This is a genomic window from Alistipes putredinis DSM 17216, from assembly GCF_000154465.1.
GTDB classification, from domain to species: Bacteria; Bacteroidota; Bacteroidia; order Bacteroidales; family Rikenellaceae; genus Alistipes; species Alistipes putredinis.
The window spans coordinates 295,027-352,697 of sequence record NZ_DS499577.1 but is presented as its reverse complement, the minus strand read 5'-3'; the positions used below and the strand labels follow the sequence as shown (position 1 = coordinate 352,697).

General features: G+C 55.6%; 50 protein-coding genes, 2 tRNA genes and 1 pseudogene (2 of these 53 only partly in view). 25 read left to right on the top strand and 28 right to left on the bottom strand.

What is annotated here, in order from left to right; all coding sequences use genetic code 11:
• A protein-coding gene (locus tag ALIPUT_RS01810) for a Na(+)-translocating NADH-quinone reductase subunit A (RefSeq protein WP_004327909.1) crosses the window boundary here: on the bottom strand, positions 1–997 show its 5' portion. It extends 353 nt beyond the left edge of the window; 997 of the gene's 1,350 nt are visible here — the first part of the coding sequence; its start codon is at positions 995–997; its stop codon lies off the left edge, out of view.
• 188 nt (positions 998–1,185) lie between these two features.
• On the opposite strand from ALIPUT_RS01810, the gene ALIPUT_RS01805 reads away from it, so the two are divergent.
• From ALIPUT_RS01805 to ALIPUT_RS01795, 3 genes are all read left to right on the top strand, one after another.
• Positions 1,186–1,770, top strand: coding sequence for a TatD family hydrolase (locus ALIPUT_RS01805; RefSeq protein WP_004327908.1), 585 nt, complete (start codon positions 1,186–1,188; stop codon positions 1,768–1,770).
• A complete protein-coding gene (locus ALIPUT_RS01800; RefSeq protein ID WP_004327907.1) occupies positions 1,767–2,489 on the top strand; it encodes a tRNA threonylcarbamoyladenosine dehydratase in 723 nt (240 codons plus the stop codon). Before ALIPUT_RS01805 ends, ALIPUT_RS01800 begins: the two co-directional genes overlap by 4 nt.
• A 662-nt stretch (positions 2,490–3,151) precedes the next feature.
• Positions 3,152–4,090 carry a D-2-hydroxyacid dehydrogenase gene (locus tag ALIPUT_RS01795; protein ID WP_004327904.1) on the top strand — a complete coding sequence of 313 codons (939 nt, stop codon included), beginning with the start codon at positions 3,152–3,154 and terminating at the stop codon, positions 4,088–4,090.
• A gap of 87 nt (positions 4,091–4,177) precedes the next feature.
• Here ALIPUT_RS01795 and ALIPUT_RS12650 read toward each other — a convergent pair whose 3' ends face one another.
• From ALIPUT_RS12650 to alaS, 4 genes are all read right to left on the bottom strand, one after another.
• The gene (locus ALIPUT_RS12650) at positions 4,178–4,366 is read right to left on the bottom strand and encodes a hypothetical protein (RefSeq protein WP_147554500.1); all 189 of its coding nucleotides are present in this window, start codon (positions 4,364–4,366) and stop codon (positions 4,178–4,180) included.
• Positions 4,367–4,821: 455 nt separating this feature from the next.
• Positions 4,822–5,322, bottom strand: a complete 501-nt coding sequence (locus ALIPUT_RS01785) for a lipoprotein (protein WP_004327902.1) — start codon at positions 5,320–5,322, stop codon at positions 4,822–4,824.
• A 175-nt stretch (positions 5,323–5,497) separates the two neighbouring features.
• Positions 5,498–7,030: a 2,3-bisphosphoglycerate-independent phosphoglycerate mutase gene (gene gpmI / locus ALIPUT_RS01780; protein ID WP_040293341.1), complete on the bottom strand. Its 1,533-nt coding sequence runs from the start codon at positions 7,028–7,030 to the stop codon at positions 5,498–5,500.
• 8 nt (positions 7,031–7,038) lie between these two features.
• The gene (gene alaS, locus ALIPUT_RS01775; RefSeq protein ID WP_022460789.1) at positions 7,039–9,660 is read right to left on the bottom strand and encodes an alanine--tRNA ligase; all 2,622 of its coding nucleotides are present in this window, start codon (positions 9,658–9,660) and stop codon (positions 7,039–7,041) included.
• A gap of 171 nt (positions 9,661–9,831) precedes the next feature.
• On the opposite strand from alaS, the gene ALIPUT_RS01770 reads away from it, so the two are divergent.
• The 3 genes from ALIPUT_RS01770 to ALIPUT_RS12000 are packed head-to-tail and all read left to right on the top strand — an operon-like array spanning position 9,832 to position 12,337.
• A complete protein-coding gene (locus ALIPUT_RS01770; protein WP_040293340.1) occupies positions 9,832–10,833 on the top strand; it encodes a M23 family metallopeptidase in 1,002 nt (333 codons plus the stop codon).
• 1 nt (position 10,834) lies between these two features.
• Positions 10,835–11,782, top strand: a complete 948-nt coding sequence (locus tag ALIPUT_RS01765) for a M23 family metallopeptidase (protein WP_004327898.1) — start codon at positions 10,835–10,837, stop codon at positions 11,780–11,782.
• 15 nt (positions 11,783–11,797) lie between these two features.
• Positions 11,798–12,337, top strand: coding sequence for an STM3941 family protein (locus ALIPUT_RS12000; protein WP_004327897.1), 540 nt, complete (start codon positions 11,798–11,800; stop codon positions 12,335–12,337).
• A gap of 334 nt (positions 12,338–12,671) precedes the next feature.
• Here the strand turns inward: ALIPUT_RS12000 and ALIPUT_RS01755 are convergent, their stop codons facing one another.
• A complete protein-coding gene (locus ALIPUT_RS01755; RefSeq protein ID WP_004327895.1) occupies positions 12,672–15,518 on the bottom strand; it encodes a PD-(D/E)XK nuclease family protein in 2,847 nt (948 codons plus the stop codon).
• Positions 15,519–15,528: 10 nt separating this feature from the next.
• Positions 15,529–16,266 carry a GIN domain-containing protein gene (locus ALIPUT_RS01750; RefSeq protein ID WP_004327894.1) on the bottom strand — a complete coding sequence of 246 codons (738 nt, stop codon included), beginning with the start codon at positions 16,264–16,266 and terminating at the stop codon, positions 15,529–15,531.
• Between the two features lie 249 nt (positions 16,267–16,515).
• Here ALIPUT_RS01750 and ALIPUT_RS01740 point away from each other — a divergent pair, with 249 nt between their 5' ends.
• From ALIPUT_RS01740 to ALIPUT_RS01720, 5 genes are all read left to right on the top strand, one after another.
• Entirely contained in the window at positions 16,516–19,677 is a 3,162-nt protein-coding gene (locus ALIPUT_RS01740) for a UvrD-helicase domain-containing protein (RefSeq protein WP_004327892.1), read from the top strand.
• Between the two features lie 193 nt (positions 19,678–19,870).
• Complete coding sequence (locus tag ALIPUT_RS01735) at positions 19,871–21,583, top strand: ABC transporter ATP-binding protein (protein ID WP_004327891.1); 1,713 nt, start codon at positions 19,871–19,873, stop codon at positions 21,581–21,583.
• On the top strand, positions 21,576–22,493 hold the full coding sequence (locus ALIPUT_RS01730) for a phosphoenolpyruvate carboxykinase (ATP) (RefSeq protein ID WP_004327890.1): 918 nt from the start codon (positions 21,576–21,578) through the stop codon (positions 22,491–22,493). The genes ALIPUT_RS01735 and ALIPUT_RS01730 overlap by 8 nt, the downstream gene beginning before the upstream one ends.
• Positions 22,494–22,505: 12 nt before the next feature.
• Positions 22,506–22,916 (top strand): S24/S26 family peptidase, encoded by a 411-nt coding sequence (locus ALIPUT_RS01725; protein ID WP_004327889.1) that lies wholly within the window; start codon positions 22,506–22,508, stop codon positions 22,914–22,916.
• Between the two features lie 216 nt (positions 22,917–23,132).
• Complete coding sequence (locus ALIPUT_RS01720; protein ID WP_004327888.1) at positions 23,133–23,843, top strand: hypothetical protein; 711 nt, start codon at positions 23,133–23,135, stop codon at positions 23,841–23,843.
• Between the two features lie 220 nt (positions 23,844–24,063).
• On the opposite strand, the gene tsf is transcribed toward ALIPUT_RS01720, so the two are convergent.
• The 12 genes from tsf to ALIPUT_RS11990 form a co-directional block, all read right to left on the bottom strand.
• Complete coding sequence (tsf, locus tag ALIPUT_RS01715; RefSeq protein WP_040293335.1) at positions 24,064–24,894, bottom strand: translation elongation factor Ts; 831 nt, start codon at positions 24,892–24,894, stop codon at positions 24,064–24,066.
• 112 nt (positions 24,895–25,006) lie between these two features.
• Complete coding sequence (gene rpsB / locus ALIPUT_RS01710) at positions 25,007–25,858, bottom strand: 30S ribosomal protein S2 (protein ID WP_004327886.1); 852 nt, start codon at positions 25,856–25,858, stop codon at positions 25,007–25,009.
• Between the two features lie 179 nt (positions 25,859–26,037).
• On the bottom strand, positions 26,038–26,424 hold the full coding sequence (rpsI, locus tag ALIPUT_RS01705; protein WP_004327885.1) for a 30S ribosomal protein S9: 387 nt from the start codon (positions 26,422–26,424) through the stop codon (positions 26,038–26,040).
• A 5-nt stretch (positions 26,425–26,429) separates the two neighbouring features.
• A complete protein-coding gene (rplM, locus tag ALIPUT_RS01700; protein ID WP_004327884.1) occupies positions 26,430–26,885 on the bottom strand; it encodes a 50S ribosomal protein L13 in 456 nt (151 codons plus the stop codon).
• Positions 26,886–27,162: 277 nt separating this feature from the next.
• The gene (locus ALIPUT_RS11995) at positions 27,163–27,693 is read right to left on the bottom strand and encodes a TonB family protein (protein WP_004327883.1); all 531 of its coding nucleotides are present in this window, start codon (positions 27,691–27,693) and stop codon (positions 27,163–27,165) included.
• Between the two features lie 679 nt (positions 27,694–28,372).
• On the bottom strand, positions 28,373–29,566 hold the full coding sequence (locus ALIPUT_RS01685) for a sodium ion-translocating decarboxylase subunit beta (RefSeq protein ID WP_004327881.1): 1,194 nt from the start codon (positions 29,564–29,566) through the stop codon (positions 28,373–28,375).
• A 5-nt stretch (positions 29,567–29,571) separates the two neighbouring features.
• On the bottom strand, positions 29,572–30,036 hold the full coding sequence (locus ALIPUT_RS01680) for a biotin/lipoyl-containing protein (protein WP_004327880.1): 465 nt from the start codon (positions 30,034–30,036) through the stop codon (positions 29,572–29,574).
• 3 nt (positions 30,037–30,039) lie between these two features.
• Positions 30,040–30,360, bottom strand: a complete 321-nt coding sequence (locus ALIPUT_RS01675; RefSeq protein ID WP_004327879.1) for a hypothetical protein — start codon at positions 30,358–30,360, stop codon at positions 30,040–30,042.
• Between the two features lie 11 nt (positions 30,361–30,371).
• Positions 30,372–31,934, bottom strand: coding sequence for an acyl-CoA carboxylase subunit beta (locus ALIPUT_RS01670; protein ID WP_004327878.1), 1,563 nt, complete (start codon positions 31,932–31,934; stop codon positions 30,372–30,374).
• 21 nt (positions 31,935–31,955) lie between these two features.
• Positions 31,956–32,366: a methylmalonyl-CoA epimerase gene (gene mce / locus ALIPUT_RS01665; RefSeq protein WP_004327876.1), complete on the bottom strand. Its 411-nt coding sequence runs from the start codon at positions 32,364–32,366 to the stop codon at positions 31,956–31,958.
• Positions 32,367–32,565: 199 nt separating this feature from the next.
• Positions 32,566–33,927 (bottom strand): MATE family efflux transporter, encoded by a 1,362-nt coding sequence (locus ALIPUT_RS01660; RefSeq protein WP_004327872.1) that lies wholly within the window; start codon positions 33,925–33,927, stop codon positions 32,566–32,568.
• A gap of 207 nt (positions 33,928–34,134) precedes the next feature.
• Positions 34,135–34,839, bottom strand: coding sequence for a glycosyltransferase (locus tag ALIPUT_RS11990; protein ID WP_004327871.1), 705 nt, complete (start codon positions 34,837–34,839; stop codon positions 34,135–34,137).
• Between the two features lie 78 nt (positions 34,840–34,917).
• Between ALIPUT_RS11990 and ALIPUT_RS01650 the strand changes: the two genes are divergently transcribed.
• The 4 genes and pseudogenes from ALIPUT_RS01650 to ALIPUT_RS01640 all read left to right on the top strand — a co-directional run bounded on the left by ALIPUT_RS01650 (position 34,918) and on the right by ALIPUT_RS01640 (position 38,077).
• Positions 34,918–35,382 (top strand): peroxiredoxin family protein, encoded by a 465-nt coding sequence (locus tag ALIPUT_RS01650; RefSeq protein ID WP_040293074.1) that lies wholly within the window; start codon positions 34,918–34,920, stop codon positions 35,380–35,382.
• A gap of 26 nt (positions 35,383–35,408) precedes the next feature.
• Positions 35,409–36,524: a methylmalonyl Co-A mutase-associated GTPase MeaB gene (meaB, locus tag ALIPUT_RS01645; RefSeq protein WP_004327869.1), complete on the top strand. Its 1,116-nt coding sequence runs from the start codon at positions 35,409–35,411 to the stop codon at positions 36,522–36,524.
• A gap of 125 nt (positions 36,525–36,649) precedes the next feature.
• Positions 36,650–36,955: pseudogene (locus ALIPUT_RS13350) on the top strand (BACON domain-containing protein); the annotation flags it as partial.
• A gap of 87 nt (positions 36,956–37,042) precedes the next feature.
• Positions 37,043–38,077: a hypothetical protein gene (locus ALIPUT_RS01640; RefSeq protein ID WP_004327867.1), complete on the top strand. Its 1,035-nt coding sequence runs from the start codon at positions 37,043–37,045 to the stop codon at positions 38,075–38,077.
• A 180-nt stretch (positions 38,078–38,257) separates the two neighbouring features.
• On the opposite strand, the gene ALIPUT_RS01635 is transcribed toward ALIPUT_RS01640, so the two are convergent.
• The 7 genes from ALIPUT_RS01635 to gad form a co-directional block, all read right to left on the bottom strand.
• Positions 38,258–38,953 (bottom strand): SIR2 family NAD-dependent protein deacylase, encoded by a 696-nt coding sequence (locus tag ALIPUT_RS01635; RefSeq protein WP_004327866.1) that lies wholly within the window; start codon positions 38,951–38,953, stop codon positions 38,258–38,260.
• Between the two features lie 179 nt (positions 38,954–39,132).
• Positions 39,133–39,684 (bottom strand): hypothetical protein, encoded by a 552-nt coding sequence (locus ALIPUT_RS01630; RefSeq protein ID WP_004327865.1) that lies wholly within the window; start codon positions 39,682–39,684, stop codon positions 39,133–39,135.
• Positions 39,685–39,688: 4 nt separating this feature from the next.
• A complete protein-coding gene (locus tag ALIPUT_RS01625; protein ID WP_004327864.1) occupies positions 39,689–39,886 on the bottom strand; it encodes a type II toxin-antitoxin system antitoxin in 198 nt (65 codons plus the stop codon).
• 9 nt (positions 39,887–39,895) lie between these two features.
• Complete coding sequence (locus ALIPUT_RS01620; protein WP_040293070.1) at positions 39,896–40,858, bottom strand: SPFH domain-containing protein; 963 nt, start codon at positions 40,856–40,858, stop codon at positions 39,896–39,898.
• Between the two features lie 235 nt (positions 40,859–41,093).
• The gene (locus tag ALIPUT_RS01615; protein ID WP_147554499.1) at positions 41,094–43,118 is read right to left on the bottom strand and encodes a hypothetical protein; all 2,025 of its coding nucleotides are present in this window, start codon (positions 43,116–43,118) and stop codon (positions 41,094–41,096) included.
• 120 nt (positions 43,119–43,238) lie between these two features.
• Positions 43,239–44,726, bottom strand: coding sequence for a hypothetical protein (locus ALIPUT_RS01610; protein ID WP_004327860.1), 1,488 nt, complete (start codon positions 44,724–44,726; stop codon positions 43,239–43,241).
• Positions 44,727–45,041: 315 nt separating this feature from the next.
• Positions 45,042–46,454, bottom strand: a complete 1,413-nt coding sequence (gad, locus tag ALIPUT_RS01605) for a glutamate decarboxylase (RefSeq protein WP_004327858.1) — start codon at positions 46,452–46,454, stop codon at positions 45,042–45,044.
• Between the two features lie 345 nt (positions 46,455–46,799).
• Between gad and ALIPUT_RS01600 the strand changes: the two genes are divergently transcribed.
• The 8 genes from ALIPUT_RS01600 (at position 46,800) to ALIPUT_RS01565 (ending at position 54,982) form a co-directional block, all read left to right on the top strand.
• Positions 46,800–47,561, top strand: a complete 762-nt coding sequence (locus ALIPUT_RS01600) for a DUF1295 domain-containing protein (RefSeq protein WP_004327857.1) — start codon at positions 46,800–46,802, stop codon at positions 47,559–47,561.
• A gap of 10 nt (positions 47,562–47,571) precedes the next feature.
• Entirely contained in the window at positions 47,572–48,798 is a 1,227-nt protein-coding gene (locus tag ALIPUT_RS01595; RefSeq protein ID WP_004327856.1) for an NADH:flavin oxidoreductase, read from the top strand.
• A complete protein-coding gene (locus ALIPUT_RS01590) occupies positions 48,798–49,610 on the top strand; it encodes an SDR family NAD(P)-dependent oxidoreductase (RefSeq protein ID WP_004327855.1) in 813 nt (270 codons plus the stop codon). The genes ALIPUT_RS01595 and ALIPUT_RS01590 overlap by 1 nt, the downstream gene beginning before the upstream one ends.
• A gap of 35 nt (positions 49,611–49,645) precedes the next feature.
• Complete coding sequence (locus tag ALIPUT_RS01585) at positions 49,646–52,162, top strand: DUF748 domain-containing protein (RefSeq protein WP_004327854.1); 2,517 nt, start codon at positions 49,646–49,648, stop codon at positions 52,160–52,162.
• 233 nt (positions 52,163–52,395) lie between these two features.
• A complete protein-coding gene (locus ALIPUT_RS01580; RefSeq protein WP_004327853.1) occupies positions 52,396–53,028 on the top strand; it encodes an HAD family hydrolase in 633 nt (210 codons plus the stop codon).
• A 341-nt stretch (positions 53,029–53,369) separates the two neighbouring features.
• Positions 53,370–53,444, top strand: a tRNA-Pro gene (locus ALIPUT_RS01575).
• 78 nt (positions 53,445–53,522) lie between these two features.
• Positions 53,523–53,597, top strand: a tRNA-Pro gene (locus tag ALIPUT_RS01570).
• Between the two features lie 830 nt (positions 53,598–54,427).
• Complete coding sequence (locus tag ALIPUT_RS01565; RefSeq protein ID WP_004327851.1) at positions 54,428–54,982, top strand: nitroreductase family protein; 555 nt, start codon at positions 54,428–54,430, stop codon at positions 54,980–54,982.
• Positions 54,983–55,147: 165 nt separating this feature from the next.
• On the opposite strand, the gene ALIPUT_RS01560 is transcribed toward ALIPUT_RS01565, so the two are convergent.
• Both ALIPUT_RS01560 and ALIPUT_RS01555 read right to left on the bottom strand, forming a co-directional pair.
• Positions 55,148–56,224, bottom strand: a complete 1,077-nt coding sequence (locus ALIPUT_RS01560) for a TIGR04133 family radical SAM/SPASM protein (protein ID WP_004327850.1) — start codon at positions 56,222–56,224, stop codon at positions 55,148–55,150.
• Between the two features lie 6 nt (positions 56,225–56,230).
• Positions 56,231–56,506 (bottom strand): hypothetical protein, encoded by a 276-nt coding sequence (locus tag ALIPUT_RS01555; protein WP_004327849.1) that lies wholly within the window; start codon positions 56,504–56,506, stop codon positions 56,231–56,233.
• Between the two features lie 150 nt (positions 56,507–56,656).
• On the opposite strand from ALIPUT_RS01555, the gene ALIPUT_RS01550 reads away from it, so the two are divergent.
• Both ALIPUT_RS01550 and ALIPUT_RS01545 read left to right on the top strand, forming a co-directional pair.
• Positions 56,657–56,857 carry a cold-shock protein gene (locus tag ALIPUT_RS01550; RefSeq protein WP_004327848.1) on the top strand — a complete coding sequence of 67 codons (201 nt, stop codon included), beginning with the start codon at positions 56,657–56,659 and terminating at the stop codon, positions 56,855–56,857.
• Positions 56,858–56,991: 134 nt separating this feature from the next.
• Positions 56,992–57,671, top strand: partial view of a 6-phosphofructokinase gene (locus ALIPUT_RS01545; RefSeq protein ID WP_040293329.1) — the 5' portion only. 577 nt of this gene lie beyond the right edge of the window; 680 of the gene's 1,257 nt are visible here — the first part of the coding sequence; it begins with the start codon at positions 56,992–56,994; the stop codon falls past the right edge of the window.

Sequence of the window (57,671 nt, the reverse complement as noted above, 5' to 3'; positions counted from 1 at the left end):
TGCCTTCGGGAATTACCGTCACCATGTTTGCATAAAAACCGATGAAACCGTCGGCCGGGGTCTTGCGTCCCGTAAGCACGTTGCCCGAAATGATGCGGGGATTGTGGGTCGAGGGCTTCAAGTTGTCCTTAAGCACCGAAGCCACCGGAGCACCGTCGATAAGCCGGTAGTACTGGGGATTTTTCACCTCGGAGCCTGCGACCGCGATGACTTTGGTTCTATCGACGCGCCCTTCGTTCAGCAGGCGGCCGATGATGGCCAGATCCTGAATATTCACCGTCCACACCCGCTCGTCCTTGTTGATCGGATCGACGTGATGAATCTGAACGCCTACATTACCTACCGGATGCTTGCCTGCAAACGTGTGGATTTCGGCCCCTTTCAGAGATGCCATTTCGCCCTCCGCACCGGCACGCACGCCCAGATGGACCTTACCCGAAGCGAGCTTGCGCATCGCTTCGATACCCGTTTCGAGGTTCCGCTTCTCACCGGCCAGCACGAAATTGTAATCCGGAGCCAGCGGTGCGGAATCGAACGTCGAAACGAAAACGGCCTTCGGTGTGTCGCTCGGATCGGCGATGATACCGTAAGGCCGCTGGATAATCATGGGCCAAAGCCCAGACTTGAGCAAAAGATCGATAATCTCTTCGCGGGAAGCGGTTTGCACATTCAGCTTGGCAAACTCTTCGTACATCTGGGTCGCATCGGCCTGGACCGTCACGTTGAGAATGCAACGCTTCTCACCGCGATTGATCGCCGAAACCGTACCGCTGACGGGCGAGGTGAAAACCACCCTTTCGTTGTACTTGTTGAAGAACAACGGGGTACCCGCCTTGACCCGGTCGCCGGCTTTCACCAGCAACTTGGGCGTCACACCCTCGAAATCGAGAGGCGACACAGCGTACTCGGGAGCGAGCGGCAATTTGACCAGCTTCTCCACGGCCTTACCCTGAAGATTGATGTCGAGACCTTTGCGTAATGTAATGATTTTCGACATGGTTAATAAATGGTTGTTTTACAGATAATTATTTTGCATTGAGTTTTCCAGGCAATGTTTGTTAGCGCAATAACACACTAAATCGCGTGCGAAGATACGATTTTTTCCGATACGAACTGCAAAGAGCGGCCTGATTTTTTTAATCGACTGAAAAATCATAACTTTGTCTTTTCAGAGCGATCCGCATTATGAAATGCAGCATAGTCGATATCCACACGCACCGTCCCACCGGCAAGGCTTTGGAGCCCTCTTTCGCAGGGATTCATCCCTGGCAGGCGGAAACACGGCGAATCGAAGAGATCGTCCCCCGGTTCGGCGAAGTCGATCTGGTCGGCGAGATCGGCCTGGACTATGCCGGCACGGTCGGCCGGGAGGCCCAGCTCCGGATTTTCCGCGAACAGCTCGACTGGGCCGAACGGCTCGGCAAACCGGTCGTGCTGCACTGCGTGAAGGCCTTCGAAGCGGTCATGCGCGAACTGGCTCCCCATGCGCTGCGGGCGGTGATCTTCCACGGCTTCATCGGATCGCCCCAGCAGGCGGCCGAAGCCGTAAAAAGAGGCTACTACCTCTCCTTCGGGGAGCGGACGTTCCGCTCACCCCGCACGGTCGAAGCCCTGCGGCGCACGCCGGTCGAAAACCTCTTCGCCGAAACGGACGAAAGCGACGTGCCGATCGAGGAGATTTACCGCCGGATCGCCCAAGCGAAAGACCTCGACCCTGAACTGTTGAAATGCGCGATATACCGCAATTACAGAGAGATATTCGAACGATGACTGACAACTGGCTCGAAAGAACGGAGCTCCTGCTGGGAGCGGAAAAACTCGAAAAACTGCGTGCGGCCCACGTGCTGGTCGTAGGACTGGGCGGCGTGGGCGCCTATGCCGCCGAGATGATCGTCCGGGCAGGCGTGGGACGTATGACCGTCGCCGATGCCGACACGGTCAATCCGACCAATATCAACCGCCAGCTGGTGGCCCTCCACTCGACCGTCGGACGGCCCAAAGCCGAGGTGCTGGCCGAGCGGCTGCGGGACATCAACCCGGCACTCGAACTCCACGTAGTCGATAAATACATCAAGGACGAAGAAACCGACCTGTTGCTCGACTCGGCACGGTTCGACTACGCGGTCGATGCGATCGACACCCTCTCGCCCAAGCTGGCGCTGATCCTGGGAGCGCTGAAACGCGGCATTCCCTTGGTCAGCTCGATGGGTGCCGGAGCCAAAACCGACCCCACGCGGCTCGAAATCGAGGACATCTCCCGTACCCACCACTGCCCGCTGGCCCACATGCTGCGCAAACGGCTTCACAAAGCCGGCATACGCAGCGGCTTCAAAGCCGTATTCTCCGCCGAACCGGTACGCGAAGGCGCGACGATCCTCTGCGAAGAACAGAACAAGAAATCCAACACGGGCACGATCTCCTACCTGCCGGCTCTCTTCGGCATCGGATGCGCCTCGGTAGTCGTCCGGGGAGTGATCGGAGAGCTGTAAGCGGACCGCAACAGCCGTCCCGCGTACAAGAAAACCGCTCAAACGGCTGTCGGAACGGATTTATGACCATCCAGAAGCGGTTAGATCCGTTTTTCGAAATATTATTATCTTTGACATAGCCTCGGTTAAATAGGCTGCGCCTCGGAAAACGGGAACAATTCCCGTTTTCTCTCGGCTTTTAGTATCTTTGTTTTTAAGATATGAATCGGACAAACTCAACCAAGTTTGGCTTAGTGTCCATCTTTTCGTATCTTTGACTTCGTCTTAGATACTCCGCCTCGGCAAAATGCAAATAAAAATTGCTTTTGCGCTCGGCTTATTCGTATCTTTGCAAAACAGCGGCGAACGATGCGAACAAGCATAGCCGAGGCAGCTCCGTAATCCGCCGGTCACGACAGATGGACGATACAGTCCGCAAACGAGATCGCCCGTGTCCGGTCCGGAGACAAGCCCGCCGGCTGCGACGCGGAACCTACGACTGTTCCGTCGAGGCCCCGGCAATCCCGATCCGTACCGGAAACTGCGGAAACACCTCCGTTTCCCGTACCCGGTACCACCACGGATCCGCAGACAATGGTACAAAAAATGATGGTCTTATTCGGCGAGGCCCCTGCTTCGGCGGATGCACATACCGAAACAAGACCCGAAATAAAACCGCAACTATGAATATCGTATTTTTAGATGAGTACAGCCTGGGAGGAATCGACCTCTCCCGCATCAAGCAACTGGGAAATTATACCGGCTACGAAAAAACGACGCCCGGTGAAATAGCCGAGCGTTGTATCGACGCAGACATCGTCATCACCAACAAGGTCCCCCTGCGGGCCGAAGCTATCAAGGTGCTGCCGCAGCTCAAACTGATCTGCATCGCCGCTACCGGTATGAACAACGTCGATCTGGAAGCCGCCGCCGAACGCGGGATTGAGGTCCGCAACGCTGTCGGCTACTCCACCCATGCGGTGACGGAAACGACGATCGGTGCCGCCATCGCCCTGCTGCGGCAGAGCATCTACTACGACCGCTACGTCAAGAGCGGCGAATACGCCGCATCCGACGCTCCGTTCCATTTCGGACGGCCGCTCCACCAGCTCTACGGCAAACGCTGGGGTATCATCGGCCTGGGAGCCATCGGGCACAAGGTCGCCGAAGTCGCCGCAGCCCTCGGCTGCCAGATCGCCTATACTTCGACTTCGGGTGTCGAACGGCAGGAACCCTACCCCGCCATGCCGCTCGACGAACTGCTCCGCTGGTCGGACATCGTGTCGATCCACGCTCCCTTGAACGACCGCACGCGCGGCCTCGTCGGAGCCCGGGAATTGGCCCTGATGAAACCTTCGGCCCTATTGATCAACGTAGCCCGAGGTGGCATCGTCGATGAGCAGGCCCTCGCCGATGCGCTCGACAACAAGCGGCTGGCCGGTGCCGGAATCGATGTCTTCTCGCGCGAGCCGATGTCGCCGGACAACCCCCTGCTGCGTGTAACAGACCCCGACCGGTTGCTGCTCTCGCCCCACACGGCCTGGGCCCCGGTCGAAGCACTCGAAACATTGGTCGGCTGCATCGAACGGAATATCGAAACCTTTTTAGCCGAACAGCGATAGTAAGACGCCGCCGAAGCGACCGAATGAGAAAACCCCGGACTGAACTTAAGTTCAGTCCGGGGTTTTCTTCGATTTTTCTGTTATGAATCAAACAATTCCGATGCGCACCGGTCCGCGAGCCCTGGCAGCCTCGTAATCCGCATCGGTAAATGTATAAGTCCATTCCACGACGTATTTATCCCCCTCTTCATAAGCCTTGTAAACATAACGATCGGGATCCTGCAAACTTTTCGGAACCGCAACTTCTCCGAGTCCCGACGGATAATAATTTTCCATATAACAGTAAATTATAACTCCTTCTGTAAAAGAATCGTAGATAACATGAGTTTCTCTTCCGTCGAGAAAAGTCTGCAAATCCACGGGCGAAGGTCCTTCCAATTCTTTTACAGCCCGCTCTCCATACTTTATTCCCTGGGATCTCGTGATGCACCCCTCTACATAGAAATATTCGATCCTATGATTGCACCTATTCTCCCACACGAACCGGCTGACATAGGACGAATAGGTTTTATCGTCGCTGTCATTGCAACTTACAAGAGAGCACAGCACGACGCAAATCATCCACAAATAAAGAATCTTTCTCATAATTTAAATTCAGGCTGATTTGACTTCATTATAAAAGTAATAGATAATATTCGAAAATACAACTTCGTTTCTTGAATCTTTTAAGAAAATTCCCGGAAATCGAATCCGACTTCCGGGAAGAATCAAATGCCTGATATTCCTAAAAATTAAATTTCCCCAAGCGTAATATGCACCGCACCCCGGGCTTTCGCCGCCTCGTAATCGGCATTGGTGAAAGTATAAACCCAAACCAAAGCCAGACTACCGTTTTTCTCCTTATTTACCAAAGTATAGCGCTGCACGTCCTGCAAACCCTTTGGCACAGCGGAATTACCCGACCCCGACGGGTCGTAGTTTTCCATATATGCATACGTTTCGCCATCGACGACAAACTGCTCATACCACAGCCCCATCTTTCGGTCCTCAATATAGTCCGACAAACCTTCCGGTGAGCCGGACACCCGCACGGAAACATACTTTCCACGATTAATCCCGTCATGCCACCGATACCCTCCTTCTACATAAAAGAAATCGATTCGATAATCGCTCTCATTTTTCCATTCGATCCAATATTCATCGACCGGTTCGACCTGCTTCTCGTCGTCGCCACAACCGCTCGAAAAGATCAATGCCGAAAGCGCCGCAACGCAACAGATAAATTTTTTCATAAACCTTAAATTAAAATTCGAAGAAGATACCCACAACAAACAGTTACGAAGAATACAAAATATTCGGGAATAAATCCTCCCGAATCCTCTAAAAAAGATTTGCGTTGAAAAACAGATGTTTTTCAACGCAAATCAAAATCGATATAAAATCCACTCTATACCTATAAGAGTTCCCCTACTTAAATTCCACCAGCGAATGTCCTGTCATGGCTTCGGGCTTTTCGAGCCCCATCAGGTCGAGGACCGTAGGCGCTACGTCGGCCAGGATACCGTCGCGGACCGTTTTCACGCGGTCGGAAACCACGACGATCGGCACCGGATTGAGCGAATGGGCCGTATTGGGCGTGCCGTCGGCATTGACCGCATTGTCGGCGTTGCCGTGATCGGCGATCTGCACGACCTCGTACCCGTTGCGAAGGGCCGCCTCGACGACTTTGGCCACGCACGCATCGACAGCCTTCACCGCTTTCTCGATCGCCTCATAAACTCCCGTATGCCCCACCATATCGCCGTTGGCGAAATTCAGGCAGATGAAATCGTATTTCTGCCTGTCGAGTGCCCCGACCAGCTTGTCGGCCACCTCGTAAGCGCTCATCTCGGGCTGAAGGTCGTAAGTCGCCACCTTCGGAGAAGCGACCAGAATGCGGTCCTCGCCCTCGAACTCCTCCTCGCGGCCTCCGTTCAGGAAGAAGGTCACATGAGCGTATTTCTCCGTTTCGGCGATACGGAGCTGCGAAAGCCCCTGCCGGGCGACATACTCGCCAATCGTGTCGGCCACGTTCTCCTTGTCGAACAGGATATGCAGCCCCTCGAACTTGGCGTCATAGGGGGTCATGCAGCAATAGTAGAGCGGCAGCGTGTGCATGCCCTGCTGCGGCATATCCTCCTGTGTGAGTACGATGGTCAGCTCCTTGGCCCGGTCGTTCCGGTAGTTGAAGAAGATCACCACGTCGTTCGGCCGGATCATACCGATCGGATTGCCGTCCTCGTCGATCCGCACGACGGGCTTCACGAACTCGTCGGTCACCCCTTCGTCGTACGACTTCTGCATCGCCAGCGCCATATCGGACGAATGTTCGCCCTTGCCCTCGACCAACAGGTCGTAGGCCACCTTCACACGCTCCCAACGCTTGTCGCGGTCCATCGCGTAATAACGGCCTACGATCGAGGCCACGACGCCCGTCGATCGTTCCCGCATGTGCTTTTCCAGCCGTTCGATGAATCCCTTGCCGCTGTACGGATCGGTATCGCGGCCGTCCATAAAGCAATGCACGTAGGTACGTTCGATACCGTATTTATCGGCGATGTCCGTCAATTTGAGCAGGTGATCCAGCGACGAGTGCACCCCGCCGTCCGAAACCAATCCCATCAGGTGCACGCTCACCCCGTTCGATTTGGCGTATTCGAACGCCTTCACGATTTCGGGATTCTTCAGAATCGAATCGTCGCGGCAGGCCCGGTTGATCTTCACCAAATCCTGATAGACCACCCGCCCCGCACCGATATTGAGGTGCCCCACCTCCGAATTGCCCATCTGCCCATCGGGCAGGCCGACGTTTTCGCCGTCCGTACGCAACTGCGCATGAGGGTATTTACGGGTCATTTCCGAAATATAGGCAGGATGCACCTGTGCGATGACATCCCCCTTCTGTCCGTCGCCGATGCCCCAACCGTCGAGGATCATCAGCAATACTTTGCGATTACTCATCCGAAACATTACTTTACTTGTTCCACAATCAGTTCTACGGCCTTGTCGATAGCCGCCTGGATGCCATCGGGGTTCTTACCGCCCGCCGTCGCCAGGAAAGGCTGTCCGCCGCCGCCGCCGTTGATGGCTTTGGCCGCCTCGCGCACCACGACACCGGCATTGACTCCCTGCGCCACGATATCGTCGCCCAAAGCGACGGTGAGCGTCGGCTTGCCGTCATTGATCGATCCGATCACCAGTACGATATTCTTCGAACGCGAACGCACGGCGAAAGCGAGGTCCTTGATGAAATCCGGCCGGCGATCGGTCTGCGTAGCCATCAGCCGCATCCCGCCACGCTCGGGCGTAGAATCGACGATCTTCGCGGCCCACTCGGCCACCTGTTCGCGGCGGATGGCCTCCATCTCGTGCTTCAAAGCCTCGTTGCTTTCCATGATCTTCTTGATCGACTGAAGAATCTGCGGGTTATTGAGATAATCGGCCACGTTGCGCATCGTATCTTCGGCCGCATAGATCACCTCCTCGGCCTTCGCCCCCGTCGTGGCCTCGATACGTCGTACACCGGCGGAAATGGCGCTTTCGTTCAGGATCTTGAAGAACCCGATATTACCCGTAGCGCTCACGTGAGTACCGCCGCACAACTCGACCGAGGTGCCGAAGCGCACCATACGCACCCGGTCGCCGTATTTCTCGCCGAAGAGCATCATCGCCCCGGCCGCTGCAGCCTCTTCCTTGGTGGCATCGCGTTTCTCCTCGAGGGGATAGTTCGCGCGAATGGCACGATTGACCAGTTGCTCGACCCGGCGCAGCTCCTCGTGCGTCACCTTCTGGAAGTGCGAAAAGTCGAAGCGCAGGTATTCGGGCGTCACGAGCGAACCTTTCTGCTCGACGTGCGTACCGAGCACCTTGCGCAGCGCTTCATGCATCAGATGGGTCGCCGTATGGTTGTTGGCAGCCGCCTGACGTTTCTCCGGATCCACGACGGCCATGAAGGTCGCCTCGGGATTTTCGGGCAGTTGGGTAACGATATGGATAATCAGGCCGTTCTCCTTCTCGGTAGCCACGACCGGGATCCGTTCGTTGGCGGTTTCGATATAGCCGATATCGCCGATCTGACCGCCGGAATTGCCGTAGAACGGAGTGCGGTCGAACACCAACTGGTAGGAAACGCGTCCTTTGGAGGACACACGGCGGTAGCGGGCGATCTTCACCTCGGCGCTCAGCGTGTCGTAACCGATGAACTCGCTCTGCTTGATATGGATCAGCTCCTTCCAGTCGTCGGTATCGACCGCAGCAGCGTTGCGCGAACGCTCCTTCTGCGCCTGCAGCTCCTTCTCGAAGGCCTCCAGATCCACCTCGATCCCCTGTTCGCGGGCGATCAGCTCCGTCAGGTCGATCGGGAATCCGTAGGTATCGTACAACAGGAAAGCGTCCTTGCCGGAAATGCGTTCGCCGCCGCTCTTGCGAACCTCGGCCATCACGCCGTCCAACAGGTTGATGCCCGTAGCGAGCGTACGCAGGAAGGAGCTTTCCTCCTCCTCGATCACCTTCTCGATCAGCGTCTGCTGGGCCTTAAGCTCGGGGAACTGCCCGCCCATCTGATCGACCAGACCGGCCACCAGACGGCAGATGAAGGGCTCGTTGAAGCCCAGGTAGGTATAGCCGTAGCGGACGGCGCGGCGCAGAATGCGGCGGATCACGTAGCCCGCCTTCACGTTCGAAGGAAGCTGTCCGTCGGCGATCGAGAACGAAATGGCACGCAGGTGGTCGGCGACCACGCGCATAGCCACGTCGCACTTCTCATCCGCACCGTACGTTTTGCCAGACATGGCGGCGATGCGCTGGATCGTAGGTTGGAACACGTCGGTATCGTAATTCGACTTTTTCCCTTGCAGAATCATGCAGAGGCGTTCGAAACCCATGCCCGTATCGATACAGTTGGCCGCCAGGGGTTCGAGCGAACCGTTCGCCTTGCGGTTGAACTGCATGAAGACCAGGTTCCAGATCTCGATCACCAGCGGGCTGCCCTGATTGACCATCTCGCGGCCCGGCACGGCGGCAATCTCCGACTCGTCGCGCAGGTCGTAGTGGATCTCGCTGCAAGGTCCGCAAGGGCCTACGTCGCCCATCTCCCAGAAGTTGTCGTGCTTGTTGCCGCGGATGATGTGATCCGCAGGCAGGTATTGCAGCCAGATGTCGTAGGCCTCCTGGTCGAACGGCACCCCGTCTTCGGGACTTCCCTCGAACACGGTAGCGTACATGCGGCTCTTGTCCAGTCCGTACACCCCGGTCAGCAGCTCCCAGGCCCAGCCGATCGCCTCCTTCTTGAAATAGTCGCCGAACGACCAGTTGCCCAGCATCTCGAACATCGTGTGATGGTAGGTGTCATGGCCGACCTCCTCCAGGTCGTTGTGCTTGCCCGACACGCGCAGGCACTTCTGCGTATCGGCGGCCCGGGGATAGGGACGGGGAATATTCCCGAGGAAAATGTCCTTGAACTGGTTCATACCCGCGTTGGTGAACATCAACGTCGGGTCGTTTTTCACCACCATCGGTGCCGACGGTACGATCACATGGTCCTTCCCTGCGAAGAAATCGAGGAAAGCCTGACGAATTTTGTTGGATTCCATATACTGTGTTTTCAATTCTTTGCGTTGTTCATAAGACACACTCCGCAGATTCCGGCTGCCTGTGCTCAGGCTGTCATCCGCTCGAATCCGCGAAACTTAAAGAAGTTACAAGATTGCAAAATTACATATTTTACCTTAATTTTGCATCACTTCCAAGGAGTTTTTCAGATCATGGCACGAAAAAAGCAGACGTTCGATCCCCACGCCCTGACCCGTGAGGTGGTTTCGGCCACTCATGAGGTGGTCACGGTCCCGTTCCGCCTGCGCACCTACCGTGTCATTCGCAAAATCCTCATCATCTTCATCGCAGTATCGATCGTCAATGTCGTCTTCGCAAATGTCTTCTACACGCCGAAAATGTACCGCATCCTGCGCGAAAATTCGGAGCTGGTCTTCAAATACCGGCTCCTTCAGGACAAGATCCGCGCGGAGCAGCGTAAACTGGACGAAATACACCACCGCGACAACTTCGTTTACCGGGCTTTGTTCTCGGCCGACACCCTGAATATCGGAGGGATCTACACCCCCTATCCGGCGTCCAAATACGCGGCTCTGGCGGGCGACGAATACGCCCCGCTGATGATCGGCACGTGGCAGCAGCTCGACGCTTTCGGCCGCCAGCTCTACCGTACCTCCGTTTCGTTCGACGAGTTGCAAATCCTAGCCAAGAACAAGGAGAACATGTCCACGGCAATCCCGGCCATCTGGCCCATCGACCGTCAGGCCCTGCGCAGGGGTATCGAGCCGTTCGGCTACCGCAACCACCCGATCTACCACCGACGCATCCTGCACAAAGGCATCGACCTGGCGGCCAACATCGGCAACAACGTCTATGCCACGGGCGACGCGACGGTACAGTCCACCGACCTGGGACAGCCCCGCAGAGGATACGGCAAGCAGATCCTCCTGAACCACCAGTACGGCTACCAGACCCGCTACGCACACCTGAGCCAGATCTTCGTCAAACCCGGCGAGAAGGTCGTGCGCGGACAACTGATCGGCAAGGTCGGCAACACGGGCGGCGTGACCGGCCCCCACCTGCATTACGAGGTGATTCACATGGGACAGGTCGTCAATCCGATCAACTATTTCAACCGCAATATGACCAACGAGGAGTACGAGCGCCTGATGGAACAGATGCAGGAGCTCAACCTCGACACCTTCGACGAATAACATGGCAAGAACCCGCAGACCGATCAAATACGCCACACCGCGCACGCCCAAACAGAAGGCGATCCGCATCACGTTTCACGTGCTGGTGTGGTTCGGCGCAGCCATCCTCTACTACGTCGGGTTTTCGCTCTTCTTCGACACGCCCGTCGAATACGAGCTCAAGCACTCCACCGATCAGTTGAGGGACGAATACACCCGGCTCGAAGCCCGCTACGACTCGCTGCGCACAGTGATGGAAAATGTTTCCGAGCGCGACCGCAACGTCTTCAACATCCTCTTCGAATCCGATCCTTACGATTTCGACACCGAATACGAAACCAAGCGGCTCGCAACGTACGAAAGCCTGCTGGACAAATCCGACCGTCAGATCATCCTGGAACTCAAAGAGAAGGTCAGACAATCCGAAGCGACGCTGACCAAGCTCAACGAATCGTACCTCGAACTGCAACGTCTGCTGGATACGGTCGGCGACGGCCGCAACCGGATTCCGGCCATACAGCCCGTTATCAACCAGCAGCTCACGCTGCTCACCGCCTCCTACGGCATGCGCATCCACCCCTTCTACCGCACCCTGCAATCCCATCAGGGCGTCGATTACACGGTGCCCGAAGGTTCGCGCGTCTTCGCCACGGCGGACGGCCGCGTGAAGGAGATCGCCACGCGCTCTACGGCGGGCCGCACCATCGTCATCGATCACGGCAACGGTTACGAAACCTCGTACAGTCACCTGCTGGCGGTCAATGTCCGCCGCGGGCAGGAGGTCCGTCGCGGCGACATCATCGGACTTTCGGGCAACACGGGACTTTCGATCGCACCCCACCTGCATTACGAGGTGCGGCACAACGGCATGCGCGTCGATCCGATCCACTACTTCTTCATGGAACTCTCACCCGTCGAGTACCAGCGGATCATCCGCATCGCCCAGTCGGGCATGCAGTCCTTCGACTAATTTTTCGAATCGCGAATGAAAAAAGAAACGGCTATCTATCCCAGCCACCGCAAATTGCTGGGCACAACGCTCGCCGCAGCGATCATGACGACCCTCTCCTGCCTGCTCGTCATCGTACAGCCGCATGGAAAGGTCGGGCTGGTCATCGGTATCGTGGGAGCGGTCTTCTTCGGAGGATGTATCTGCATCTTGTTCATCGTGCTGCTGAAAAATTTCTTCCGAAACAGGCCGACTCTGTTGCTGACTCCGGACAGTCTGCGGATTTACGTACCGGCAAAAGGGATATACATCACGATCGAGTGGCAGCGCATTGCGGATTTCAGCGTATTCCGAACCTACGGGCAGAAATTCATCCGGATCGAACTCCACGATCCCGACCGGGCGATCGACGAGGAAAAAAACCGGATTGCCAAAGGGCTTATGCGCTGGCAAATGAAATACTTTGGATCCCCCTACGCAATCACGGCTTCAACAGTCGATATCGGCACGGCGGAACTCGAAAAAATCCTGCGGGAGTATTTACAGGCATCCCGCGAAAAATCCGCTGCGAACTGACCGACCCTCCCGCAAAAGCGGTTCTCCGAGCCGATCCCGCATATCGTCGGAAATACGCTCGCACCGTCCGTCAATGAATCGGATCAAGATATGAGACGCTCTATGGCCGGTATTTACAGGCTGCAGACTGATTTTCCGAACGTGATTATACACTTTCATATACACCTCTTCGGGAGCGCAGTAGCCCAAGCTCCCTCCGAAGAGGGGATTCTGGAGCAGAATTATGAACGCGGCCACCAGCCGCGAAAAGCGATCGTCGGACAAGGGGCAGATTGAAAATGTAATTGCCCTTCCGAAAAGACGACACGGAGAAAATCGCTGCGGCACGCTCGCGTCAGCGTTTGCAGATCTCGCGGAAATCGCAATAGCGGCAGGTGTGCTCGGCATCCTCGCACTGACGGAACGGAATCGCCGGATCGAACATCTCGGCAAGGGTTTCGCGCAACAGCCGTTCGAAAGGCTCGCGGTATTCGGAATAGCGTACGCCCGTGCGCCCCAACTCCCGATCGACGAGCCGGGACGAATAGTCGTCCCGGTGCATGGCCCGCACGTAATAGAGCGTCGGCTCGGCATCCACCCCCCGCGAATGGAAAAGCATCATCGAATAGAGCAACGTCTGTAAAATATTGGATTGACGCTGTTTGGCCTCTCCACGAAAGAGCGCTTCGACCCCCTGGAAATCGAGGTGCGGTTCGCCGGTCTTATAGTCCACGACCCGCAGCGTACCGTCCGGCAGGCGGTCGATCCGGTCGGCCAGGCCCCCGAAGACCACACGCAGGGATTTTCCGGCGCTTTCGAACGCAAACTCCTGCCCGATCCGCTCCTCGAGTCCTTCGACCGTAAAATCGTCATGCGCGGCGTCGTAAGGCAATACGCCGCCCCGAATATAGCGGATTACAATATCTTTGACCAACAACAGATTACCGCTATAATCCTCAACCGTCGCTTCAACATCCTGCAAATAGTTTTCATTGATGGCCGCAACTACCGCCTTCTCCACTTCGGACGAACGGGTCAGCGCACGCAACGCCTCTCCGTAGCCGGTCTTCCCGACAAAGGGAGCATAGAGCCGCTGCAAAGCCGCATGGAGAATCGTACCGAACATCGGTGCATCGACCTCCTCCGAAATCTCGTCGTCTGGCTCCAACCGGGCCACGGAGTGAAAATAGAAGCGCAGGGGACAAGCCACATACCGAAAAAAAGCCGTAGGCGACAGCCGCACGGGATCGTCCGGCGCGAGGAAGCGGGCCAACTTTTCGGCGGTTTCCCCTTGCTTGGGGACCTCGATCGGCAGGGTTTCCATCCGATTGACATCGATACCGACCTCCCGGCGGAGGATCTCGAAGGGAGTTTCGTACTCCAGTTGATAGATGTAACGGCTCTGTTCGCCGGTGGTCTTGTCATCGGCATGAGCGCAATAGAGCATCCGCACGTTCTCGGCCCGTTGCAGCAAACGATAAAAATAGTAGGCGTAAACCCCCTCGTGATGCTCCGGCGTAGGCAAGGCATAGGCCGCCCGCAGGTTGTAGGGAATGAACGAAGTACCGGTCACGACGCTGCCGGGAAAGTTGTCGTCGTTCATCGAGAGCAAAATGACGTTGCGGAAATCGAGGTTGCGGGTTTCGAGGATACCCATGACCTGAATTCCCTCCAAAGGCTCTCCCTCGTAAGGAATACGCAGGGTTTGCAGATGTCGGCGAAGAAGTGAAGTATAGATCGATATAGATAATTCTATTTCACAATTATTCAGTGAATTGCGAAGTTTTATCACCTCTTCGGAAATGACGTTCAGGAACTCTACGCGGCGGCGTGCCTCCGTATCTTCGTAAGGCATCCGGGCAATCTGCGCGATCACCGCCAGCAGGTAGTCCGAAAATCCGCGCCACCCCTCGACGCTCCGGAACAGCGTAGCAAGCAACGGCGTGCAGGCCAGCCACTCCGCCGCGACCGTGATACGCCGGTTTCGGACGATCTCCTCCTGCATACGGACGATCCGGGAGGGGTCGCTTTCGAGGATATAAGGGTGCGACAGAAGTCCCAGCACGTCGGCGTGGTAAAAAAGCGGTTTGCCCTCCTTCTGCCGGGCATGGTTTTGCAGTTCGATCAATCGTTCAACAAACGAATAGGAAAGGCTCTGTTTCAGTGGATAACCCATCGTCACATTCACCTTTCCAATCTCCGCAGGCAGAGCATGCAGCAAGGGCAGCAGCAGGTTTTCATCCGTGAGCACGACGGCAGTCTCCTTCCCCAGCGGCCCCTGTTCGGCAGCCAGTTCCCGCAGGATCGAAGCCACGTACTTGCATTGCACGGCGTTCGATACCGTGGAAATCGCTTCGATTCGCTTCGGCGACCGGAAATGATCGTGCGAAAGTTCGCGCCGGGCGGGAAACAGGATCCGGTTCTCGCGCAGGAACATACCGGCCTCCTGGTCGGCATTGTCCGTATAATAAGTATCGTAATCCCAGTAGAAATCGGTTTCGGCAGCCGTGGAGAGAAACTTGAAAAGCCGTTTCTCGCACTCCGAGAGCGCGTTGAAGCCCGCCACGACGAACCGCCGGGACTCCGGGAATGCGAAACCGCCGGCCTTGATCCGCTCGGCGGCCGCCCGGTGTACCATCCCCGTATAGGCCATCCCCAGCGACCGGAGCCGCTCGCGGAAAGTCCGATAGACCGGGCCCAGCGTCTGCCAAACGGCCAGGAAGCGGCGTTTCTCCTCGGAAAGGGAGGTTTCGTCCGTGAAATTGGCCCAGAAAGCGATGATTTTCAACTGGACGGGGCTCAAATACGAAACGTCGGCCTCCAACTCCTTGATGTCGGCCAGGTTGCGGAAAAGCATATCGGCGTCGATCAGGTACTTGTCGATCGTATCGAAATCCGTGAGGAGCATCTCCCCCCAGAAATAGAACTTGTCGAAGGATTCGGGATGAAATTCCGAATAGACTTTATACAGTTCGGTCACCAGACGCACCCGGTCGCCGATGCGGAGACCCGAAATCTCGCTCATCAACTCGTCGATAGTCGTCCAGCGGGGCTGCCACAAAGGACGTTCGGCGATGCCGGACAAGGCGTCGATAAAGAAAAGCCGCGCACGTCGGGAAGGAAACAGAACAGAAAGGGACGAAATATCGTCCCCGTATCTGTCGTATAAATCGGCAGCGACCTCCTGCAGGAATCCCGGCATGGCGAGTGCGCTATTTGAAGGTGATCTCGCCCCCGATCAAGGAGTTCGAAGTGTGCAGCAACTCGGGCTCTCCGATGCAGGTGATCCGGCCCTTCGTACCGACCGACGCCTCGAGGCGCTCCGGAGCGGTGATGGTCACGTCGGCCTTGGAGGTGGAATTGACACGCACGGACATCACTTCGACAGCGGCAGCGTCCACCTGGGCCGTGGAAACATTCAGATCCCAGTAGCGGACCTTGCCCGTCAGGACCACGACGCTCTTGCCCGTAACATCCATCTGAAGATCTTTCACATCGAGCGCTGCGCTGACGACCGCCCCGTTGGAAAACCAGCACCGGGCCTGCGGAAAGTCGATCGGCTCTCCGAACGTGGCATTCGCCCCCGAAATACGGATCTCCTTCAGGTTGTTGTAATAAACCGTCACCTCGGTTTCGGAACGTTCGCGGGTGCCGATGCGCTCGGAGATCACGAGCATCTTATTCTTGTTCACCTCCGCCGTGAAGCGGCTGTCGTAAACGCCTTTGGTGTTGAAAACGATCTTGGGAGCCTGATCCATAGGCACCCGCTCGAACCGGATCCGAAACAGTCCCTCGACGATCACACCGTTGAAGGAAGGAAGCCACTCCATTTTCTCGCCGCTCGCCGCCGCGATTTCGGGAGCCAACTCCCCCCGATCGATCAGATCATTCTGGGCCGAAGCCGTAAATCCCAGCGTCAGGAGCGCCAGGCTCAATATCCATCTTTTCATAGTTTTTTCTGTTTTTTGCTTTTTCGTAACGCCAAGATACGATATTTTTTTGAATTTCTCCGTCCGTTTCCCTTTTTATCGCTACCTTTACCAAAAGAACGTCGGTTTAGCCGGCAGGCATCCGGCTCCGGCAGCCTTCATCCGCCACCGGCATCGATGCGGCCGGAAAAATACCCGGGCAGCAGCGGACCTGCCGCAAAGCGGGATTCCTCCGGCCGTCTTCATCCGACATTTTGAAGCGATAACCAAGTGAGAGCGAGAATACTGAACGCCAGCGCCGGGTCGGGCAAGACCTACCAGTTGGCATACAAATACGTGCGGGACGTGGTCGAACAACCCACGCTGTACCGTCACATCCTGGCCGTCACGTTCACCAACAAGGCCACCGAGGAGATGAGATCCCGAATCCTGTCGGAGATACACACGCTGGCCTCGGGCGGCAAGAGCGGCTACCTGGCCAGCCTGTGTGCGGAGCTGTCGCTCGACGAACGGACCGTCCGCACCCGGGCCCGGGAAGCCCGGACCCGCATCCTGCACGACTATTCGCGGTTCACGATCCTCACCATCGATACCTTTTTCCAGCGCATTCTGCGGGCTTTCATCCAGGAGTTGGGACTCGATCTGAACTACAACGTCGAAATCGAAACCGCCTCGGTGCTCTCCAAAAGCGCGGATGCGCTGGTCGAACAGATCCGCATCGACGAAGAACTGCAACGGTGGCTCACGGCCTTCGTGCAGGAGCGCATCGAAGACGGCAAACGCTGGGACGTACGCGAAGGCATCCTCGCCCTGGGCAACGAAATATTCAAGGAAAGCAACCGCGAAACCCTCTCGGCGGAGCGTTCCAAAGCCGAACTGAACCGGATCGTCGGCAAGGCGACGGGGAGGGCCAAAGCCGGGAAAAAGGAGTTTCAGGAATTGGGCGTTCGGGCCATGAACCTCATGAATACCGCTGGCGTCACGACGGCCGACTTCACCGGCAAGAGCCGCAGCTTCGCGGGCTACTTCGCGGCCGCAGCCGCCGGAGAGATCAAAGCACCCACAGCTACCGTGCGCAAGATGAGCGCGACGACGGAAGGCTGGTGCGCCAAGGACTCGCCGGCCCTGCCGCTGGTCGCGGAGCTTCAGCCGCTGCTGGCCGAACTGTGCGCCCGTTACGACCGCAGCATCCGCTTCTGGAACACCACCGACCTGCTGCGCGAGAACTACCGCAGCTTCGCCCTGCTGCAGGACCTTTACGGCAAAGTACGGCAGATGTGCAGCGACGAGAACGTGATGATGCTCTCCGAGACCAAGAACATCCTCTCGGAGTTCATCCGCCACAACGACGCCCCGTTCATCTACGAAAAAGTCGGCAACCGCTACGACCGGTTCATGATCGACGAATTTCAGGACACCTCGACCCGGGAGTGGGAAAACTTCCTGCCCCTGCTGGGCAACGCCATGGCACAGTCGGAACAGACCTCGGTGCTGATCGTGGGCGACATCAAACAGTCGATCTACCGCTGGCGGGGCGGCGACTGGGAGATCCTGCACCGCCGGGCGGCACGGGAGCTGGGAGAAGCGAGCACCGAAACGATACACCTGAAGGAGAATTTCCGGAGCTTGCCGCTGGTGGTGGAGTTCAACAACCGGATGATCGGCAAGGTGGTCGAAAGCGACAACACGGCACTGAACCAACTGCTCGCCCAGGCTCCGCCGCACGCCCTGGGGGGAAAGGCCCGGGAAGAGCTGCGCGACACCCTGCAGGAGGCCTATCGCGAACACGCGCAGAGCGCCCGCAAGAAAGGGCTGCATCCCGGCTACGTCAATATCACCCATTACGCTGGCGAGCCGCCCCTCATCGAACGCATCAAAGCTCTCGTGAACAAGGGGTTCCGCCCAAAAGATATGATGATTCTGGTGCGCAGCGGCACGGACGGCACCAAAGTCGCCTCGGCACTGCTCGACTTCAAGCGCCGGAACACGGATCCCCGCTACCGGTTCGACGTGATGACGCAGGAGGCGCTCATCGTCGGCACGGCACCGATCAGTTCGTTCGTCATCGCCTGCCTGAAGCTGGCCATGAATCCTGCGGATTCGCTGAGCCGGGCCATTTACAACCATTTCTCCGCCAAACCCTCCTTCGATGCGGAACTCACGGAAGAGGAGGTCGTCTTTCTCAAATCGCTGCGGCTGTTCCCGCCCGAAGAGGCGTTCGAACGGATCGTCATGCGGTACGACCTTCAGGAGCGACGGGAGGAGATCGCCTACCTGCAAGCCGTGCACGAACAGATCATCAACTTCTGCGCGGGCCGCGTAGCCGACATTCCCCTCTTCCTCAAATGGTGGGACGAACAGGGAAGCGGCCGCTCGCTGAGCGTCGAACAGGGCGAAACGACCATCGAAATCACCACGATACACAAGGCCAAGGGATTGGAAAAAAAGGTGGTGCTGATCCCCTACTGCAACTGGACGCTCAATCCCAAATCGAGCGGACTCTCGGCGAACATCGTCTGGGCCGAAGGCACGGACGGGGAGCTGGAGGAAATCGGCCGATTCCCGGTGCGGTATAAAACCAGCATGGGCGAATCGCTCTTCTCGGCCGACTATTACCGGGAAATGATCTACGCGCACGTGGACAACATCAACCTGCTGTACGTAGCCCTGACACGGGCCGTGGAGTCGCTGCACATCTTCATCCCGCAGAAGGGAGCCAAGGGACCGAACGTCGGACAGTTGATCCTGCAAAACATCGCCCCGGAGGACGGCACGGTCCGGCTGGACGGGCTGGAGGGCAGCTGCTCCCGGGACGAAGCCGCCGAAACCTACGAATTCGGCGAATTCGCCGGACCGGAGCCGGATACGCACCGGAAAGCGAAAGCCGCGCACGTCCTGCTCGGGGACTACCCCACGTCGGAGCCGCAGTTGCAACTGCGGCTGCCGACAGAACGCTACTACGAGGAAGAGGGTCGGGCCGAACTCACCCCGCGCGACTTCGGCATCCTGATGCACCGGGTCTTCGAAAACGCCGCGACAACGGATGAGATCTACATGGCCATCGAAGCGATGACCCAGGACGGCGTACTCGATGAAAAAGAGGCCCCCCGCCTGCGGGAGCTGGTCGAAAAGGCCCTCGCGGATCCGGTGACGGCGGAGTGGTTCGGCGGCAGGTGGCAGGTGGTGCGCAACGAGAACGAAATCATCCTGCCGGGCAGCGGAACGACGCGGCGCCCCGACCGCGTGATGACCGACGGCGAGCGGGCCGTAGTGGTGGATTACAAGTTCGGCGACCGGGAAACCGCACGCCACCGCAAACAGATCCGCGAGTACCTGCGCCTGCTGCGGCAGATGGGTTACACCCGGACGGAAGGCTATCTCTGGTATGTACGTCTGGGACGCACGGAGCGGGTGGAGGAGAAGGAGGATTGAAAAACGGGGAGAACAGAAGCGAATACCGAAAAAACAGGGACAAACGGCGAATTTTTCGAACAGATAATCGTATATTTGATACGTTTTTGGGACGCATCCCGCAACGGAAAGAGCGAGCGTCCCCGACTTATACAAAAAATGCAGGCCGGCTCTTGCGAACGACAATCGCAGACCGGTCCCGAAAAACAGCTTCATGAGATCAATCCTGCTGGACATCATCCCCCGCCGATTCCGCCGCCGGAGCTACCTGGTTTCCGGCACGATCTTCCTGCGGGCCCTGCTCAACTTCGCAGGACTGGCTCTGCTGATTCCGGTACTGCTGCTGATCCTCGACAGCGAGAGCATGCACACGAACCCCTGGCTCGAACGGCTGTACCAAGCGGGCGGATTCGAATCGGACCGGGCGTTCGCCCTGACCGTATGCGGATGTATCGTCGCACTGATCGCATTCAAAAACCTGCTGAACCTCTTCCTGCTGCGCTACGAACGGCGGTATATTTACGACCTCTACCGGTGTATGTCGCGGCGGCTCTATATCGAATATCACGACCGGGGGCTGGGATTCATCAAAAACACCAATTCGGCACTGCTCTCGCGGAACGTCAATTTCGTCTGTCTGGCGTTCGTTACGGGGATCCTCGTACCGCTCGCGTCGATCACGAGCGAGAGCATGCTGCTCGCACTGCTGTTCACGGCGCTGCTGTTCTACAACCCCACAGTCGCGGGACTGGTCCTGCTGGTATTCATTCCGACCGTCTGGTTCTACTACAGCGCCGTGCGCAAACGGCTCCACCGTTACGGCGTACAGGAGAACGAAGCCCAGCGCGAGAAGGCCCGCACGGTCGTCGAGACCTTCCGGGGATATGCCGACCTGGAGATCAACGATGCCTTTCCTTCGATGCTGCGCCGCTTCGACCGGGCGATGGACAAGATCGTTACGATTCAGTCCAGAAATATGACCGTCAATGCCTTGCCTTCGATCTTCATGGAGGTAGGACTGGCGATCGGCATGGCGCTGTTCGTGGCGGTCAGCCTCGGTACGCCGGGCGATGAAGCCCGGGTCCTCTTCGGCGTATTCGCCGTCGCCGGGTTGCGGCTGATGCCTTCGGTACGCAACATGATGTCCGGATGGTCGGCACTCAAATACAACCGCTACACCATCGATATCCTGCGGGACATCGACCTGAACGACGAAAAGCCGGAACCGTCAGCCGCACAGCCTCCGCTGCCCTTCGAACGTGAAATCGCCGTGCGCGACCTCTCGTTCCGCTTCGACGACGAGCGCGGCGACAAAGAGGTGCTGCACGGGCTGACACTCACGATCCGCAAGGGAGAACACGTCGGTATCCGAGGCGCATCGGGGGCCGGAAAAACGACCCTGTTCAACCTTCTGTTGGGATTCTATACCCCCACCGGCGGTGAAATCACGATCGACGGCGAGCCCCTGACCGCCGCCAACCGCCGCCGCTGGCAAAATGCCGTCGGCTACGTTTCGCAGCACGTGTTCCTGCTGGACGGCACCCTGCTGGAAAACATCGCCCTGGGCGAAGAGGAGGAGAAAATCGACCGTCGGAGAGCCGAGGAGTCCCTGCGTGCCGCCCGGCTGGAAGACTTCGTGCAATCGCTCTCCGCAGGGATCGACACCCCGATCGGGGAGGCCGGCAACAAACTGTCGGGCGGACAACGCCAGCGCATCGGCATTGCCAGAGCTCTCTACAAACAGGCCAACATTTTATTCTTCGACGAGGCGACCTCGGCGCTCGACAGCGGGACGGAGGAGGGAATCAACCGTTCGATCGCCGAACTGTCACAACACAACAGAGATTTAACCATCGTGGTCATCGCCCATCGAGAAAGCTCGCTGGAGTACTGCGACCGCATCATCACACTCGATAACAATGGATAGAGAATATATCATCGCCGGATTCCGCATCCGGCTGGAACAGGCCGACCGGCTCTTCGTAAGACCCGGCAGCCACATGGCTCGGGCATTCGAACCGTTCGCCGCAGAAGCGGACCCGGCCGCGCCCCTGACCATGCGCCTGATTCCGGACTGCACGATAAATAAAAAATTAACAGGAGGAGAGCCGAACAGGGAACTCGACGTATTTCCGTTCGACGATGCGGAAGCCGACTGCCACTTCGAGCGTACGCCGCGAGGTTACCTGTTCCGCATGGTTCCCCGCAACGGGGATCGTCCGACGCTATTCTTCAAAGCGTTCGATTCGCCGGATGTACAGAGCGACCTGCTCGCCGACGGACGCGAACCCCATCAATCCCTGATGCGTTTCGGGCTTTGGATCATGTTCGGCATCGCCATCTCCCCCGAAGCCATTGCGATACACTCCTCGACCATCGAATGCGAAGGCCGGGCCGTCCTGTTTCTGGGAGAATCCGGCACGGGAAAAAGCACCCATACCCGGCTGTGGCAGGAGCACATTCCCGGAGCACGGCTGCTCAACGACGACAGCCCGATTATCCGGATGTACCAGGGGCAGGCGACCGCTTTCGGATCGCCCTGGAGCGGCAAGACCCCCTGTTACCGCAACATTTCGCGGCCGATTGCCGGAATCGTCCGGTTGAGCCAGGCCCCGGCCAACGAAATCACCCGACTGTCAATCTTGCGGGCCGTCGGATCGCTGCTCCCGTCCTGCCCCCCGGCATTCGCCTACGACAGCGATTTGCAGGATAGAATCTGCCGTACGCTGTCGGACATTCTCACCCAAGCCCCTGTGTGGCACTTGGCCTGCCTGCCGGACAAGGCAGCGGCCGAACTCTCCTACGCCACGGTCCTCGAAGGAAAACAGAGAGCCTGAAAACAATTGATCATGGAAAAAACCGTAGCGAACCGGATCGCCTTCGCCCAGACGAGGGACCTGCTGCTCGAAGGCCAAAACGTACGAATCTGCGTCCAGGGACAGAGCATGCTGCCCTTCTTCCGCAGCGGCAGCGTCATCACGCTGCGGCCCCTGCGCCACGAGGATCTGCGACGCGGAGCGGTGGTGATGGCCGAAACCGTACAAGGCAATTTCGTCGTACACCGCATCATTCAGGCGACACCGGAAGAGGTCACGCTGCTCGGCGATGGCAACCTTACCACGGAAACGATGCCCCCGGCCAAGGTTTATGGAGTTGTGGATTGTAGTGCCATTCACCGGGTATTGGCTCGGGTATGGCTCTGGCTGCGCCCCGTACGACGTTATCCGCTCTGGGTTCTGCGGCGGATTTGCAGAAAATAACTCCCGAATCGGATTCAAGCAAGAGTTATGCTCTCTGTTTCTTTAAGTTCTGCCCGCCCCGAATCTCGAAAATAGGATTAGAGCACAATACGGCTTGCCTTTGCGTACTCATTATGCAGTAAGTACCGATGGGGTTCCAATTGAATGTACGGCTATTTTGAATCATCGATCCGAAAGTATTTTTTATGGTAAATATAAATATTTGAATAACTGATTATGAGAAAAATAATTCTTTCTTGTTTGTTGTTGGGAATTAGCTTGACCACGTATGCTCAAACAAGCCTATTTGATTTATGGCAGGAGGCGTCGGAGCACGTCAATATTTATACTTATGGACTTAAACCTGTGAAAAAAGATCCATGTTTTCGTCCGGATTGGAAGCAGAAAAGAGGTACGAAATTGGAAATTTCTTCCCCCACAATAGGACTCTTAAAAAAGATGCTTGAAGATGTCGAATCGGAAGGGTTTCAGTTCAACCCTCAAAATGACACATTACTTTTCTATGTGAGTTTTTGTAGTTGGTGGGCTCCATGCGATCTTGTTGTTAAAACGTCGGCAGGGATATCTCATTACTACAAGCCAACAGAGAGTCGTTTAAGATTGATTTCTGTTATGCTTGCTGAAGACTTTTTTATAAGTTCTATCTTGTATTATGGCGATAACTCCGCATTTACAGATTTTTTCCGACGTTATGTCATTCTTGACTCAGATTCATATGCTGCGGATACTTTGGTTTTTCGTATTATCTTAAAAGATGGGAAAATCATGACTCCATCTGAAGTGTGGAAAATTGCCGATGTATATATGTGGGGAGGAAATTATTTTACTGAAGACGATATAATATTTTTGAAAAAATTGAGTCGTTATTACAATAAATCGGACCTGAATCGATTAGAAAATTTTTCGCGCACAATATTATTGCAGTAAATTGTTCTCTAATCTTCAGAAAAGGCATTTCCATACTCTTTTTTCGGCACCGACCGCAATCATTGACAAGCCTCCGTTCATATCGAATTCGACTACTTCACCCCATCGAGGGGGGGGGAACAGAGGAAATCCCTTCTTAGAAATTCAAGAACACCGACACCATAAAAGCAAAAAATAGCGAAGGAAATTCCTTCGCTATTTTTCGTTATAGGGTCACCGATTACGCTTCGAGCGCGAAACGCTTGTAAGCGATAACCGTAGCATCCTTGTCCGCCTTGTGGATAAACTCGGCGATCGTCTCCTTCTCACCTACCACCGGCTGGTTGAGCAGCGTATTCTCCTCGAAGAACTTGCGCATCTTACCCTCGGCGATCTTCTCCAGAATAGCCTCGGGTTTGTTGGCATTCTTCGGATCCTGCTTCATGGCCTCGACAGCGATCTTGCGCTCGTGCTCGATCACATCGGCCGGGCAATCGGCCTCAGAGATCGAAACGGGAGCCATAGCGGTTGCCTGCATGGCAACGGTATGGGCTACCTCCTCGGGAACGACCTTGTTGAAGCCGATAAGCGTACCGAGCTTCTTGTTGAAGTGTACGTACGCATGACAGTAGGGAGCTTCGATACGGGCATAGTATGCCAGCTCGATCTTCTCGCCGGTCTGACCCGATTTCTCGGTCACCATCTCCTCGACAGTGCGGCCTTCGGCATTCTTGGCTGCCAGCAGCGCATCACGGTCCGCAGCATCGGTTTTCACGGCAACGTCCAGCATCGCGTTAGCTGAAGCGGAGTACTCCGCATTCTGCGCCACGAAGTCGGTTTCGCAAGCCAGGCAGAGGATATAACCCTTCTGACCCACGATTTTCGTTACGACGACACCTTCGGTGGCCGTACGATCGGCACGCTTGGCAACGACCAGCTTACCCTTTTCACGGATGATATCCTGGGCACGCGCGAAATCACCTTCGGCTTCGGCAAGGGCCTTTTTACAGTCCATCATACCGGCACCGGTCATTTTGCGGAGCTTCATTACATCTGCAGCTTTGATTTCCATAGTCTTGGTTTTAATTTCGTTGAACTTCGTTCTGCGTTTCCGTATCCCGACCATCTCGGATCGCTCGGGCAATCTTCGCACGGGACGGAAACGTCCATAATCTCCGTGCGAATTATTCCGCTTTCTGCTCGGTCGCAGCGACAACCTCGGCAACGGTAGCCTCCTCAGCATCCACGGAAGCCTTCACGGCTTTCTTGATACGAGGTTTCGCATCCTTCTTCGCAGGAGCATCGCCCTCATGAGCCTCATTCTCCTGGGCCTCCTTCTCTTTTTCGAGCTTACGCTCCTCGAGGCCCTCGCTGATGGCACCGCACACGGCGTCGAGGATCACAGCGATCGACTTGGTCGCATCGTCATTTGCAGGGATAACGTAATCAATGTCGGTTGGATCACAACAAGTATCTACCATTGCAAATACGGGAATATTCAATCGCTTGGCCTCCTTCACGGCGTTGGACTCCTTCTGCACGTCCACGACGAACAGAGCGGCCGGCAGACGGGTCAGGTCGGCGATCGAACCGAGGTTCTTCTCGAGTTTCGCACGCTGACGCGCGATCTGCAGCTTCTCACGCTTGGAGAAATTATCGAACGTGCCGTCGTTGGTCATTTTGTCGATGGTGGACATCTTCTTGACGGCTTTACGTATGGTGGGGAAGTTTGTCAGCATACCGCCAGCCCAACGCTCCGTAACGTAAGGCATACCGATAGCTGCGATCTTTTCGGCAACGATTTCCTTGGCTTGTTTCTTGGTGGCGACGAACAGCACGCGACGACCGCTCTTGGCGATCTGCTTGAGTGCGTTTGCCGCCTCATCGAGCTTCAGCACGGTCTTGTGCAGGTCGATGATGTGGATGCCGTTCTTCTCCATGAAAATATAAGGAGCCATTTTGGGATTCCACTTACGCTTCAAGTGTCCGAAATGAGCGCCGGCTTCCAATAATGTATTAAAATCTGTACGTGACATTTTAATTCAATGGTTTAATTTTAATTCTCTTTTCTTCAACTCTCCCGGTAGTGAACTGCGGTCAATCCGGAGAGTTTTCCGCGATCAGGCAACCTGTAAGTAATAGCCGATATAATAATATATAGGTAGTCTTGCCGGTTTGTAACCTGAATCGTGCTTGCCGAAATTCGGTCGTACGATTAACGCTTGCTGAACTGGAACTTACGACGTGCTCCGGGCTGACCGGGTTTCTTACGCTCAACTTCGCGGGGATCGCGCGTCAGGAATCCGTTCTTCTTCAGAACCGGACGGAACTCGGCATCGATCTCGCACAATGCGCGTGCGATACCCAGACGAGCCGCCTCAGCCTGCCCCTTGATACCGCCACCGTCCAGATTGATGGTGATATCGTAGTTCTCTGCGGTGTTGGTAGCCAGCAGCGGCTGCTTCACCTGGAACTGAAGGATGTCGAGCGGAAAATAGACTTCCAGCGATTTGCGGTTGATCGTAATCTCCCCTTTACCCGGCTTCACGAATACGCGAGCCACAGCAGCCTTACGACGACCTACGGTATTTACAACTTCCATAATTCTTACTTAATCTCGTTTAACTTAATTGCCTTCGGGTTCTGAGCGGCGTGCGGATGCTCGGCGCCGGCATACACCTTCAGATTCTTCATAATGGCTTCGCCAAGGCGCGTTTTGGGGAGCATGCCTTTGACAGCCTTCTCGATGAGAAACGTCGGTTTCTTCGCCAGGTAATCGGCCGGCGTAGCGAAACGCTGACCTCCCGGGAAACCGGTGTGTCGTGTGTAGACCTTGTCGGTCATCTTCTTGCCTGTGAGCTTCACTTTGTCCGCGTTGATGACGATAACATAATCACCGCAATCGACGTGGGGGGTGTAGCTAGGCTTGTTCTTGCCGCGGAGGATCTTCGCAACCTGCGATGCAAGACGTCCCAATACCTCGTCGGTCGCGTCGATGACAACCCATTGCTTGTCAACCGTAGCGGCGTTCGCCGAGATAGTTTTGTAGCTTAATGAATCCACTTTGTTTACGTTTAATTAATACTTATTTATCCAACCTCCCGCACTATACGGGTGCGCAAAGATACGAAGAAAATCCGCAAAAAGCAAAACACCCGAACAAATAACGTCAATATATTCTAAAAAAGCCATTTACACTTTTTACAACAAAAAACCGCGCCCGGCTTCTTTCGTCCGAAGCCAAGCACGGTTTTTTTACGCATCCCCGGCGGTCACCGCAGAAAATCGACCAGTCGGCAGCGCACCTGCAACAAGATACCGGGCCGACGCAGAAAGCGTATCAACTACCGTAAGGTTTGAAATTCTTCTGTCCGTTATAACGTCCGATGGTCGGATCGACCAGTTTTTGCGGACGCACCTTGAACTCCACGGGCAGAACGTAAGAAACCCGCACGGGATAATCCAGACCGGACTCCTTGTCGGTCATGATGCCCGGAGTCCACTTCGGAGAATTCTCGACCACCCGCGTAACCGCTTCGGTCAGCTTCTCATGGGGCGAAGCAAGCACTTCGTCCACAGTCACGGATCCGTCGGTTTCGACGATAATCCGGACTTGCACCACTCCTTCGACCTTCTGCTCTTCCATATCGGCAGGATACTGTACGCGCGAAAGCACCCATTTCCAATACTTTTCGAACCCTTTGTTCTTAAACGACGGGGCTTTTTTCAAACGTGCGACCTGGCCATCCGCAATGACCAGTCCCTCGGCCGGAGGTGTCGAAGTCGTCGTACCCGGGGCATCGGCCGGAGTTTGAGCCATCGCGGGTAACACCAGCAACAGGCTCACGGCATAAAACAGAAATTTTTTCATAGCATCTGTCTGTTGGTTTCTACATAAACAAAAATAGTGAAAGCCGAGAGACAACGGGACCTTGTTCACGGTTTTCCGAGGCGCATCCTATCTAAGACTATGTCAAAGATAGCGAGAGGTAAGAGCAATTGTGAGAACTTGTTCTCGAAAATTGCCGAACCGAATCCTATCTTCTACAAAGATAGGAAAAGCCGGATGCAAAAGCAAATTTATTTGCATTTTCCCGAGGCGGAATTTTAAGACGACTCAAAAAGTTAGGCGACAGAAAACACTCGAATATCAATTATTTATTCGTTTCATCGCAAGAAACAGGAGCCGGACGGAACAACGCAACCGGAACCGCCCCGGTCTGATCCCGGAATCCATTACAATACCAAAAGCCGCACGATCAAATTTCAAGCATGGAATCATAGCTGTTAGCGGAGCTTTTTGGATGCGTAACGGACCAAGTCCTTTCCGAAGAAAAGGAGCAAGGAAGGGGGCGAATTATAAACGCGACCACCGACAGCGAATAAGCGACCGTCGGATTCGTGCTGCGATCGTCGAATAAGGGTTTCTTAAAAAATATAATTACCAATAGGCACACCGCAGCCGATATAGGCGTCAGCAACCTTCTTTCCCAGGAAAAAGAAGAGGACCGTCTGCAAAACGGCCCTCTTCAATCTATAGAAACCCCGGACTATCCCAGGAACGACAGCAGAATACCTGCGGCAACCGCAGAGCCGACGACACCGGCTACGTTCGGACCCATGGCGTGCATGAGCAGGAAGTTGCTCGGATTGGCCTCCTGGCCGACGGTTTGCGATACGCGGGCTGCCATAGGAACCGCAGAAACACCGGCGGAGCCGATCAGCGGGTTCATCTTCTTGCCCTCCGGGAGGAAGAGGTTCATAAACTTGGCAAGCAGCAAACCTCCGGCCGTACCGAGAGCGAACGCAAGCACACCCAGCACCAGAATACTCAAGGTCTGGACATTGATGAACGCTTCGGCGGTAGCCGTAGCACCGACGGTAATACCGAGGAAAATCACCACGATATTCATCAGCTCGTTCTGCACGGTCTTGCTCAAACGATCAACCACACCGCACTCTTTCATCAGGTTACCCAGCATAAGACAGCCGATCAGCGGAGCGGCGCTCGGCAGGAGCAGCGAGATGATTACGGCAATGATGATCGGGAAGAGGATCTTCTCGGTTTTGGAAACCGGGCGCAGCTGCGACATCTTGATTTCACGCTCTTTCTTGGTGGTCAGCAGACGCATGATGGGCGGCTGAATCACCGGCACGAGGGCCATATAAGAGTAAGCGGCCACGGCGATCGGACCCAGCAATTCGGGCGCGAGGCGGGCGGTCAGGAAGATCGCAGTCGGACCGTCGGCACCGCCGATGATACCGATACTACCGGCCTGAGCAGGAGTGAAGCCCAACGCGTAAGCCCCCAGGAAGGTCACGAAAATACCCAACTGCGCAGCAGCACCGAGCATGAAACTCTTCGGGTTGGCGATCAGCGGGCCGAAATCGGTCATGGCACCGACACCGATGAAGATCAGACACGGGTAGATACCGAGCTTCACACCCAGATAAAGATAATCGAGCAATCCGGCATCCTGAATGAAGCTTCCCCAGTGGATATGTCCGCCGGCGAACAGTTCGGAATGGAACATATTCGCTCCCGGCAGGTTGGTCAGCAGCATACCGAAAGCGATCGTGAAGAGCAGCAGCGGTTCGAACTTGTGTTTGATGGCGAGGTACAGGAGCAGGAAAGCGACGAGAATCATCGCTATATTCCCCCAGGTCGCCCCTGCGAATCCGGTCTGATTGAAAAAATCGACCAGACTGTCGGACAATGAAATGGATCCAGCTGTTAACATCATATCACTTATTCGATAACGATTAACAGATCACCTTCCATCACGGTAGCGCCCTTCTGGACGTGGATGGATTTGACAACACCGCCGCGTTCGGCATCGATGTTGTTCTCCATCTTCATCGCCTCGAGCACGAAAAGAGTTTGACGGGGAGCGACGCGGTCGCCCTCCTTCACATTGACCGAGAGGATCGTACCGGGCAGCGGAGATTTCACCTGCAAACCGGGACCGCCGGCAGCAGCCTGTGCAGCTTTGGGAGCGGAAGGCGCAGCCGTAGTCGGAGTCACCGACAGCCCTGCAGCTTTCGGAGCGGGAACGACCTGCGGTTTCTTCATCTTGCTGGCCTGCTCGCCGACGATTTCCACCTCGTAAGCGACACCATTGACGGTGACGTTGGCCATCGTCGATTCTTCGTTCACGTCCTCAATCGAAATGTCGTATTGATTTCCGTTTATTTTCAATGAATAGTCTTTCATAACTTATTTTCTGTAATCTGGCATTTGAGTTAATCCGTGAATTTTCGAGTTCCAGGGCGAGTAAGCCCGCTTGATGCTCAAAATCGTAAGCATCTCGGTTTCCCGGTCGTGACGGGCGCTGCCGAAGAGCTTCAGCGCCGTCATAATGGCGGCTACGGTCTCCTCGTCCAATTCCGTCTGCGACGGTGACTGCTTCTTGCGCTGATGCGTAAAGAAAGAACCGAAGCCCTTCATTACAAAGACCAGCAGAAGGAGCATGACAATCACCAGGCAGAACCCGACGCATGTGATCGTAAGGATACCCGACCAATCTATCTGTGTCATAATTCGTCGATTTATAAAGGAATATTAGAGTGCTTCTTGGCCGGATTCTGCAAACGTTTGGTTGCGAGCGACTGCAAAGCGCGGATAATGCGGAAACGCGTGTTGCGCGGCTCGATCACATCGTCGATATAGCCGTAGCGGGCGGCGTTGTAGGGATTGGAGAACTTGTCGCGGTACTCCTGCTCCTTCTCGGCCACGAACTTGGCCTTCTCCTCGGCGCTCTCGAAAGCGGCGAGCTCCTTGGCATGCAGCACCTCGACGGCACCGCTCGCACCCATCACAGCGATCTCGGCCGTCGGCCATGCGTAGTTGATATCACCGCGGATATGTTTCGAAGACATCACGATATAAGCGCCGCCGTATGCCTTGCGCAGCGTCACGGTGATCTTCGGAACGGTAGCCTCGCAATATGCGAACAGCAGCTTCGCACCGTGCGTAATGACACCGCCGTACTCCTGGGTCGTACCCGGCAGGAAGCCCGGAACATCCACGAGGGTCACCAGCGGAATGTTGAAGGCATCGCAGAAGCGCACGAAGCGGGCGGCCTTGCGGCTGGCGTTGATGTCGAGCACACCGGCCATGTACTTGGGCTGGTTGGCGATGATACCGACGCTCTGTCCGTTGAAGCGGGCGAAGCAGGTGATGATATTCTTTGCGAAATCGGCAGCCGACTCCAGGTATTCGCCGTTATCGACGATAGCACGAATCACCTCGGCCATATCGTAAGGCTTGTTCGGATTGTCGGGAATGATCTCGTTCAGAGAATCCTCCAGACGGTTGATCTGATCAGTGCAGACGACCATCGGCGTATCCTCCATGTTGTTCTGCGGCATATAGGAAAGCAACTGACGGATCAACTGGATGCCTTCCTCCTCGGTTTCGACGGCGAACTGAGCTACGCCCGACTTGGTCGTATGCATCGTGGCACCGCCCAACTGCTCCTGCGTCACGTCTTCGCCCGTCACGGTCTTCACGACCTTCGGACCGGTGAGGAACATATTCGAGGAACCCTTCTTCATGATGATGAAGTCGGTCAGCGCCGGAGAATAGACTGCACCGCCGGCACAGGGACCGAAGATGGCCGAAATCTGCGGAATGACACCCGAGCACATCACGTTGCGCTGGAAAATGTTGGCATAACCCGCCAGAGCGTTCACGCCCTCCTGGATGCGGGCACCGCCCGAATCGTTCAAGCCGATGCAGGGAGCGCCATTGCGCATCGCCATATCCATAATCTTGCAGATCTTGTCGGACATCGAAAGCGACAGAGAACCTGCCGTCACGGTGAAGTCCTGGGCAAAGACATAGACCAAGCGGCCTTCGATCGTACCGTAACCCGTTACCACACCGTCGCCGAACGTATGCTTCTTCTCCATACCGAAGTCGTAGCAACGATGCGTGACGAACATGTCGAACTCCTCGAAGCTACCCTCGTCGAGCAGCATCTGGATACGCTCGCGTGCGGTGTACTTACCCTTCTCGTGTTGCTTGTCGATCGCCTTCTGACCACCGCCCATACGAGCCATCTCACGGTTCTCGATGAGCTGGTTGATCTGGTTCTGAATTTCACTCATAATCGAAAATATGCTGTTAAATTATTTATTCTTGTTCTCGCAAAGCTCCGTCAGGATGCCCTGGGTGGATTTCGGATGCAGGAAAGCGATGGTCATGCCCTCGGCACCCTTGCGGGGCGTAGCGTCGATCAGACGGATGCCCTTGGCGGCTGCATCGGCCAACTGCTCCTCGATATTCTCGCAGGCGAGTGCCATGTGGTGGATACCGATGCCCTTGTTCTCGATGAACTTGGCGATGGTCGATTCGGGCGACGTAGGCTCGAGCAACTCGATCTTCGTCTGGCCCAGCTTGAAGAACGCCGTGCGGACTTTCTGGTCGGCAACCTCTTCGATCGCATAACATTTCAGACCCAGTACGTTTTCCCAATAGGGAATCGACTCATCCAGGCTTTTGACTGCAATGCCAAGATGCTCAATGTGAGATACTTTCATAATTTCAAGAGATTTAATTAAGTTGAATATCGTTGAATTTGAATTTTCGGAATCCTCAAAAAATCATACAAAAATAGATGAAATATCTGAATAAGCCAACAAAAAAACGATTTTAGTCGGAACTATTCCGACTTTCCGGCATATGCAGGGAAAAAACGGAAAAACAAAGCGGTTATCCGTGAAGGACAACCGCTTGAAATCAAGAAAACCGAAGGCCGAAACCCCGCCGCAGATTATAAAATACCGCGATGACAGCACACGTCAGCAATTCCGAGAGCGGCATGGCGAGCCAGATGCCGGAGATCCCGGCCACACGGGGCAGCAGCAGGAAAGCGGGAACCAAAAGGACGAAGCCTCGAAGCAAAGCGAACGTAGTGGCGGCTCTTACCCGTTCAAGACTCTGATAATACCCGATGACGGTCAGGTTCACGATGAAAAAGACGAAACCCGACGCAAACAACGGAAACCCTTCGATAGCGATAAGGGCAGCCGGCGTATCGGTATCGAGGAAGAACCCGACCAATATACGGGGACAGCAGACGAACAATCCCATCGCGGTCATACCGCACACAACAGCCGTTGCCAATGCGATCCGTCGTGCCTGTATCACCCGCCCCGAAGCGCCTGCCCCGAAGTTATAGCTGATGATCGGCTGTGCCGACTGCGCAATGGCGTTGCCGACCATGAACACAAAAGGAATGTAGTAGCAGGCGATGCCGAACGCTCCGACGCCGTCATCGCCCAAATAGCGCATAAACACCTGATTTCCGGTAAACATCAAGGTCGCAAGAGTCGCTTCGCCCAACAAGGCCGAGGAGCCGATACGACACTGATACCCCACATTCCGCAACGAGAGGCGCAAGCTCTTGCGGCTGCCCTTAAGCGGACAGAGGGACAACGAACGGGCCCGGCACAGCAGGTACCACAAAGCGATACCGCCGCCGACGGATACACTGATCGCGGTAGCGAACGCAGCCCCCATGACGCCCCTCCCCAGCGGGAAAATAAACAACCAGTCCAGCAACACGTTGAGCAACGCCGAGATAACACTGCACCACATCGCCAGCTTCGGCGCCCCGTCCAAACGGATAACGAAAAGTCCGACGGCCGTCCACATCTGGAAAACCAGTGCCGGAGTAAACCACAACAGATAATCCTTCACCAACGGCAGCAGATGCTCCGAAGCCCCCAGCAACACAGCCGTCCGGTCGGGGAAAAGCAGAATCGCCGAAGACAGCAGCAAGGTCACCGCCGTCACGAACACCATCGCCTGCGTGACGTTCAGGCGGGCCGCCCGGATCTTCGACTGCGACAAGTGGATCGAAGCCACCACCGAGCAGCCGATACCGATCATGAAGCCCATTCCCTGAAAGACCATCAGCAGCGGGACGTAGATATTCACGGCGGCGATGCCGTCGCTGCCGACGCCCTGCCCCACGAAAATACCGTCGGCCACCGTAACTGCCGAAATACTGAGCATACCGCACAAAGTCGGAATAAACAGACGGCGGAACAATACCGAAACCTTCAGCGAACCGAAATCAATAGCATCTCTTTCCATGCACAATCATACTAAATTCAACTACTTGCACATTTAGCACAAAACAAAAAACACCGGACAAGCGATTGGTTTTACCCAGTCATCTTATCCGGCATTATATTGCCCTCCGATGAGGATTACAAAACTTTCAATGAGATTTTTCGGTGACAAAAGTAGCGATTTAATCCGAAGCGTGCAACTATCGATCGGTTAATTGCTCCCGTATTATCACTCCCTGGTCCGCAAGTTATCGTCGGGAGTTTTCCATCGTTCCACACGACGCAGGCAGCATCCCTGCACCTGCCGACGCAATCCGGAATCGGACAGGATCGCATCGAGCGTATCGGCCAGCTCATCGAGCTCCGGACACGCGATATAACGGGCCGCATCGCCGGCAGTCAGCCGATTGCGGCGGGTATCGGAGAGCACGGCCGGAATCCCGGCATAGAGCGCTTCGACGACAGGCTGCACCCGCCCCCGTTTCCGGGGCAGGTAAACCAGGCCGTCTGCCATGCGGAAAAAAGCGCTCAACTCCTCGGGCGAGTATTCGTAAATAAAATTGGTACGCAGCGCCAGACGACGGTCGCGAGCGGTGCGAAGCAACATATCGGCATAGAACGAACGACGACCGCAAAGCACGAGGTCCGCACCGAGCCGACCGCCGGCCATCAGATCGAGCAGCATCCGCTCCTGGCCGAGCGTTTCGACCGTCATCAAGGTCAGAATATACCGCTCGGGCAACATGAACTTACGACGAATGACCTCATCCGACTCCCCGGTCGCGCAGCGCATACGCTGACGCACCTGTCCGGCCGCTTTCACAGCCGTCATCCGAAAACGTTCGTCCTCCTCGTGCGCCTTTCTGTTCTCCTCGCGGAGGCTCTCTTCCTCCATATTTCCCGTCTTACGTTGCGGTCCCCATATATTCTCCATAATATAAATCTCCTTTCCGGCAGAAAACCGGTCTTTATTTATTTTTTTTCACTATCTTCGCTAAAAATTACGATGCCTATGAAACGAGTTCTTTTACTCCTTACTGTCGTTTTTTGCACGTTGGGCGCATCCCATGCACAGAACATCGTCATCGGAGAGCGGGCCCCCGAACTCAAAAGCGTCACTTGGCTCGCATCCCGGAATCCGGCCGCAGCGGATCTTTCGTACCTCGTATTCTTCCACTCGTCGAACAAAGGCTGCACGGCTTCGCTGGACGCACTCCGGGACCTATCTAACAAATTAGGCTCCAAACTGCGCATTATCATCATAACACAGGAAGATTCCGAAAAAATCGCCCCGATTCTCACGCCCTACATCTCCGAACGAATCGGTGTGGCACTCGATCACGACAAAAAAGTATTCGGCAGTTTCGGAGTCGATTTCGTGCCGTTCAGCGTGCTGATCGATGCCAAGAATCGAGTGCTGTGGATGGGAAATCCGCAGAGCATGACCAGTTCATTCATCCAGAAAATAGTTCAATAAACTCCAGTAATACCTTTAATTCCGTCATGTCATTCACCAAGATAAACCACTACGAAAAAGAGTATGCCGACACACATCACGAGTGCGCCCTGACTGTAACCGAAGGCGTGGAAAACCAACCCGTAGTCAATCCCTATTTCGTCCGGAAGAAAAAGCGCGCGCTCACCACCGAGGAATATGTCGAGGGCATTCTTCAAGGCAACATCACGACGCTTTCGCAGGCCATCACCCTGGTCGAAAGCAGCAACCCCGACCACTATGCCCAGGCGCAGGAGATCATCGAAAAGTGCCTGCCGCATGCCGGGAAATCGGTACGCATCGGCATCACGGGCGTCCCGGGAGCCGGAAAATCGACCTTCATCGAAGCCGTAGGCAATATGGTCACCTCGCTCAAGCACAAGCTGGCGGTACTGGCCATCGACCCCAGCTCGGAGCGCAGCGGCGGTTCGATCCTCGGCGACAAGACCCGCATGGAGAGCATCTCGTCCAATCCCAAGGTCTTCATCCGCCCCTCCCCTTCGGCCGGGTCGCTCGGCGGCGTAGCCCGCAAAACCCGCGAAACGATCATCCTGTGCGAAGCTGCCGGATTCGACGTCATCTTCATCGAAACGGTCGGCGTGGGACAGTCCGAAACGGCCGTACATTCGATGGTCGATATGTTCATGATGCTCCAGATCTCCGGTGCGGGCGACGAATTGCAGGGCATCAAGCGCGGCATTATGGAGATGGCCGATATGATGGTCATCACCAAGGCCGACGGCGAGAACATCCACAAAGCCGAACTGGCCAAAACGCAATATCAGGGTGCGCTGCGTCTTTTCCCGGTCCCGGAATCGGGTTGGCGGCCGAAAGTCTATACCTGCTCGGCATACACAAAAACGGGACTCGAGGAGGTGTGGAAAGGCGTCGAAGAGTTCCTCGACTTCATTCAGGCGAACGGATACTTCACGCACAACCGCAACCGTCAGAACAAGTATTGGATGTACGAAACCATCGACGAGGTGTTGAAGAACAGCTTCTACCACAACCCGCAGATCGAACCCCGCATCACGGAGCTCGAGCAAAAAGTGCTCGACGCCAAAGTCAGCTCGTTCGTCGCGGCGCACGAATTGCTGGAGCTTTACTTCAAAAACAAGAACTAACGGACCACGCAGCAACCGTTCCTGTCATACGGCATTGAACCAAACACTTAATATCACTTAAATTCCTAAACAATGAAACACGTAAAACTATTCGCAGCTCTGCTGGCATTCGTCATGCTCGGAGCCTGCACCGAATCTCCCGAGGAGGGGGGGGGCTTTCTTCCATCCTGATCGACAGCTCTTTACTGGAGCAAATCTTTGACGCTGATCAAACCGCTCCGAAAACCATTTCGTTCACGGCAGCGGAAGCATGGACTGCAACCCTCGAAGAGACGACGCGCACGGAACCTTCGTGGCTCCGTCTGTCCGCCTACAGCGGCGATGCCGGCAAAGCGCAGATCACCATCGAAATCCTCGAATCCAACAGCTCTTCCGAATCGCGCTTCGCCAAAATCACGATCGTCTGCGGCTCTTACCGCATCGCCATCGAAATCGAACAAAAGGGACACGGTTCAGACAATCCGGACAATCCAAATGATCCAGACACGCCTCCGACCGATTACAAATACGTCGCCCGGGTGGATTACAAACTCACAGACAACCGCGAAGAGGGAGCGACGACGACCGTCTCGCAATCATTCGACTACGACGAAGAAAACAGAGTAGCCCGAATTACCGAAAACTACCACTCGACCGACGAATACTCCTATAAAGACAACGGAACGGAGATATATACATTCGACTATACGATCGCCAACGAAGTTTCGGTCCGGACAACCGATGAGGCGGAGCGCCTTCTCTACAAAATTTCCGCCAAAACCGACGCGAAAGGACGCATCACCGAAACTTCGAGTTACGACTACGACAACGGGACACCCCGGCTCGAAGGGCAGGAGACCTATACATACACCCCGGAAGGACGTCTCTCTTCCTTGCTATCCAAGTATTCCTATTCCTCTTCCAGCGGCCTGAATCAATACAGCGAAAACAAATTCTACTACACGGACGGCCTGCTGACGCGCTACACCTACTACGACAGTTACGAGGCCTCCTACGACCCGGACTACCAGCCCTGGGAGTATTCGCTCCCGGCCGATGAGTGCTACCCCCACCGTTATGCCAACGACCGGAGCAACCTCGATTTCTACATGTATGCAATGGGCGGTCGCATCTCATTCGAAAACACTTCCAGCGCTATTTTTTCCCTGTTACGCCTGACCGGAAACTACGGCGATTGCCTGCCCGAAATAACCACTGCCGCCGACGAGGACGACGAGGTGGGAGTGGATGAGGGTGCTTATCCCACACCAAATGTCACGCTACACAAATCCTACACCACTACGGAATCCGCCTGCGGAGAGGACGAATACCTGAAACTGCGCATCGAAACGGATGCCGACAATGCGGTAAAGCGGATATCCTACGACGTCCCGTATGAGGAGTATCAGGTAGAATACGACATCGTAGTCGGCAACGAAGTCATCGATGAAGCTATGAACCACCCCGAGTTCCCCGAAGAAGAAAAACTTTACAAATACGAAATCAAAAACCGGACGAAAACCAAAATACGCGACATCGTAAACCCGGCAACGATCGAGATCACCTACCGATAGTTCCGGAGAAATTTTCAAAAGAAACAATAAAACGATAAGGAGCGGTAATCCGCTCCTTATCGTTTTACAATCCTCGAAGGTCGTCCCATCCCTCCGGCGCAACCCGGCAAATCATGCGGGAAGAGTTTCGAACCGACTGCCTTCCGACCGCGAGAAAACGACAGACAGAAAAGCTGTGATTCAAGAGAATTCCGACTTCAACCGCTCCGCCAGTTCGGGCATGCCCTCGGCGGCACGTGAACGGATATGGGTGAGCGGATTGCGGATCATCGCCGTATCGGGATTTCCCGGATCGACCAGAAAAATCGGCACATCGGGCCGCACGTAACGCACCAGCGATGCGGCGGGATAGACCGCCAGCGAAGTACCGACTACGACCATGAGATCGGCTGTCCCGGCGATCTCGGCCGCCCGTTCGAACATCGGGACCGCCTCGCCGAAAAAGACGATATGAGGGCGAAGCAGGGAGCCGTCCGGAGCGGTTGCATCGAGCCGCTGTTCCCAGCCGTCGATGGGCACGATCAATTCGGGATCGCGCGACGAACGCAATTTAGTCAGCTCTCCGTGCAAGTGCGTGACGCGCGAAGAGCCGGCCCGCTCGTGCAGATTATCGACATTTTGGGTAATTACCTCCACATCGAAACACTTCTCCAGGCCCGCAATAGCACGATGGCCCGCATTCGGCTCCTTCCCGAGCATCTCGCGGCGGCGCATGTTGTAAAAATCGACGACCTGCGCCCGATTGTCGCGCAACGCCTCGGGCGTACAGACATCTTCGATTCGGTAGTTGGCCCACAGCCCGTCGGAATCGCGGAAAGTAGCCAGTCCGCTGTCGGCACTCACGCCGGCACCCGTAAAAACAACGATCTTTTTCATCGGGTTAAAGATAGCGTAAATTTCAGAAAAATATCCCGCATCGTCCTAAAAATCCGTTCCGCCGGAGTGACACCAAGAAAAACCTCCCGAACGGGCGCCCAACAGCCGAGTGTCGAAAACCGCAGGTAAGGACCGGCAGGGAAACACCGTACCCGCGCTGCGTATCCGGCCGGACGAAGTTACCGCCGGGCTCGTTCCGCCAACCAAACAGGAACGATCACACAGACTACCGTCAATACTTTACTGACGATTTCCGCCGCACCCTCCAACACCGTACGTTCGCCTTCGACGATCCGTCCGATGCTCGGAGAAAAGACGGCATAGCATATCGCAGCCCCACCGCAAAGAACCCACAGCCACCATCGCAACCCGCGGGGAGCAAACCGATCCCCGGAAGCCTGTTCCGGATTTTCAGCATTCGAATCCGCCTCCGGATCGGGTCCCGTTGCGGCCCAGACGCCCAATATCCAACCGAATACGCATAAACCGCCGGCGATCGACGCCCGCACCAAGCTCCGCTCCGGAGTCGATTCTCCGCCGGAAACCAGCAGCAGCAATACGACTCCGAACCCTGCCACGAAAGCGGGAGGAAGTCCGATCCACAATCTGTTACGGATAAACATGCGAAACCTGACCCGACTCGGCACACCGTTTATTTCGAGCCATTTTCTCCGCTCCCGAGGCTCCCGGCCGTCGCTGCCGGGACGCCACCGCATAAAACTGATTCGCATAGATTCACTCTTTTTCGGGTTTCGGCTCCGGTTTCCCGACCCGTGATTTTTTCAGGCGGCCGCTTCTGCGCAGAGCTTCCATGATGATCCACTGCAGTTGTCCGTTGGTGCTGCGGAACTCGTCCGCAGCCCACCGCTCGACCGCCTCCATCGTAGCCGCATCGACACGCAGCACAAAACTCTTCGTCGCCTCCTTCGCCATCGTCCGATCCTAATGATGCAACGTACCTGCATTGACGATCGGCTGTGCGGCCTCGTCAGCACACAGCACCACCAAAAGATTGCTCACCATAGCCGCCTTGCGCTCCTCGTCCAACTCCACGATCCGGTCGTCGGCCAACCGGTCGAGAGCCATCTTGACCATCGTGACGGCTCCCTCGACGATCTTCTCACGAGCCGAGATGATCGCATCGGCCTGTTGGCGCCGCAACATCACGGCTGCAATTTCCGGCGCGTAGGCCAGGTAGTTGATGCGGGCCTCGATCACTTCGATACCGGCCATCGAAAGACGGTCGTTGAGCTTGGCTTCGAGCTGATCGTTGATCTCGTCACTGTTCGAACGCAGAGTCAGTTCGTCATCTGCAACGCCGTTGTTATCATACGCATAATACCCCGCCACCTGACGCAGTGCGGCATCGCTCTGCACGCTGACGAAGTTTTCGAGCACCTTCATACGGGCCGAAGCCGAAACCGCAAGATCGGTGCCGCCCATCGTCGAGGCGTCGATGTCGAACACGGCCCGGTAGATCTCGTCCGGACGGATTTTCCACACCAGCACCAGGCCGATCATCACCGGATTGCCGTTCTTGTCGTTCACCTTGATCGGCTCGACGTTCAGGTTGCGGGCACGCACCGAAATTTTCTTGCGCCCCATAAAGGGATTGATCCACCAAAAACCCGTTTCGTAAAAAGTCCCCTTGTATTTGCCGAAAAACATAACGACACGGGCTTCGTTGGGTTCGAGCAACATAAAGCCCTTGAAACAGAACATACTTATAAAAAACAGGCATACGCCGCAAACCAGCATCGCAGTCCGCAGCCCAATGCGCGGATCCATTACATCGCTGCCGAACACGCACAGCGCGATACCTCCGGCGATCAACACCAGCAACCCGACGAGCGCGACGAAGCCGTTGGCCCGCCAACCCGAATAGACAAAATTTCCCTTTTCCATAACCATCCTGTTTTTATGATATTATTTTGATATTACAAATATATCATTCTATTTTTAATTACGCAACGATTTTTCGTAAAAAAAGCTCCGCCCGTCTGAAAATTCAGACGGGCGGAGCTTACAATGCCTCGGTCACGGGAAGAGGCTAACCCCGCAAGCCGGGCGATCAGCGGGAATCCCAACCCACCGCATCGGCACCGCCACCAATCGGGACAGCCCTTTGCTGCCGCATCACTCAATCGACCTTACGCAGCACGATATCCGACACAGCCACGTTCAACTTGACTCCATCCATCACCACTGAAGGCCGGTATACACCGTATTCGAACTCGGCACCCGATACGTACTGCTTGATCGTAAGCGTCCTGCGGTCGGACGATACCTCCACCGGAAACGATGCCGGCGCGAGCTGGTACTTATCGTAATCCATGCCCACGAAAAGAAGCGGCCAGTCTCCCCAGTTATACAGATAAACACTCTTCGACGAAGGCACCGTCACCTCATCGCCCTCTCCAATGTGGAAGAAGATTTTGGCCCCGTAGTCACGGTAAGCCAGTTCAGGTGCCGCGCTGTACCAGGAAGATTCTCTCATCAAATCGGCCGGAGAATAATAGAGCGGCTCGCCCCCCTGGAACGGATAGCCGGTCAGCACCAGCATATTCCGAGCACGGTACTCCTTACAAGTCTTATCATCGACTCCGGCTTCGATCTTCACTTCGACATCCTTAATCTCCTGAGGCATATCATTATAGTCCAGATAGGAATAGGAGATCGTCCAGGTACCCGGAAGCACGTCGAACAACTCGGACTCGACACGCGCCTCGGAGGGCCAGTCGTCCATCCGCACCGTCACCCGTTTATAAACTTCCACATCCTCCAACGAACGTACGGCGACGATGCAGACATACTCCATGCCCGGATAGAGGAATTCCACCTCGATATCGTAACCTTCCGCCGTATTGACCTGCTCCATCTCCTGGATGTTCAGGTCGGTGCCTACGTCCGAAATAATTTCCTTGTCACCCTTACCCTGCGCTTCGTAATTCTTTACCTCGGCGGCGGCCAAAACGGCGTAACGTCCCAGATAAGCTATATCGCTCCGAATGCGGAGATTCAGCGTCTCGGAAGGATTCGTATCGGATTTACGGGCCTCGACCTCCAGCAGAGGCACCCGTCCCGAGGACTCTTCAGTCGTGAACGGTACCAACTGAAGATTCTCGCCCCCGGAAAAATCGACGCTCACCACGCCGCAGTAATATTCCTTGGAGGGTTTCAGACCCTCCCACACTTCGCTCGCGACCGCCTCGTATTTCCTGCCCAGTCCCGCATCGGTGGCATACTTGATCATATGGATCGCCATCGCCTCGCCTCCGTTGTTCTCGATGATGTTCGTATACCACTCCTTATCACGGACATATACGTAATATTCGGCGACACCTTCGCCAGGCGAGGTTCCGACCTTCACCGACGTAGAGGCGATTTCGGTCAATTCCACCTCCACTTCCGCACCGCTACCCTGGCGGGGCAGCGTCTCGAAATCCAGCCGCTGAGGCTCCCCGGTGATATTGTACGATGCGTCGCAGGGCGCCATCAGAATGACGTACGGAACACCCGCGATGACCTTCATGGAGAAAGTCCCGTTTTCGGCGGAGAATTCCCCTCCGTCGACCCAGTCGTATTCGGCCTCGCCCCGGCCGATGCAACCCGCCTCAGTGAGGTACTCCTCGATGGTATACGTATTCAGCGTGGCCGTCGGAATCGCGGCGAAAAAGTAGGGACCCTCACAACGGATAGAGAACGTAAACCGGTCGGAGCCGATGTCCGACACCTCGATAATTTCGTTCGAGTTCACCCCTGTCGTAAAGGCGAGCTCCGCCACTTCGCTATACAGCGTCTCCGCCTTCACGGCCGCATAAAGCACATAGGAACAGCCCGTCTCCAAACCGGTCACGGCCACCGTAGTCTCTTTATTCACGGTACCGGTGTGCTCGTCGAAAAGCGATGCGGCGTCGGGCTTCTCTATCCCGTCATTCTGCGTCCGTTTCACGACCTGATAACCGTACGCCCCGTCCACATTCGTCCGCAGGCGGAACGAAAATTCGGTCTGACCCGTCGAAACGCTCTCCAAAGTGATCTCGGGAGCCGCTGCCCCCGGATCGTCGTTATCATCGCTGCATGCAACCGCCGCCGACAGGAGCAACGCGCCACACACAACTCCGCGCAACCAGAATCCAAAGTGCTCGAATATCGTTTTTTTCATAGCATGAACTTCAAAGAAAAATCCGGTCCGGCATCTCCCCACCATTATTCTCCGAATCTCAGATGAAACAGAAAACCTGCATTCGCCGAGAAATACCGGACCGGAATATGTATCCGAATGTTATTTATTCAAAGGTTTGTACTCGGTTTTCGTGTTGCCATCTTCACTACGGACTCGGAAAATGAGGCAATATCCCTGTCCTGCAACGAAAGGAATGAGCGCAGTGACATCGGCGCCTTCGGGTGAACAAATGCCTTCGACATCGGAGGAGGGACGCCAACTGATCCAAAAGTCCCCCCAATCCTCAGGGCCGTAACCATTCGCGATTTCCTCATCGATTTCGGTCTGCGTGTGAGCGCCGATGCGATACGATGTGGCCAGGGAGGCCTTGACATGAACCGTTACCTCGGCAGTACCGTCGCCGTTGTCCGTCAGGTTCTTGATGTCGCCCAGCGTCAACGAAATTTCGGTCTCCGGAGTCTCCGTGCGGAATTCCGCCTTCGTATATGCATAGTCGTATACCTTCAACTGGTCTTCATTGTTCGGGTCCACGTAAAACGCCAAGATCACGTAATCAGTCTTGGGCTTCAGATCGCCGTCATAATTGCTCCACTCTGCCGTACCCTGCTTGGCGATCGACTTCACGTAGTCCGACATCGTCATCTGCTTATCAACCGCAATATTGTTCAGGCCATAATAAACGCCCTGAATATACGATTCCGGCTCGAAACTCTCATAGGTAGATTTCGTCGTAATCCAGGCGCAATACCATTCGTCCGCACTCTGGGGTGTCACGGTAAAGGTCACCCCCGTGGTCGTAGGCTGGATGTTCGTAATCTGGAACTGGTCGGGAACGTCCGGAGCCTTGGTCGTCAGGAACTCATAATAAACGACTTCCTCATCCTGAGAAAGGTCGTAAGCCGCCACTACGTACGAGTAGCTCGACGAAAGTCCCGATAGCGACCTCTCGTACACACCCTTCTGGGTTTTGTTCCCGATGTAGGGGTCCTGTCCGTAATATTCGATGAACTCCCAGCCTTCAAGCATCTTTCCGTCACGCTCGACCTCGGATTTGGGAAACACGTTCACGTAGTAGTCCACCGTATCGTCGCTGGGCGTAACCTTCACCTTAGCCGAATTGTGGGTGATATCGGTTACCGTGATCTCGATTTTGAAATCGCCCGGCGTCGGCCCATCACCCTCCTTCTGCGTCCTGACGGTCTTCTTGACCACAGCTCCGACTTCTTTATTCTGATAGCTGAAAACCACCACCGTATAATCGGTATCAGCCTTCAGCCCGGTTGCCGAAACATCTTTCTTGCCCATGTAAAGACACTTGTCGAAATCCGAACGTGCGACCATTTCGGCAACAAGCTCCTCGTCGGCAAGTCCTTCGACGGAGGAAGATTCCGTCACTCCCGCAAAATAGGTCGTTTTGTCGTCCGACGGCGTAACCGTCACAGAAACGGAATTAGACGAGGCTTCCGGCGTCGCGATTTCAAACGTAACCGTCGGGGGGGGGACATCCGTCTTGTCATCGTCGCATCCAAAACCGAGAAGCGCCGCCCCGCAAAAAAGCCAGCCGAATAAGTAATTAAATTTTTTCATAAATACAAAGGTTTTAGTTTGGTTGGTAAATAGTTTTTTTTCATTTGCCCAAATATATCATTTTTATTTTAATTATGCAACGATTTTTCGTAAAAAAAGCTCCGCCCGTCTGAAAATTCAGACGGGCGGAGCTTGCAATGCCTCGGTCACGGGAAGAGGCTAACCCCGCAAGCCGGGCGATCAGCGGGAATCCCAACCCACCGCATCGGCACCGCCACCAATCGGGACAGGCGGATTGCGGTCGCAACCATCAACTCTCCCCGGCTGCACGTGCAGCGGTTCGACGGGGCGGATGCAGGATCGGGTTTCTGCGGATCAGTGCGTAAATACGCGGCCTTTCTGCTTGATCTGCTTCTCGTATTTGATACGGGAATCGGTCGGATACTCCAGCTTTTCAAGCTCGGCCACAGCGTTCTTGATGTCGTCGATAAGCATGTCGATCATATCGCGCGACGTACCCTGGCGAACGACCACACGCATTACGACCAGATTTTCCAGGTTCTCAGGCATCGTATAGGCCGGAACCATCCACCCGCTCTGCTGCAGCAGAGCCTGCAGGTCGTAGAGCGTCCACTTGGCCTTCTTGTCGTAATCGGGATTCATATACCAGATGAACAACGGATTGACCAGCTTGTCGGCATAGTTGCGGAAGCACTTCATCTTGCCGATCTGATCGTGGCAATAGGTGGCGATGTCCATCGAATTCTGCTGAATCTCCTTGTAGCCCTCGAATCCCAGGCGGAGGAAATTGTAGTACTGTCCCAGCACCTGGGCCGCCGGACGCGAGAAGTTCAGACCGACCTGCGTGATATTCGCGCCCAGGTAATTGACGCTGAACGACATCTCATCGGGCAGGTATTTCTTGTCCTTCCAAACTACCCAACCCAGGCCCGGATACACCAGGCCGTACTTGTGACCCGACGTAGAGATCGAGAGCACCCACTTCAGGCGGAAGTCCCATTTCACCTCGGGATTCAGGAACGGCAGGATGAAACCGCCGGAAGCGGCGTCCACGTGGATCGGAATTTCGAAGCCGGTCTTCTTGTTGTAAGCATCGAGCGCCTTGTCGAGCGCCTCGACATCATCGTTCAGACCCGTCCAGGTAACGCCCTGAATCGGTACGATACAGATCGTGTTCTCGTCGCACATGGCGAGCGCCTGCTCGGGATCGAGCGTCGGGTTCTTCAGCGTCAGAGGCACGGTTCGCAGTTCGATTTGCCAAAGCTGGCAGAACTTCTCCCACACCACCTGGAAACCGGCGCTCATCACCAGATTCGGTTTGTCGAACGGTTTGCCCGCAGCCTGGCGACGCTTGCGCCAGCGCAGCCACGCGGCCACACCGCCCAACATACATGCCTCCGAAGAGCCGATACCGAGGGCGCCTGCCTTCCACTGCGCCTTCTCCGGAGTATTCCAAAGATTGGCGATCATGTTGATACAGCGTCCATTCATAACGGCAATGCGGGGATACTCCGTTTCGTCGATATAGTTTACACTGATTGCTTCATTCATAAGTCGGGTAGCGTATTCGTCCATGTAGGTAGTCACGAACGTCGCCAGATTCAACCGGGGCTGAGTCTGGGGATAAGTTTCGTCTTTGACGATCTGATATGCAATTTCCGGGCGCATCATTCCCTGGGGGATCACATCGGTGGGAGCAGGCTCGAGCACTTCTTTCGATCCGAAAACTGTCGTCAGCAGTTCATCATTGTTTCGTTTCTGGTTCATACGCTATAATTATTTTGGTTCGTAACAGAAGAATGACACAAACTATGCCAGGAGGCAATCCCGCCTCCAAACATTTTCAGAAGACATCCGGCACATTCGCAGATAAAACCCCGAAATAACGAAATTCAACAACCCGGAAACATACTTTCGAAAAGGTCGGACGCACTCGGCAAAGCCGCCGGACGCACCGGTCGGACTCTGTTCCCGTTTTTATCGCCCCCGCAGAAGACAGGGAGCCTCCGGCATAAAAAAAACGAACTCATTTGTTTTATTCTGTTCTCATTTTCACTACCTTTGTAATAATTTTTATCCACCCTTTATAAAATAGGTAAAAACTTTTGCGGCATGGCAGCATATTTTAACATTTTTTTGATCGTCATGGCCCTGCTGGCCTTGGCGGTTTACATCGCACTCCATTATTTCGAGGCCGGATACGGCTATCTCTTCAACCGTAAATACGGCTTCCCGATCCCGAACCGGATCGGCTGGGTGCTGATGGAGTGTCCGGTATTCATCGCCATGACCGTTCTCTGGCTCCTCTCCGACCGCACGTGGGAAGCGGCGCCGCTGGCCCTGCTGATCCTGTTCCAGGGACACTACCTGCAACGGGCGTTCATCTTTCCGCTGCTGATCCGGGGCAATTCGAAAATGCCGGCCGGTATCGTGGGAATGGGCATGCTCTTCAATACGCTCAACGCCCTGATGCAAGGCGGCTGGATCTTCTACATCTCTCCTGCCGACTATTACGAAGGCTGGTTCTCCAAACCCTATTTTTACATCGGAGCCGCGCTTTTCGTCGCAGGCATGGTCATCAACCTCCATTCCGACTACATCATCCGCCATCTGCGCAAGCCGGGCGATACACGCCATTACATTCCCCGGGGCGGTATGTTCCGCTACGTTTCGTCGGCCAACTATTTCGGAGAGCTGACCGAATGGGTGGGCTTCGCCATCGCTTCGTGGTCATGGGCCGGGGCAGTGTTCGCCTGGTGGACCTTCGCCAACCTCGCCCCCCGCGCAGCTTCGCTTTACAAACGATATGAAAAAGAGTTCGGGCAGGAGTTCACCTCCCTGCACCGAAAGAGGATCATACCTTTCATCTATTAAGTTTCCAATTATGAGTAATTTGCAGGATTCCGTACTCTTCACGCCCTATCGTCTGGGGCAGGTTACGCTCCGCAACCGCACCATCCGTTCGGCAGCCTTCGAATCGATGGGCAAAGACTTCAGCCCCACGCAGCAGCTCAAGGACTACCACGTGAGCGTCGCCCGGGGCGGTATCGGCATGACCACGCTGGCCTACGCTGCCGTCTGCCGCAGCGGGCTCTCGTTCAAGAGCCAACTTTGGCTGCGCCCGGAGATCGTCCCGGCGCTACGCGACATCACCGACGCCATCCACAAGGAAGGCGCCGCCGCTTCGATCCAGATCGGTCACTGCGGCAACATGACCCACTACTCGACCGCCGGACAGATTCCCATCGGGGCTTCGAGCGGATTCAACCTATACGCCTACACCCCCGTCCGCAAAATGCGCCGGGACGAAATAATGCAGGTTTCCAAAGACTTCGGCAAGGCCGTGCGAACAGCTCATGCCGCCGGTTTCGACTGCGTCGAGGTGCACGCCGGGCACGGCTACCTCATCTCGCAGTTCCTCTCGCCCTATACCAACCACCGCCGCGACGAATACGGCGGCTCGCTCGACAACCGGATGCGCTTCATGCGCATGTGCCTCGAGGAGGTGATGAACGCCGCCGCTGCGACGGGCACCTCGGTACTCGTCAAGCACAACATGTACGACGGATTCAAGGGCGGCATCGAGATTCCGGAGAGCATCGAGATCGCCCGCGAAATCGAGCGCTGGAAGGTCAATGGCATCGTTCTCTCGGGCGGTTTCGTAAGCAAGGCGCCGATGGCCGTGATGCGGGGTCTGATTCCGATCTACACCATGAGCTACTACTCGCCCCTCTGGTTGCGGGCCTTCATCCGCTACTGCGGCCCCTTCATGATCCGGCAGTTCCCCTTCTCGGAGTGCTACTTCCTGGAGGATGCCAAAAAATTCCGCGAAGCGCTGCAACTGCCGCTAATTTACGTGGGAGGTCTGGTGAGCCGCGAAGGAATCGAGCGGGCTCTGGACAGCGGGTTCGAACTGGTGCAGATGGCTCGGGCGCTCGTGAACGACCCGGCTTTCGTGAACAAGCTGCGCGAAGGCGATGCGGCGACCCGCAGCGAGTGCGACCACCGCAACTACTGCATCGCCCGCATGTATTCGGTCGATATGAAATGCTGCAAACATTGCGGCGACCTGCCCCGAAAAATCCGGGAGGAACTGGCAAAACTACCGTAATGACACGCAAGGGAACGATCGAAAAAGGGAGCCGGACCGCTCTGGTGACGGGTGCCGGCAGCGGCATCGGGCGCTGCATGGCCAGGCGGCTGGCCGAACTCGGATACCGGCTGATCCTCGCAGGACTCGATCCGGCGAAACTGGAAGCCGCAGCCGAAGAACTCCACGAACAATACGGATTGGCGGTAGAGGTCATCCCGATCGACCTGGCACGACCCGAAGCCGCACACGAACTTTTCGAGCGGGTACAGGCTCTCGGCCGTGAAGTCGATGTCCTGGTCAATAACGCCGGAGCTTTCTCGTTCCGCGACATTCTGCAAACACCCGTCGAGCGGATCGAAAGAATCCTCTGCCTCCATGCCCTGACCACGACCCTGACCTGTCGGCTGTTCGGCGCCGAAATGTCCCGCCGGGGCTGTGGAGGACATATCCTCAACATGGCCTCCTATTCGCTCTGGATGCCCTGGCCGGGACTGGCGCTGTACAGCGCCAGCAAATCCTACCTGCGTGGTTTTTCGGTAGCTTTCGCCAAGGAGGTGCGCGAACAGAACATCCGTGTCACGGCCGTCTGCCCGGCAGGTGTGGCCACCGACCTCTACGGACTGCCGCCCCGCTGGCAGCGCATCGGGCTGCGGCTGGGTGTGCTCATCACACCGGACAGTTGTGCCCGGCGAGCCTTGAAAGCCCTCTGGCGAGGACGCCGTTGCTGCGTACCCGGCTGGTGGAACCGGCTTTTCATACCCTTCTGCCGTCTGATGCCGATGTGCGTACTCCGGGTTGCCCGCAAGTACACGATGAAGCTTCAACGCTAACACACAGAACCCGATAAAAAAGAAGATAGACGGCCATGAAAAAATGGATCAAGATTCTGCTCGTCACCCTCGGCATCATCGCAGTACTCGTCGTGACGACGATTCTGCTGTTGCCTCCTATCGCGAAAAACTACCTTGAAAAACACAGCAAGGAACTCGTCGGCCGGCAAATAACCATCGAGAAACTGCGGTTCAACGTACTCAACGGCAAACTCCGAATCGACCAGATCGCCATGCTCGAACCGGACGACTCGACGACATTCGCATCGCTGGGAAATTTCTATACTCGAATACACCTGCTGCCCCTGCTGCGTCAGCGGATACACATCGACGCCGTACTGATCGACAAACCCTACCTGAACGTCTATCAGGATGGCACCAGCTTCAATTTCGACGACCTGCTGACCCGATTCCTGACCCCTGCGGACACGGTCGAAAAGGCCCCGTCGAACCCCTGGACAGTCGATATCGACGACATCAAGATACACAACGGCGAGCTGACTTACAAGGACATGCAGCGTAACGTCACGTGGGGCTTCAACGAGCTCGACATCGACGTACCGGGACTGCACCTCTCCGGACACGAACGGACGGACATGGGCATCGTGTTCAACTTCTCACGGGGCGGTTCGCTCCGCACCTCGCTGGAATACGACCAGGCGACGGCCGACTACGACCTCAGCCTGCTGCTTTCGAACCTCTCGCTGGCAGGCACGGCGGCCTATTTCAATCAGGTGATCGACATCGGCTCGGTAGAGGGCCTCGTCACGCTCGACCTGCATGTGAAAGGCAACGCCAACCACCTGCTCGACCTGCGCACGTACGGCATAGCGGCCGCATCGGGGCTGAAACTGCGCGACAGCCGCGACAACCGGATCATCGACGTCGATACGCTCAATTTCGACCTGCGGGACGGCAATCTGGGCACGATGCAGTACGATATTCGCCGAATCTATGCCGCCGGCATCCGCACCCAGTTCGAAATCTACCGGGGCGGCGGCAACAACCTGCTCGCTCTGATCAAAGCTCCCGAAGAGCGTCCGACGGAAACGGAAGCGACCATCGACGGTGAAACGACCGTAACCATCGAACGCGAAGAACCGGCCACGACGCAGCTCAATTTCACCGTCGGCGAACTGCTTCTGGACAAGGGAGAGATCGCCTTCACGGACAACACGTTCGAAAAACCGTTCCGATACCTCATTTCGGACATCCGGCTGTCGAGCCGCGACATCGATTTCAGCAAACAGAACGAACTGACGCTCGACGCCAAATTGCAACGCACGGGATCGGGCCATATCCGTTGGAAAGGCTCGCTTCAGAACCTCGACAACCACAACCTCATGGTCGCTCTGTCGAACATCAACCTCAAGGATTTCACCCCCTACTGCGAACATTTCACGGCCTACCCGCTCACGGGCGGCAACCTCACGTTCCGCAGCCAAAACATCATCGCTGACCGTTTTCTCAACGGCACGAACCACCTCGACATATTTCAATGCGAGGTCGACAAGAAACGCAAGGACCTGGAGCCTGAATTCAAGATTCCGCTCAAGCTGGGACTTTACATTCTCAAAGACCGCAAAGGACACGTCAAGATCGACCTGCCGGTGAAAGGCAACCTCGACTCCCCGGAATTCTCCTACCGCAAGATCGTGATGAAGGCGCTGGGCAACGTTCTGCTGAAAGTCGTGACGGCACCCTTCTCGTTCCTGACGGGCGGAGGCGACAATCTCGACCGCATCGAGGTCGATCCGCTGCAATTCTCCCTCAATACGGATCAATACGCCACGCTGGATAAGGTGGCCGACATACTGCGCGACAAGCCCGAAATGCAGATAGGCCTCGCGCAGCGGATCAACCGCAGCAAGGCCGTCGGACGGCTGGCAGAACTGAATCTCAAAATGGCCTGCTACAACTCGACCCTTCCGGCGGGCGAGCGGCTGTCGATGATCGACTTCGAGCGAATCCAGGAGACCAAGCTCAAATCGGACGAAGTGATGCGCTTCGCCGACTCGCTGCTCGCCCTGCGCGGCATCGACGGCAGCAAACTCTCCGGCAGCCGGAAAGCCCTCACGCTTTACGGAGACCAGGCCGTCGGACAGCTCGAAAAAATTCTCGTCCGCCGCGACAGCGCGATCGTCGAATACCTGACCCGATCGCAGGGAATACCCGTCACCGCGATCTCGGTACGGACGATTCCGGCACAGGAACTCGGCGATTACACGGGAAAAGATATTTATGCCATCCAGCTCGGTATGGAGGAAGAGAGCATCGACGTAACGGACGGCAATACGGCAGGCGATACGGAAACAACGGATACATCGGCTTCCGCGACGGCGGAAGTCCTCGCGACTGTACCGGAACAGGCGGCGGTACAACTCACGCAAACCGGAACTGCGAAGGAAACGGCGACTCCCGAACCTTCCGCTCCGACGGCAACAGCGACGCAGTCCACCCAGGCCGAGACTACGATCACCGAATCCGAGGCCGGAATTACGACGATAAAAACCCCGACAGCACATCCGGAAGAGCTGCAAACGAACGAATAACCGGAAACAGACCGAACAAACAAACGACGTAACGGGCACGTCGGACGGACAAACCACGACAGCGGGACAACGGTGCTAAGAACAAGGCCGCCACCGAAAAGCTCCTGCAACCGGGAAAAATCCGTCGGAAATTTCAACGAAGAACATCGCTGAAACCCGAAGCCGGGTCCTGCCCGGTGCATTCGGCCGGATAATTGCCGACAGGCCATAACGACACTACGAAACAGACCGACATGCTGCAAGGAATCGAAAATATCGTATTCGATCTCGGGGGCGTGATGATCGACCTCGACAGAGCACGCTGCGTGGAGGAATTCCACAAGATCGGATTCACCGAAATCGACGATTTGATCGACTCGTACCATCCGAAAGGATTTCTCGGACGGTTGGAACGGGGCGACGTGACGAACGACGACTTCTACGACTACGTGCGTCGGAGCGCAGGACGCGACATCGCGGACGATGAAATCCGCCGGGCCTTCACCTCCTTCCTGGCCGGCATCCCCCGCTACAAGCTGCAAATGGTGCGCACGCAGCGGGAACGGGGATTCCGGACCTATGCCCTCTCCAACATCAACGACGTGGTTTTTCCTTTCGTGCGAGACGTTCTCTTCACCCAGGAAGGTTTGCAACTGGACGACTATTTCGAGAAAGCCTATCTTTCATACGAAATGCACGAATTGAAACCCTCCCCCGAAATTTACCGCAAAATGATCGAAAAGAGCGGTATGCGCCCCGAAGCGACGCTCTTCATCGACGACAATGCGGAAAATCTTCACACGGCGCAGGAACTGGGATTCCACGTATATATGCCCCGGCCCCGCGAAGATTTCAGGTTTCTGTTCGACGACGGCCCGGGCAGATGATACCAAAAACGGAAAACCGTCATCCGAAACGAACGGCACATCGCTGCGATACGGGGAGGACATTCGGAATAATTCGAAACCGACTGCAAGCGGTTCGCTTGCAATAACAAAACGTTCCGGGATAACGGACGGTACGTCGTGGCACACGCGACCGGATATTCGAAATCCGGCCTGAAAAGGTCCCGAAACGGAAGTCGGGAAAAAGGAATCTCTCTTCGAAAAGATAATTTTAGCCGGAAAAGTTTGTTATAAACAAAAAAGACCTTATATTTGCACTCCGAAATCGCACTGATTTCCGCAATCGGCGGGACACACCTCGCAAGAGGTCCCCGGATTGGGAACGGGGTGTAGCGCAGTCCGGTTAGCGCACCTGCTTTGGGAGCAGGGGGTCGTGGGTTCGAATCCCGCTACCCCGACGAAGAAGCCTCCGGAAAAAGACTTCTTGCGTAGAGGCTCGAAAAAGAGGGAAATCAGTTACGGTGAAAAATATTGTTCGGGGTGTAGCGCAGTCCGGTTAGCGCGCCAGCTTCGGGAGTTGGAGGTCGCTGGTTCGAATCCAGTCTCCCCGACAAAAATCAAAACCTTTGCCTTAAAAGGCAAAGGTTTTTTACTATGGGCATACGACGGCTATTCATCGCCGAAAGTAAGGGTACAAGAAAAAAGGATTCCGCTTTATCAAGCGGGGTCCTTGATTTTTGTACACCCAATAAGAGACTCGTCCGGAAGCGAAGCAGAGCGACGCAATCCAGTTTTCCCGACCGAGAGAAGGGATACGAAAACATTCCTTTTTTCATTTCCGGACAGCGACATGTCACACGGCAAACGAACAGCGATAAAAAACTGCCTGCGGAACAGCTTTTGTTTGTGTATTTCCCATCAAGGAGCTATTTGACAAGTCGCGAAGCAACGCAATCCAGATTCTTATTTTTATTTTCCAACGGCAATTCGTTTATACAAAGGCGGATGAAGATAAAAAGTCATTCGCGAACGACTTTTCTTCGTTTCGTCCAAGGGTTGCTGCTATCGGGAAAGTGGAGAAAAGCGACGCAATCCGAGGCTTCGAAAAATCAGAGTAATCTTTCCTTTACGGGAATTTTTATCGTCGTAAACTGCCGTTGTAGTCGGCGAAAGGCCACACGGACACAAAGAGTTTCATCAGGGAGTTCTCAATTTCAGGTCTGCCCCTCTTCTTCCGAAAACCGCCATATCATCCGGCTTTTCGGCAAAACCGGGACTGTAGCTTACAGGCAAGGTTTTTCACAGCCACCCACCGAACGCAGCGGCTGCCCGACTGCGCATCGACCGTCTATCGGAACCGGCGGAGCATCTTCCCGAAATCCAGTAATGCACGGGGCACAAAATTTGCGGATTACCCAAACACATTCTATGATTTACCGATATGAAACTGATAAAAACCATCGAAGAACGATGGAGCCCCCGCTCATACGACTCCCGTCCCGTCAATGAAGAACAACTGGCATTGCTGTTCGAAGCGGCACGCTGGGCTCCTTCCTGCAACAATGCCCAGGAGTGGGCATATTACTATACGACTCGCGAATATCCGGAAGCTCATGCCCGGCTCGCGGAGTGCCTCACCGGAGGCAATCGAGCCTGGGCGCCCGATGCTCCGGTGTTGCTGGTTTCCTGCGGATACAAGAATTTCCCGGGGACGGATGTCTATAACCGGCACTGGATGCACGATGTGGGCGCCGCGAACATCTCGATCGCCCTGCAAGCCGCCTCGATGGGAATGCAACTGCATCAGATGGCCGGCTTCGACGTGGAAGCCTGCGCCCGGCTGCTGGGCCTCGACACGGAAAAGATCGAACCTGTAACGATGATGACGCTCGGCTACCCCGGCCCGGCCGACCGGCTGGCGGAGCCGTTCCGCACCCGGGAAACGCTGCCCCGGGAACGCAAGGAAGTGAAGAGCTTCGTACATAAGCTCGAATAAGACCGGAACATCCGAACCGGAAAAAACCGTCCGCCTCACCGGACATAACGCAAAGAGAGGCTGTTTAACAAGTCCGATTTTAATGCTCCGTCGGAATGATCCTGACAGGGACGATTTTCAATTTCAGGGACCTGTTAGACAGTCTCTCTCCTATTGTGTTTCCGACTATTGCAATCGCTTGTAGTGACAGTACATCAGATGCTCCTGGTCGTCGTGCAGGTGCATACCGCCGCCCAGACAGAAACGCCACATCTTGCAATCGGCGCACTCCCCTTTGCGGGCCCATTCGCGGTCGCGGAACTTGTCGAAGCGATTCTGCCACACGTCCCAGAAACTGTCCCGGTAAATATTCCCCTGATGGAAATTGGCCCGGATGGAGGTACAGCCCGAAATCGCCCCGTCCACCCGGATCGAGGCAGCCGAAACCCCGGCGGCGCACTGGTAGAAATCGTCCCGCACCTCGCCTTCGTAACCGCCCAGAAAGCCTTCGCAGGCGTAACTCAAGTCGATGCGTCCCTCCTTACGGGTACGCTTTATGAACTCCAGCACCTCGCGGAACTGTGCGTCGGTAACCGCGAGCGTCGGATCGTCCTTGGCCCGGCCGACAGGGAAGATCGAGAAGATGCGCCAATATTTCACTCCTTCGGCGATCAACAGCTCCTTGAACTCTTCGAGTCGAGCGACCATCGGCGAAGTGACGCATGTAATCACGTCGTAGGTGAGCCGGGGCTCCCTCACGATCAACCGGATCGCGTCGAGCGCCTTTTCGAAACTGCGGGGATTGCGCCGGATGTAGTTATGAGCATCCTCAAAGCCGTCGAAACTGATCGAAATGGATCTCAACCCCGCATCCATCAGACTTCGCAAGCGGTCGGCGTCGAGCGCCAGACCGTTGGTCACCATCCCCCAGGCATAGCCCCGGCGGGTAACCTCCCGGCCGGCTTCCTCCAGATCGCTGCGCACGAGCACCTCTCCGCCGGAAAAGATCAACAGAACATCTTCCGGGCGGTTGTGGGGCGTAACCTCCTCATCGAGCACCTTCAGGAAATCCGCCAACGGCATATCCGGCACGCCGGGATCGACCCGACAGTCGCTGCCGCAGTGACGGCAAGCCAAATTACAACGTAACGTACACTCCCAAAAGAGCGTACGCAACTTGTGTTCGGCGATCTTCTCCGCATAAAGATCGGAAAAAAGGCGCAGCCCGATACGCTTGCGCAACCCGAGCTTTCGTCCCGTCATCGGCGATTATTCGTTTTTGGAAGCCGGAGCCTCTTTCTCACGGGCCCGTTGTGCCTTTTTAACCTCCTTGCGGGCTGTCTTCTCACGGATGGCCTGCTGACGTTCGACCTCCTCGACAGGTACCGGAGGACGCACGCCGTACATCAGGCGGATCTGTCTTTCGACCCGGGCCGAATCCGGAGCCTGGTCCTGCGGCCCTCCCTGAGGAGCGTTCTTCACTGTCGAACAAGCCGTTGCAAAACCCAGCATCGTCAATAGCGCCCATTTTACTTTCTTGCCCATAGCTTTCAAACTTTTTACAGATAATACGGATGAACAAATATAACTATTTTTTCGAGGAACAAAAAACGTGCAAAAATAATTGCGAAAAAATTTTGAGAATCAACACTTTTTACCTTTCTTTGCTGATACATTTTTAATCAATATTCATTTATGACAGGTCAAGTTAAATGGTTCGATAGCAAGAAAGGCTACGGATTCATTACCCGCGAAGACGGCAAAGAGGTCTTCGTACATTTTTCAGGCATCGTATCCGATTCTTTCAAAACGCTGAACGAAGGACAGAAAGTCGCTTTCGAACTTGGAAACGGAGCTAAAGGCGAACAAGCTATAAACGTCACCGTAATCGAGTAATCCATTTCATTACTCCCCAAAACGTATGGAGGCTCCCCCGGGAAGCCTCCATATTTTTTCCGGTACGAACGAAATAATTGTATTTTCGGCACGTTAATTTCATGCTGTCAATGAGCTATAAAATCAGATACGATATGACCAAACGAAACGAAGCGATCGCCATTCTCACGGGCGGCGGCCCGGCACCGGGCATGAATACGGTAGTGGGCAGCGTGGCAAAAACCTTCCTGCAGAAGGGATACAGCGTCATCGGACTCCACAAAGGTTTCACGGGGCTCTTCCGCGAAGCGCCCGCCACGGAGAACATCACCTTCCTCAAAGCGGACGAAATTTTCAACCTCGCGGGTTCGTTCCTGCGCATGAGCCGCTTCAAACCTTCGGACGAAGATTTCGAGAAGCGTTTCAACTGGCAGTTCTTCACCGAGAACAACATCAAGCTGCTGGTGACCATCGGCGGCGACGACACGGCATCGACGGCCAACCGCGTGGCCAAATTTCTGGAAGAAAAGCGTCATCCGATCGCTAACATACACGTCCCGAAAACCATCGACAACGACCTTCCGCTGCCCGACTGTGCACCGACCTTCGGCTACGAATCGGCCAAAGACAAGGGAGCGGTGATCGCCCGGGCCGTCTATGTCGATGCCCGCACCAGCGGCAACTGGTTCGTCATGTCGGCGATGGGCCGCAGCGCCGGACACCTGGCCTTCGGTATCGGCGAGGCGTGCCACTACCCGATGATCGTCATTCCCGAAATGTTCAACAAAACGCCGATCACCATCGACAAGATCATCCGTCTGATGGTTTCGTCCAT

Excerpts from the sequence above, each read along its gene's own strand:
- ALIPUT_RS01650 (WP_040293074.1), top strand. The coding sequence starts at position 34,918 with ATGAAACGAGTTCTTTTACTCCTTACTGTCGTTTTTTGCACGTTGGGC.
- gpmI (WP_040293341.1), bottom strand. The coding sequence starts at position 7,030 with ATGAGTAATCGCAAAGTATTGCTGATGATCCTCGACGGTTGGGGCATC.
- ALIPUT_RS01590 (WP_004327855.1), top strand. The coding sequence starts at position 48,798 with ATGACACGCAAGGGAACGATCGAAAAAGGGAGCCGGACCGCTCTGGTG.
- ALIPUT_RS01685 (WP_004327881.1), bottom strand. The coding sequence starts at position 29,566 with ATGATGTTAACAGCTGGATCCATTTCATTGTCCGACAGTCTGGTCGAT.
- tsf (WP_040293335.1), bottom strand. The coding sequence starts at position 24,894 with ATGGAAATCAAAGCTGCAGATGTAATGAAGCTCCGCAAAATGACCGGT.
- ALIPUT_RS01795 (WP_004327904.1), top strand. The coding sequence starts at position 3,152 with ATGAATATCGTATTTTTAGATGAGTACAGCCTGGGAGGAATCGACCTC.
- ALIPUT_RS01630 (WP_004327865.1), bottom strand. The coding sequence starts at position 39,684 with ATGCGAATCAGTTTTATGCGGTGGCGTCCCGGCAGCGACGGCCGGGAG.
- ALIPUT_RS01625 (WP_004327864.1), bottom strand. The coding sequence starts at position 39,886 with ATGGCGAAGGAGGCGACGAAGAGTTTTGTGCTGCGTGTCGATGCGGCT.
- ALIPUT_RS01800 (WP_004327907.1), top strand. The coding sequence starts at position 1,767 with ATGACTGACAACTGGCTCGAAAGAACGGAGCTCCTGCTGGGAGCGGAA.
- ALIPUT_RS01610 (WP_004327860.1), bottom strand. The coding sequence starts at position 44,726 with ATGAAAAAATTTAATTACTTATTCGGCTGGCTTTTTTGCGGGGCGGCG.
- ALIPUT_RS01585 (WP_004327854.1), top strand. The coding sequence starts at position 49,646 with ATGAAAAAATGGATCAAGATTCTGCTCGTCACCCTCGGCATCATCGCA.
- ALIPUT_RS01770 (WP_040293340.1), top strand. The coding sequence starts at position 9,832 with ATGGCACGAAAAAAGCAGACGTTCGATCCCCACGCCCTGACCCGTGAG.
- ALIPUT_RS01600 (WP_004327857.1), top strand. The coding sequence starts at position 46,800 with ATGGCAGCATATTTTAACATTTTTTTGATCGTCATGGCCCTGCTGGCC.
- rpsI (WP_004327885.1), bottom strand. The coding sequence starts at position 26,424 with ATGGAAGTTGTAAATACCGTAGGTCGTCGTAAGGCTGCTGTGGCTCGC.
- ALIPUT_RS01675 (WP_004327879.1), bottom strand. The coding sequence starts at position 30,360 with ATGACACAGATAGATTGGTCGGGTATCCTTACGATCACATGCGTCGGG.
- ALIPUT_RS01730 (WP_004327890.1), top strand. The coding sequence starts at position 21,576 with ATGGATAGAGAATATATCATCGCCGGATTCCGCATCCGGCTGGAACAG.
- ALIPUT_RS01785 (WP_004327902.1), bottom strand. The coding sequence starts at position 5,322 with ATGAAAAAATTTATCTGTTGCGTTGCGGCGCTTTCGGCATTGATCTTT.
- ALIPUT_RS01565 (WP_004327851.1), top strand. The coding sequence starts at position 54,428 with ATGAAACTGATAAAAACCATCGAAGAACGATGGAGCCCCCGCTCATAC.
- ALIPUT_RS01805 (WP_004327908.1), top strand. The coding sequence starts at position 1,186 with ATGAAATGCAGCATAGTCGATATCCACACGCACCGTCCCACCGGCAAG.
- ALIPUT_RS01660 (WP_004327872.1), bottom strand. The coding sequence starts at position 33,927 with ATGGAAAGAGATGCTATTGATTTCGGTTCGCTGAAGGTTTCGGTATTG.
- ALIPUT_RS01615 (WP_147554499.1), bottom strand. The coding sequence starts at position 43,118 with ATGAAAAAAACGATATTCGAGCACTTTGGATTCTGGTTGCGCGGAGTT.
- ALIPUT_RS01680 (WP_004327880.1), bottom strand. The coding sequence starts at position 30,036 with ATGAAAGACTATTCATTGAAAATAAACGGAAATCAATACGACATTTCG.
- ALIPUT_RS01720 (WP_004327888.1), top strand. The coding sequence starts at position 23,133 with ATGAGAAAAATAATTCTTTCTTGTTTGTTGTTGGGAATTAGCTTGACC.
- ALIPUT_RS01595 (WP_004327856.1), top strand. The coding sequence starts at position 47,572 with ATGAGTAATTTGCAGGATTCCGTACTCTTCACGCCCTATCGTCTGGGG.
- ALIPUT_RS01560 (WP_004327850.1), bottom strand. The coding sequence starts at position 56,224 with ATGACGGGACGAAAGCTCGGGTTGCGCAAGCGTATCGGGCTGCGCCTT.
- ALIPUT_RS01670 (WP_004327878.1), bottom strand. The coding sequence starts at position 31,934 with ATGAGTGAAATTCAGAACCAGATCAACCAGCTCATCGAGAACCGTGAG.
- ALIPUT_RS01765 (WP_004327898.1), top strand. The coding sequence starts at position 10,835 with ATGGCAAGAACCCGCAGACCGATCAAATACGCCACACCGCGCACGCCC.
- meaB (WP_004327869.1), top strand. The coding sequence starts at position 35,409 with ATGTCATTCACCAAGATAAACCACTACGAAAAAGAGTATGCCGACACA.
- ALIPUT_RS01735 (WP_004327891.1), top strand. The coding sequence starts at position 19,871 with ATGAGATCAATCCTGCTGGACATCATCCCCCGCCGATTCCGCCGCCGG.
- mce (WP_004327876.1), bottom strand. The coding sequence starts at position 32,366 with ATGAAAGTATCTCACATTGAGCATCTTGGCATTGCAGTCAAAAGCCTG.
- ALIPUT_RS11990 (WP_004327871.1), bottom strand. The coding sequence starts at position 34,839 with ATGGAGAATATATGGGGACCGCAACGTAAGACGGGAAATATGGAGGAA.
- ALIPUT_RS01755 (WP_004327895.1), bottom strand. The coding sequence starts at position 15,518 with ATGCCGGGATTCCTGCAGGAGGTCGCTGCCGATTTATACGACAGATAC.
- ALIPUT_RS11995 (WP_004327883.1), bottom strand. The coding sequence starts at position 27,693 with ATGAAAAAATTTCTGTTTTATGCCGTGAGCCTGTTGCTGGTGTTACCC.
- ALIPUT_RS01635 (WP_004327866.1), bottom strand. The coding sequence starts at position 38,953 with ATGAAAAAGATCGTTGTTTTTACGGGTGCCGGCGTGAGTGCCGACAGC.
- alaS (WP_022460789.1), bottom strand. The coding sequence starts at position 9,660 with ATGGAATCCAACAAAATTCGTCAGGCTTTCCTCGATTTCTTCGCAGGG.
- gad (WP_004327858.1), bottom strand. The coding sequence starts at position 46,454 with ATGAACCAGAAACGAAACAATGATGAACTGCTGACGACAGTTTTCGGA.
- ALIPUT_RS01750 (WP_004327894.1), bottom strand. The coding sequence starts at position 16,266 with ATGAAAAGATGGATATTGAGCCTGGCGCTCCTGACGCTGGGATTTACG.
- ALIPUT_RS12000 (WP_004327897.1), top strand. The coding sequence starts at position 11,798 with ATGAAAAAAGAAACGGCTATCTATCCCAGCCACCGCAAATTGCTGGGC.
- ALIPUT_RS01725 (WP_004327889.1), top strand. The coding sequence starts at position 22,506 with ATGGAAAAAACCGTAGCGAACCGGATCGCCTTCGCCCAGACGAGGGAC.
- ALIPUT_RS01550 (WP_004327848.1), top strand. The coding sequence starts at position 56,657 with ATGACAGGTCAAGTTAAATGGTTCGATAGCAAGAAAGGCTACGGATTC.
- ALIPUT_RS01555 (WP_004327849.1), bottom strand. The coding sequence starts at position 56,506 with ATGGGCAAGAAAGTAAAATGGGCGCTATTGACGATGCTGGGTTTTGCA.
- ALIPUT_RS01620 (WP_040293070.1), bottom strand. The coding sequence starts at position 40,858 with ATGGAAAAGGGAAATTTTGTCTATTCGGGTTGGCGGGCCAACGGCTTC.
- ALIPUT_RS12650 (WP_147554500.1), bottom strand. The coding sequence starts at position 4,366 with ATGGAAAATTATTATCCGTCGGGACTCGGAGAAGTTGCGGTTCCGAAA.
- rpsB (WP_004327886.1), bottom strand. The coding sequence starts at position 25,858 with ATGTCACGTACAGATTTTAATACATTATTGGAAGCCGGCGCTCATTTC.
- ALIPUT_RS01580 (WP_004327853.1), top strand. The coding sequence starts at position 52,396 with ATGCTGCAAGGAATCGAAAATATCGTATTCGATCTCGGGGGCGTGATG.